Genomic DNA, 57671 nt, shown 5'->3' on the forward strand with positions numbered 1-57671 from the left:
TCCTTTCACCGTGCCTCTATCATTGGATAGGGAAGCCGCATCGAAGCAGTGACCGGGTTCATGAAATCATCCGTAAAAACTATAACGATGGATCTATCGGATTGCCGGGTAACGACGATTCGGGAGCTATGTCCTCATGGCTTGCTTTCCACATGACAGGACTTTATCCTAATGCCGGACAAGACTATTATCTTATTAATACACCCTTACTGGAAGAAACTTCGTTCAAATTGGAAGATGGAAAAATGTTCAAAATATCAACCAAAGGTCTTTCAAATAAAAATAAGTATATACAGACTGTTACTCTAAATGGGAACACATACCCATACTCGGCCATACGTCACAAGGACATAACTGATGGTGGCGAACTTATATTGATTATGGGTGAAAAGCCAAGCGAATGGGGCAAACAGTTATTGTCTAATTAAGGAATCAAGAAGAGATGAAAAAATATATTATATTATTATTTGTGTTGTGTATAAGTCCTGTAGGAAACCTGTTGGCGAAGAATATCATTGCTGATTCCCTTGTATTTGTGTATAGCCTTCACGGACAGACGAGAAGATATGAAACCACTTTCGAAGAGAAAGGAGACACATTGTATATGAATTGGGGAATAGAGCGTAATCTTAAATGGCAATCAGGCAGTTATGGTATGGGAAAGAAATCGGTAGCAGAAGCTATCCGTCTTAGCTTTCTTCAACCGGAAGATGGTAAACATGTACAGCTCCCATCCGAAGAAACTGTAGCTATACTCTCGCAGGCGGCATACAAACAGTTGAAAGAGCATAACTCATTTGTTTATAACCAAACCAAATACTCAGTTTTAGATACAAATGAGAAAACAATGGGCCATAATCTGATCCATGTAATAGATAATGTGGAAGGATGTGAGATATGGATACTAGACAATCCCCGCATCCCTATAGTATGGAGAATGCGTAACAATCCTTTGGGTATTAACTGGGAAGTACAACAGATTTCGTCGCATAAATGAATATAGATCCATTTTTACTATATTTGTGATAGCCTAAACAGAATGTCATACCAACCCTATGCATATTCTCAATGGAGATTAAACAAAGTTGTTTAATCTCCATTGAATTCATATCCCATAGTTTGTACAAATTTATTCTATTAAACAGAACTATATACAATGAGAACATCTGTAAAACTTATTCTTTTAACCTTTTTCGGGCTGTATTGTATTAAAACAAGCGCACAGCAGATCAAATCTAATATTGCCGAAAAAGACTATGCCGGTTATTTGTTTGCTTACTTCAAAGGCAATGCTGTAGAAGATGAAGCTGTATGCTATGCGGTGAGCCGTGACGGGTATAACTATCTGGCATTAAACAACAATACTCCTATATTGGATTCAAAACAAATCAGCTCTACTGGAGGTGTACGCGATCCTCACATTTTGAGAACAGAGGATGGCAAAGCATTCTATATGGTAGTTACCGATATGACCTCATCCAAAGGTTGGGACTCAAACCGTGCTATGGTGCTGTTGAAATCTTCCGACCTGATAAATTGGACATCGTCGGTTGTCAACATACAGCAGAAATATTCCGGACAGGAAGACCTGAAACGGGTATGGGCTCCACAAACCATCTATGATCCCAGTGCCGAAAAGTATATGGTTTATTGGTCGATGCAGCATGGCTCCGGTCCTGATATTATTTATTATGCTTATGCAAATGAAGATTTCACCGACCTGATAGGAGAACCCAAGCAATTATTCTTCCCTAAAAACGGGAAATCATGCATTGATGGTGACATAATCAATAAAAATGACCTTTTCTATATGTTCTACAAAACCGAAGGTCATGGTAACGGCATCAGATTAGCCATCACCGACTCTCTTGCATCGGGCAAGTGGTTAGAACAACCCGGTTATAAACAACAGACACGCGAAGCTGTGGAAGGTTCGGGAGTGTTCAAGCTAATTAACAGCGACACCTACATATTGATGTATGATGTTTATATGAAAGGTAAATACCAGTTCTGCGAGAGTAAGGATTTAGATGTATTCAAGCCGATAGATAAAGAGATTTCGATGAATTTTCATCCTCGCCATGGCTCCGTGATACCTGTAACCCGGCGAGAATTGAAAGCCTTAACCGACAAATGGGGTATTCCCGAAGACTTCGAAATGCCTACTGACAAAAACCCAGTACTAGAAGGTTATTTCGCCGATCCCGAAATACTCTATTCTAATAAAACCAATAAATATTACATCTACCCCACCAGTGACGGTTTCGACGGTTGGGGAGGATATTATTTCAAGACGTTCTCGTCAGATAATCTGAAAGACTGGAAAGACGAAGGTGTAATTTTGAATTTACGAAAAGATGTATCGTGGGCGAATGGTAATTCTTGGGCACCTTGCATTATAGAAAAGAAGGTAGGAAAGAATGATTACAAATACTATTACTATTTCAGTGGCGGACAAGACGGTGGGCGTAAGATGATTGGGGTTGCCGTTTCGGATAATCCGACAGGGCCTTTTGTCGATTCAGGGAAACCACTTATCGATTTTAAACCCGATGGTATAAATCGTGGACAGGAAATAGACCCTGATGTCTTTAGCGATCCTCAAACAGGGAAGAGCTATATTTATTGGGGCAATGGTTATATGGCAGCAGCTGAACTAAACAAGGATATGATATCAATCAAGAAAAACACTCTTAAAGTATTGACTCCCGACAAAACATTCCGTGAAGCCGTTTATGTGTTTTACCGAAATGGCATCTATTATTTCCTTTGGTCTGAAGATGACACCGGTAGCCCTAATTATAAAGTAAGGTATGCAACCGCTAAAACACCTTTGGGCCCGTTGACAATACCCGAGAATAATATTGTTATCAAGAAAGATGAAGCGAGAGGTATATTTGGAACTGGGCATAATTCAGTATTACAGATACCTGATAAAGACGAGTTCTATATTGTTTATCACCGGATTTCACGTCCTGATGGAATGAAGAAACCTTATCCGGGAACTTTTAGAGAAGTATGTATAGACAAAATGGAATTTAATGAAGACGGAAGTATTAAAGAAGTGATACCTTCTCTATAAGCAGAAACGAGAGTATTATGAATTTCCCCATTGTTTCTGACACAGCAGGTGCGCATGCTGGCGAACTAGCATCTGAATTGAGAGATATCTTAGAAGACAAAATAAATACTAAATATAGCAATACCAGTACGAATATTGGTATTGCTATCCGTTGTTTACCTGATTCATACAATAGAATTTTTTTACCCGCTATTCGAATAAAGACAATTATTTAACAATAGATTTCTGCGTTTCGGTAGAAGAATATGAGAAATTGTACAAAATCGAACAAAATATGAATTAGGGAAAATATTCTTGGAATGGTTAGAGAAAGGATTAGTAAACAAAAACTTCGTAAAAAACAACCAAGAATTGTGCAAAGAAAACTTTATTAACGATATCATAAATTGGGGAAAAGACACAGATTGGTTTACTGAGGAGGTAGATTATAGTCAAGAATTAGATTATTCGGTTGAATATTGGGAGTGGAAGTGGATAAAGAGTGAATAACACACAATCAGACAAAAACGATAAAGATCGAAGCCGTCTCCTATAATATATAGATTCATTTAAACTGAGAGGGAAGCATTCCGAATTCTTTTTTGAATGCTTGAGTAAAGTAAGCAGGAGTGCTGAATCCGACATTATAGGCAACTTCTGCAATTGTCAGCTCTTGTCGTTTTAAAAGCTCTGCAGCTTTTTTCAGGCGTATATTCCGGACAAAATCAGTAGGAGTAAGCCCTGTTATGGAATTAATTTTCCTATAAAACGTTGTACGGCTCATAGCCATATCGTTACTTAAATCTTCTATGGAATATTCTGAATTACTTATATTTTCTTCTATTAATATAAGAGCCTGTTGTAACAGTTTATCATCTGCAGATGAAATAGTAATCTGATCGGTATTTATTTTGATTGACCGTCCGAAACTTTCTTGTCGTTCCCGTCTCTGTTCAAGCAAATTCCGGATACGGAATAATAGAATATCCCAATGGAACGGCTTCCCGATATAAGCATCAGCCCCCTCTTTGTAGCCCATTCGTTCATTTTCAAGATTATCATTGGCTGTTAACAGCATAACCGGAATATGTGATATATTTATATTGTTTTTAACCCTGCGGCATAATTCCATTCCATCCATTTCGGGCATCATAAGATCTGTAATAATAATATCCGGATTCTGTTCTATCGCAGTCTTTTCGCCTTCTATCCCATTTGCTGCTTCGTAAACTGTATAATAGTGACTTAATTCTTCACTCATATATGAACGAAACTCTTCGTTATCATCTACAACTAAAATTACATTCCCTGACTTATCTAAATCTTCTGACGTTATTTCGGCTTCATCAATTTCATGTATGAGTTTATTCTCTGACATCAGGTCCGCCGGCATACAGACGGTAAAAACTGATCCTTTACCAACTTCACTTTGTACACTAATCCTTCCTTGGTGCATGACTGTATATTCTTTAGCAATATGTAACCCTATACCACTTCCCGTATTACTTTGTTCTGCACCCACTTGATGGAAGCGTTCGAAGATTTGATATTGTTCATCAGCCGGAATTCCTATTCCTGTATCCGCTACACTGATGATAACGTATTTTTTGTTTCCTTCCTGTTTCTCACTCAGTCTCAAACTTATTTCACCTGATTCAGGAGTGAATTTTATAGCATTGGAAAGCAGATTATTTACTATCTTCCTCAACTTATCATGATCGAAGAAAATAAATAATGAATTGATATCTGAGTGATATTCGAAATGCAGTTTTTTTTCGCTTATTGTCAGCAAGAAATTCTCATAAACAGAAACAAGAAATGCATTTATATCCCCTTTAGTCAAAGATAAAGTTTCTCCACCCATTTCTACTTTTCTGAAATCCAGTAATTGGTTTACTAAGATCAGTAGATTGTAAGCATTTCTGTTTATAGATTCCAATTGCTTCCTGATTACCGGATCGGATACCTTACGGATAAGTGCTCCCAAAGGAGTAATAATCAGAGTTAACGGAGTACGTAATTCGTGGCTGACATTAGTAAAGAAACGATATTTTATTTGAGCAATATGCTCTTTCATTGCAGTCTCTTGTTTTTTCTTTTGAAATTCGACATACCTCCGGATCATAATTATAAGAATTACAAGAAAAACAACAGTATAAAGCATATAAGCCCACCAAGTTTCGTACCAGGCAGGCAGACGTTCGATCTGTAGAATCAGGGTATGATTATTCCAGAGACCGTTCTCATCTGTTGCTTTTATCTCGAGGTCGTATCTTCCTTTGGGTAATTCGGTCAGATAAATATTGTTTTGTCCTACCGGTAAATAGTTCCAATATGATTCTTGCCCTCTGCGCCTGAAAGCAAATCGAACTTTACCGCTGTTCACCGGATTAAATGTAGAAAAGAATAATTCTATATTTTGCTCATGAGGTTCTAATATAATAGAATTGCTATCCGGATATATATTAACGCCATTTACCTTTATATCAGTCAACCCGATATGTGTTTTATCATTGATTTTTTCGGGTGGATCAAGAGAGGGGAATACACATATACCACCACTTCCTCCGACATGCATTTTTCCCTCATCATCTTTATACATAGACAAGAAATTATCCAGATGAATCTGAGGATCGGTTGCACGGATCAGACGATAACTGTCCTCTCCCGGATTATATACAATAATTTTCTGGTCGGTTAATATCCATAAATTATTTCGACTATCACATTCCATTTCATATATAACTTCATTGGTCAAGTCATATTCAAATGTCTTTTGATCGAAACTATTGTCCTTCGAATTATAAAAATATATGCGGTTTTGTTCCGTTCTTGCCCAAATACTTTGATCATCTGTAATACTTAAGCTTACATAATTGTCTTCGTCATGCGGATGGTATTGTTGCTTATTCCCATCCGGAGCAAGTTTAAGAAAACCATTTGATTCAGTTGCAACATATACATTACCGTTTATGGAAGAAACAATATCATTAACGATTCCCGTATTCTCCCATACAACTTCCGTTTCTTTGGTTTTTAGTTTATACCGAAACAGATTATCACCGGTTCCTATCCAAAGGTTTCCCGAATTATCTTCATGCAATGTGCGAATGCTCTCATGTTGCTTCAAAGGCAAAATACAAACAGTTGATTCCGTTATCTTATTCCCTTTATTTTGAATCAATACTACGGAAGCTGCACCTTTAATTGCATAAATGCCATCCATACTTTCGGATTTTTCGAGATACAGCAATAGATTTTCAGCATAGTAAGGCAGAAAATTACCATTTGAAGTCTGATAGTTGCATATGCCGATACGCATTTGCCACATCCAATATTGTCCCTTATCGTATATTATTTTTACCGGAGTAGCAGGAATTCCCGTTTCCTCTTTTATCCGCGGTATTTTATAAACAACAGGAGCTTCGGACTGAAAAGATATTATAAATGAACGTGGATAGTAGCCCGATACCCATAAATAGCCTGAACGGTCACTTCTTATGTCGTGCATTATTTTTTTTCCGGAAGATTTGATCGCTGAGACTTCAACCGGTTGCAAACTGTAGTTATCCGTAACTTTGTATGTATGCAGATCATCCATAGCTGTAGTCCAAATGTAATTGTATACACTGTCCTGCGCCATACTATTTATTTGTCTTTCATCTATACTGCATCCGTTTTCCATAATATCCTGCAAAACAAACACTTTCTGCGGTACTTTTTCGTTCGGATCAAACCGGACAACTCCTTTACCCCAAGTGCCTACCCAATAATAAGGAGACGAAACATCTTTCAGAATACAAGTCGGACTTTCGGGAAAATTCCATGGATAAGAAATAAAGCTATCTTTTTCAGGATCGTATCGAAAAATCCCTCCGTTCCATTGAGTAACCCAGATTATCCTGTTGGGGTCTTCATAAAAACTATATATGCGTACAGAGCGAAAAGTGTCTTTTTTTCCTAAGATGTAAGTTCCCACTATTTCTTTCTGCATGTTATATTTATACAAGGTGTTTTCGGTAGATACCCAGACCAAACCATCGGAAGTCGCGTTAATTGTATTAATTACCCTGCTCTTTATTCTATCGTCCGTCAGCGGAGTAATTTTATAGTCTTTTTTATCAAGAATATAAGCACCTCGTTTTGTCCCGAACCAAATGCGGTGTTCTTTATCTTCAGTAATATATGTTATACTATTGCTCTCAAGCAGATCAGGAGTTACGAGGCTCGAACGAAATACTTTCACCGTATATCCGTCGTCGCGGTAAAGCCCCCCTCTTGCAGTGCCATACCACATATAACCTTCAGAATCCTGATAGGTACGTATAATATCTCCAGTCGGTATTTGATCCTGAGTCGGAATACCGGACATGGTTATATTTTGCGACGGAACCTGTACCGAGGCTAATAAAATAATGGCTAATAATAGGAAAGACTTTATCATCTAGTCGATTGGATAACTACACAAATATAAAAATTAAAAGTAGAAAAAAATGACCTGAACTTCTCTTCTGCAACATGATTCATATCTTTTGCAACATGAGAGATACCCCTTTCCGGAAAGCTTATACATCTTTGTCTTTTATTCCGAAAACCCAATATCCATGAAAAAAGCACTATTTCTTCCTCTTATTTTAATCTGCAATATTATTGCCGCGCAGCATATAACAACAATTTCATTTCCTTCGGATGAGTACTGGTGGGGAGGTGTTGTTGCCTATGGTGAGCGTATGCCTTATATTCAGCCATTGAACGAATATAATTTAGAGACACAAAATAATAACAATCAGGTTGTACCTCTATTATTATCCAATAAAGGAAGATACGTCTGGAGCGACAAGCCGTTCCGATTTTCTGTTTCTGCTGGCAAAATAACCATTAAATCCGATTTCGAAAACATTTCTGTCCTAAAAGCCGGAGCTACATTGAGAGATGCCTATTTAGCGGCTTGCCAAAAACATTTTAACCCCGGAGGGCAATTACCTGAGGAACTCTTTTTCACTATGCCCCAATATAACACATGGATTGAGTTGATGTACAACCAGAATCAGGAGGATATTCTCAAATATGCACATGGTATTATTGAGAACGGGCTTCCTCCCGGTGTACTAATGATTGACGATAACTGGCAGCGGTATTATGGCAATTTTGATTTCAGAGGAGAAAAATTCCCCGACCCGAAAGGAATGATAAAACAATTGCATGATATGGGCTTTAAAGTCATGCTTTGGATATGTCCTTTTGTATCTGCCGATAGTCAGGAATATAGAGAGCTAAATACCAAAGGCTACCTATTAAAAAATAAAAACGGAAAACCGGCTATCATCAACTGGTGGAATGGTCAAAGCGCCTGTTACGATTTTACCAATCCCGAAGCAAAGAAGCATTTTATATCCGTATTGAAGAATATGCAAGAAGAATACGGAATCGATGGATTCAAGTTCGATGCAGGCGACAACAATTTCTACACAAACAAAGACTTGGTAAGTTATAGAAAAGACGCTGTATCGGTCGATCATACTGAAGAGTGGTTAAAAATCGGATTAGAGTTTCCTGTTAACGAATACCGCGCAGGATGGAAAATGGGCGGACAACCATTGGTGCAACGTCTGGGTGATAAGAGCTATTCGTGGAATGCCGTACAATCGCTGATTCCACAAATGATAGCGGCAGGATTAATGGGATATGCTTATACATGTCCTGATATGATAGGAGGCGGGCAGATAAAAAATTTCATCAATCTGAAAGCAGATAAGTTTGACCAAACCTTAATAGTACGTTCCGCACAAGTACATGCGATGATGCCGATGATGCAATTTTCTGTTGCTCCATGGAGAGTACTTAATGCCGAGAATCTTGCGACAGTACGTAATATGGCACATCTGCACGAACAAATGGGAGCATATATCCTCCAATGTGCACAAGAATCGGCACAGACAGGCGAGCCGATTGTCAGACACATGGAATATTCGTACCCGGACGAAGGGTTTGCCGAATGCAAAGACCAGTTTATGCTGGGTGATAAATATATGGTAGCTCCCGTTGTTACCAAAGAAAACAAAAGGAGTGTTAAGTTGCCGAAAGGACAATGGAAAGACGATTTGGGTAAAATACATAAGGGCGAGCAAATAATAACAATCGATGTTCCTTTGAGTAGATTACCATATTTTGAAAAAATTAATAACTAATACGATGAGACCTAAAACAATAGTCTTTTGCATATACTTTCTTTTGATGGGATTATCACTGCAATCGCAAAGTATACAATATGATCCCTTGCTTGATCCTAATGTTGTGATAGCCGAAAAGACACAAAAAGCAAGAAAAGGAGAATATATCTGGTATCCCGGACAATTAAGCGCACACTTACAACAGAAACGGATAAAAGAATCCGCAGAAAGGTGTGTCAATGTCGGTTATCCGGGTAAATTTTATGAGCCTGTAAATAAGACTTGGTTTCGTAAAGAGATAAATCTACCGTTGGAAGCCATTATACAATGGGAATCTACTGGTAAGGTAAGAGCTTCCATAAAACAAAAGGAATTAACAGGCAATACTAATTCTATAAAATTACCGAAAGGAAAATCCATCTTATTATTGGAAGTAATTGCTGAAAACAATTTACCATCAGTAAAAGTATCTGTTAACGGACAGATAACTTCTGACGGTTGGCAGGCAAGCCTCGATAGTATAAACTGGAATCTTGCCGAATCTTCACCCGTTTTTGGAACATCTGGAAGAAGACCGATGGAAGAACCCAAAACAGATGTGGTAATAAAACCAGCATCCATACTCCCCATACGAAATGCTTCTGTAAATGACGGTAACATCATCATCCATAAAAACGGGTTTGTATTGATTGACTTTTTCCATCTTGAAGTCGGAAAAGTTACATTTACGGCGAAAGGTCGCGGAACAGTCTCAGTATATGTCGGTGAAAGCCCCGAAGAAACATTATGTGAAGACACCAAATTATTTGAGCAAAAGCCTATTGAACCATTCGTTCTTACAGGCAACAGGCAACAAATTATGCTTCCCGAGCGGGCAATCCGATATGTAAAGATATCCAGTGATGAAGAATGCGAAGTTTCGGCCGTTTCGTTTGTAGCAAAAATGTGGCCTGTCGAATTTCAAATGACATTCGAATGTGACGATGAACGGATAAATAATATATGGAAGGCATCAGTAGCCACACTTCACACAAGCACTCACGGATTTTATCTGGATGGTATCAAGCGCGATTATCTTCCGTGGTCTATGGATGCTGTTCTGAGTACATTCGGTGGTGACTATATCTTTGCAGACAAGCAGGTATCGCTAAATAGTTTGTCCGTAGCACTTATGCCTTTAAATCCGACAAAGGATGACATGGGAATTCCTGATTATCCGTTGCATGCCCTTATTGGCTTCAACCAATATTACAAGAGGTATGGTGATTTCAATACTATCCTTTCATATCGTGACCGCATAGAACAGTTATTACAATTCTATGAAACACTGCAAGACGAACGGGGATTTATTTCCGCCAGTGTAGGTGGTGTGAGCTGGGGATTTGTACCCGGATGGGCGACAAGGCGTAGACCCGACAGAAAAGGTACACCTACCTATGCCCAGATAATGCTTTATTATAATTATAAAATTGGAGCTGACTTTTGCGAAAAATGGGGCGATAAAAAATTAGCAAAGCATTACCGTGCTAAAGCTATATCATTAAAAGATAGTATCTTTAAGCATTTCTGGGATGAACGACAGGGAGTATTTATCAACGGATATACAAAAAATGGAGAACTGGACAAGATAATTTCGCACCATGCGCAATACTGGGCTATACTGGCAGATATATTTCCGGAAGACAAGTATGAAAACCTGTTTGCCATGTTTGCCATGCTTCCCACGATACCATACTATAAAGATTACGTAAGCTTTGAAAAAGGGTATGAATTCATTGCTTATTCAAAGGCACGAAAAGTAGAGCAAATGTGGAATTTTCTTCTTGATGTTTTCGGAGACTGGCTCGATCAGGGGCATACACGTTTCCCTGAAAATTTCTCGTACAGAAAATCAAAAAACGAGCAGCTGGTTTTCTACAGCCGTCCTTACGGTTTGAGTCTTTGCCATGGTGCCAATGGAGTTCCCGGGATAGTAGCAGTACTTAATGGCATAGCCGGGTTCAGTCAGTCAGACAAAGACTTTAACCATTATACTATTCATCCTGATTTGATGAATCTCCGCTGGGCAAACATTGAGTTTCCGGTGAAAGAGGGAAAAATAAAACTCAAGCTTACGAAAGACGGAACCAATCAGATTGAGATTCCTGCCGGATACAAGGTCGATTTTATCATCAAAGACGGCATAAAAGCCACTTTTACAAAGGCAGGAACATATAACCTATAATAGAATAATATAAATCACCCATGAATATACCGATGAAAATTATACGATTAGTCCTTTTAACATTCATATTCAGTGGATTTTCCTTAATGTCAAAAGCCGACATTCCTCCCGTATTTGGTAGTGAATACCGAGGTAAGACCCAAAAAGATGAATTGACACGGGTATATATTTCTCCTTTGCGGATTATATGGAAAAATGATGCAGACGGGAAAATGATAAGTAACGAAGAGGTTTTAGTGTTACCGGGGAACAGTCAGCCCGAAATGGGAAAACGCAATATGTGCGTGATGACAAGTACTGAAAACGATACGGCATCTATAATGTTCGATTACGGAAAGGAGCTTCACGGAGGGTTGCAATTATTAATGGGAGGTTCTTCTCGCCGTGAACCATCACTGGTACGCATCCGCTTCGGTGAATCAGTTGGAGAGTGCAACAGCCAAACGTCAAATAGCGAATGGAAAGTCGGTTATTCTACCGATGACCATGCCAAACGGGACATTTTCATGGAGATACCCCGTGACGGAATGATCGAGATTGGTAACACAGGCTTTCGCTTTGTCCGTATCGACTTGCTACAGAAAAACACTACCATACGTCTGAAAGAAGCCCGTGCTATACTTCGCTATCGTGACATTCCCTACCTTGGTTCATTCAACAGTAGTGATGAGCGGTTGAACCAGATCTGGCTGACAGGCGCCTATACCGTGCATCTAAATATGCAGGAGTTTTTATGGGACGGGGTTAAGCGCGACCGTGTTATCTGGTTGGGAGATATGCATCCCGAAGTAGCAACTATTATGTCGGTGTTCGGGTATAATGATGTAGTTCCCAATACCCTTGATCTGGCCTGTCAACAATATCCTTTACCCGGATGGATGAACGGGATGAGCGCTTATTCCTTGTGGTATCTGATAATTCATAATGATTGGTATACACACAACGGTGACTTAGATTTTTTGAAGAAACACAAAGATTACATCTTAGGATTAATTGACCAGATAGACAGTAAAATCGAAACAGGCGGTAAAGAAGAACTGGCTAAAAACCGTTTCCTTGACTGGCCGTCTTCCCCTAATAAAGAAGGGGTTGAAGCCGGCTACCGTGCCCTTATTGTTTGGGCGATGAAGGACGCCGAGAATTTATGCTATATATTGAATGAGCCTGCTTATGCAAAAAAAGCCAAAGATTGTACCGACAAAATGAGCCGCTACATAAAAGGCCATAACAACCTGAAACAGGCAGCCTCATTAATGGCAATAGCCGGAATAATGGATGCAAAAAAAGCATGCGAAGAGGTAGTGTCGGTCGGAGGCGCTAAAGATTTTTCCACTTTCTATGGATATTATATGCTGCAAGCACAGGCAAAAGCAGGAGAATACCAGGAAGCCATCGACATTATCCGCCAGTTTTGGGGAGGAATGCTGGATATGGGTGCAACAACTTTCTGGGAAGATTTCAATATGGATTGGTTGGAAAATGCTGCACGGTTGGATGAGCTGACTCCTCCGGGAAAGAAAGATATTCACGGGGACTTCGGTGCATATTGTTATCCCGGATTCCGACATAGTTTTTGTCACGGCTGGGCATCAGGACCCACCGCTTGGATGACCGAACACATATTAGGTGTGAAGATAGTTGAACCGGGATGTAAAGTAATTAAAATAGAACCGCATCTGGGCGATCTCAAATGGGTCGAAGGGACATTTCCGACACCACACGGAGTGTTAACAATCAAGCATACAAAAGACGGTAATGGGAAAATAGTATCGGAAATAAATGCACCTAAAGGCGTAAAGATCATAAGGTAATTTTAGTTATTCTGAAAGTATTCTATATTCAATGACAGGAAAATCGGTATCACTAAGATGCACAGACCATTTCTAGTCAACATAAAAGACTAACTTCGGAGAATTTACAAGTAACTTATCATTAGATAAATCGACATATTCGTTAGCTTTATTTTCAGAAACCATTCGATTGTATAATAGACCAATGAGTATGTATAATTTTCCACTGATCAGATGCATCTGATTTATAAACCTCGGTACAGTTCACTCTGAATACCTTTCCGTCTCTGTGTGCTTCATAGTTATATATCAAAACAGCAACTTCCGAAACCAATTGTACACTTGGATTTATCATTTTAAACAAATCGATCTTAATCTTCCCTCTTATGGTATTGTAATAATCCTCCAGAGCTTTTTTCCCTTCAAGTTTATTTTCAAAAGCTGGGTCTACATATATTATATCCTCAGAAGATAAATCAATAAATCCATCAGGGTTACCATTATTCCATTGCTCCAAAGCTTGTTTTTCAAGAGCAATAATCTTTGCTTTTATATATTCCTCCATATCAAACTATTTATCTATTTAAGTTAAGGGTTTCATATCAGTCGGGACTTACTATAAATAAGGAAAAGCCAATCTTTACTTCCTATCTAAATCATAAAAAAAAGTCCTGAAAGCATAAACTTTCAGGACTCTACGATGTTTTACCTCTTATTTTGGCGGTATGGATGGAAGATGAACCAACTGGTTATTTGCCATCCAATCAATATCTTAGCTAGGTCTGAAAATCTATGCCCACGAATTGGCATTGTGCACATTTCTGTGATTTTCAGCTTGATGCATTCTGTCAATGAACTATGTCGTAAAGATAATGAAATATTTATCTACTTTGTTACTAACTTTAAAAAGATTCTTCCGCGTTTAGTTATTCTAAATTTTTGTTCGGGATGATTCTTATTATCTGGAATTGTATGTTCGATCAACTTATCTTCTACCAGTTTTGATAATATTTTATTTAGCTGTCCGGAAACTTGTTTCTGCCCTAATCCTTCTGATATTTCTTTGCGGGAAAGAGGTGTTTCCATTATTTTACTAAGGACATCAGAATACATAGTCTGGTTAGACAACTCTTGCTGTAACTCTTGCTGTAACTCTTGCTGTAACTCTTGCTGTAACTCTTGCTGTAACTCTTGCTGTAACTCTTGCTCCGCAACATAGTCCAGTTTTACAAACTGCACTTGGAAAGATAATCCTGTTTCTTTCCAACGAAACTCTATCTGAGGATATTCTTTTAGTTCGTCAGCCATGAGTTTTAATCCATTACCCCATTGGTCGATGATTCCCATCCGCTTGAAAACGGGAGCTATGATTTTGTTTCGGGCATCACTTTGACGACTCTCCATTGCTGCATAATCAATCGAAGGAGGTAAAAGTCCCGGACTGGTGATCTCTACCATATCATCATAGATGGCTACTTTTACATCTTTTCCGGTGAGTGAATAATCCCGATGTACAATGGCATTTCTAATTGCTTCTCTGATTGCTTTGACGGGATATTCCCAACGTGAAATTGTATAAACACCTTCGACTACTGCTCCTTTATTTATATGGCGGAGGACAAAGTTATAAGCCTCTTCTGCTTGCGTAGCGATATTGGTTAAAATACTTTTTTGGTCAATAAATTCTTCGGTCTTAATACCCTTAAATCTTGCGCACTCAACTTTGGCAAAAGGAAATAGTGATCTGCGAAGGTCATCATCAGAAAACAATATTAAAGCGTTGGTTGGATACTCTGTACCATTTATAGATTTAATAAGTTCGAGTTTTCGAAGAGTCTGTATATCTAAAGCCTCGCCTGTCTTGTCTTGATACTCTTGCTTAAAGAATTCAAGATTCAACTCACTCACAGCTTTGTCCATAATCAATTCACTATCGAATGAGATGTTTCGTTTTCTACGTTCCAATTCAGCGATGATTTCTTCATCGGCCAAGCGATTGGAAGAACCGACTCGAATGTATGTTCCTTTTAGTTTACCCTTATCCTTTAAATAATATGGTGGAGTACTACCTCGAAATATAGTTACTCGTATGATATGTTTTTCCTCTTCTGTCAGAAAAGTAATGTCAGGCATAATAGCAGGATAGCAACGATCAAATATGATATTGCTTACTTGCTCTTCTATTTTCATAAGTTCTTCCTCTGGTAGCCCGATGATTTCTCTCGGATTATTTCGGACTCCAATATATAATTCACCTCCTGCATCGTTAGCAAAAGCTATGATTGTATTTGCTAATTCAGCATTTTCGGGGAGAACTTCTTTGAATTCCAAACGTCTTCCTTCTGGCTGTTTTATGATTTCTTTAATTGTCATAAGATGAAATATTTATTTCATTTACATTGTCAGATATTTCTATGAGTTTTATTTACGATTGCATATACCTTTTCAATTCCTGATCCAAAGCTATTTTATCTATTATACTCGTTAATAGATTGTATAGTTCACTACCCTCACTATAGTCAGCAGGAGCTATATAGGTAGCTCTTTTATGAACGAGAAGTTCTTGACATATTTGTTTGGGGCTAAGTTTTCCTTTCTTTGCTCTAATATTCGGATTATAAACAGCAATGGATGCTCCATTTTGATAATTAATCATTTTCATTGCAGGAATATCTGTTTCTCCATCGCCAATGTAAATCATGCGAGAGAAAGGCATTGAGCGTTCTTCCTCTTTTATATATTTATTAATTTTCGAATTATCCCAGGAATTTTTTATCCCTTTATTGATCCGAAACAAAAATTGCGTTTTATTTGTGTAATCAACAGCTAGAGCTGGCCATACAGCGACTCCATTTACGTCGAATTCGTATGCGGAAGCATAAACAGCCTCAAAATTCTTATGTATTTTAGTTCCTTTTAATATGTCTCGAAGTCCTGAAGAGATAATATAATGCTCTATCTCTAATCCTTTCGTCCTTGCATAAGCATTAATTTTTCCAAAATATTCTTCTACACCTTTAAAGAAAACGATATCCTTTCCATAGTCCTCAAAAGCTTTTTGAGTGATTTGTATTTGCTTTTCATTTGCTTTTTTCAACATTAAATGCATATAAGCTAGAATTTCATTCATGTCATGTTGTTCAGCTTTTTCTTTTACTTCACTCCAAAAAGCTCCTTTATTAATTCCCAATTTAGGAATAAAAGAATGTTCTTGCATATTCCCGGGAGCTAATGTGCCATCAAAATCGTATGCAATTGCTATTTTCGTGTGTTTTTTAGCCATTTATTTATTCATTTTCATTTTTATACTTAATTGGAGGTTCTGCAACCCGTTGTAAATACTTGTTCTTGTCTGTTATTGCATAATGAGGTGTATCTTCATATATTATTGAATTATTTATTTCGGAAGCATTATCTGTCCATTCTTCGCATTGCTTGAGAACAATTTCCATTGCGTTTTCAGACTCTTCTGGCGGATATTTATATTTCCTTAGTAAGCGTTTTACAAGTCTGCGCATTCCAGCTCTTGCTGATTCTTTTTTTCTCCAATCAATAGTTCTATTTTTACGAAGCATATCAGTCAGCTCCTTTGTCATCTGTACCAATATATCATTTGTATAAAAATCCTGTATCGCCCTAGGCTTAGTTAGTGCATCATAAAATGCTTTTTCTTCAGCGTTAAGACCAAGCTTATTCTTTTCAGATTCTGTTTCTGCTATATCTTTTGCTAATTTCAACAACTCTTGTATAACCTCCTCATTCGTGAGCATACCTTTCAGGTAGTTAGACAATGCTTGATTTAATAGCTCTGAAAATTTCTCAGATTGAACAAGGTTTGTTCGTTTATACATTGCCACTCTTTCTGCTAATAGACGCTTCAGTAATTCAATAGCAATATTTTTTTCTTTCATTTTGGAAATTTCATCCAAAAAGGCAGTATCAAATAATGAGAACTCAGCTTTTATGTCTGAAAACAGATTGATAACACCTTGGCTCTTTACACTATGCTTTAGCAATTCACTGATTCGTTCATTGACCTCTCTCTTTGAAACCTTATCTTTTCCTATCATTCGAGAAAGTAAAGTACGAACTGTTTCAAAAAACGCAGCTTCAAATCGTAATTTCTCATTTAATAAACTGCGACACAAAGTAATTGCATCATGCAGCAGTTTAGATTCTTTTAAGAATATTTCTTTTTTTTCTTCTTTATCAGGCGCTATAATAAAGTTTACCCCACCTTTTATAAGCTGTGCTCTGCTATGATCGGTTCCTCTTTGAAAATTGCTATAATCATAACCGTGAAAAATGTCACGACATATTTCGAGCTTCTCCTTAAATTTAACAAATGCAGTATCTTTTATATCTTGATTCCCATAGTTAGCTCTATCCCGTCTGGTATAATCACGCATTGCATCTTTCAACGCTTTTGCTATACCAATATAATCCACAACCAAGCCACCGGATTTATCTCCAAAAACTCTATTTACCCGTGCTATAGCCTGCATAAGGTTATGTCCTCTCATGGGTTTATAGACGTACATAGTGGCAAGTGAAGGAACATCAAAACCGGTTAACCACATATCAACTACGATGGCAATTTTTAAAGGATCATTATTATCTTTAAACTTCTTGGCGAGTTCTTTTTTGTAATATTTATTACCAATAATTGCGTTCCATTCTTCCGGGTCTTTATTTCCTCCAGTCATGACAACTTTAACTTTTTCTGCCCAGGTTGGCCTTATTTCTAATATTTTATGATAAATATCAAGTGCGATAGGCCGGGAATAAGCAACAATCATAGCCTTTCCTGTTAATTCATATTGCCGATTTTCCTCATAGTGTTTGATGATATCCCGGCATAGAGAATCTATGGTTTCAGGAGCTCCTAATATGGCTTCTATATGTGATAATTCGCGCTTGCTTTTTTCGATTAATTCTTCTTCGGCACCTTCCTTTGCCAATAATTCGTATTCTTCATCAATTAATCTGAGAGTCTTTTCATCCAGATTAAGGTTTATTACTCGCGATTCGTAGAAAACCGGACGCGTAGCACCATCTTCTACAGCTTGAGTCATATCGTAGATATCAATATAATTACCAAAAACTTCTTGAGTATCTTTATCTTTAGTGGAAATTGGAGTTCCTGTAAATCCGATAAATGATGCGTTAGGAAGAGAGTCGTGAATAATACGAGCCGTTCCGATAGAAATTTTACCTGTTTTAGGATCAATTTTTTCTTCGAAGCCATATTGTCCCCTATGAGCCTCATCGGTCATTACAATAATATTCTTTCTTAAAGATAAAGGCTCACTTGACTCCTCGAACTTCTGCATAGTAGTAAAAATGATCCCGTTCGCCTCTCTTCCTAAAAGCAATTGCTTTAAGTGCTCTCTATTTCGAGCCTGAATAGGTGTTTGTCGTAGAAAATATTTGCATTTAGAGAATTGAGTATAAAGTTGATCATCTAAATCATTTCTGTCTGTAATTACAACTATGGTTGGCTGAGACAAAGAATATTGAAGTAAATGAGCATAAAAAACCATAGAAAGAGATTTTCCGCTACCTTGTGTGTGCCAAAATACTCCGATTTTACCATCACTCTCTACAGCTTTTTTTGTTCTTTCTATAGCCTTATTCACTGCAAAATACTGATGATATCCAGACAAGATCTTAAATGCTTCCCCCTTATCATCTTTAGAGAAACAAATAAAGTTTTTTATAATATCAAGTAATCGATCTTTTACAAAAATACCCTCAAAAAAAGTATCGTAGTCAGCATATTCTGTACTCTCATAACTACCGTCTTTTGTTTTCCACTCCATGTAACGGTCTTCTTTGCTTGTAATGGTTCCAGCTTTAGTGCAACTCATATCACTCATTACACAAAAAGCATTATATACAAATAAAGAAGGTATTTCTTGCATATAATTTCTCAGTTGTCTATAACCTTCGGAAGCATTCGTATTTTCTCGAGATGGGGATTTTATCTCAATAATTACTAAAGGAAGTCCATTGACAAAAATAATAATGTCAGCACGTTTTTCAGATTTCTCAACATACGTCCATTGATTTATTATCTGAAAAGTATTACGATCTGCATTATTATAATCTATCAGATAAACGATCTCGTTTTTTTGCTCTTTACCATTATAATAAGAAACCTCTATGCCATGTTGTAGATAGTCTGTAAAAAGCTCATTCCTTTTGGCAAGATTTCCTGTATCTATATTTTTTAATTTTGAAACAGCTTCTTCAATTGCTATAAGAGATTTCGATGGATTTACATCTGTAAGGCTCTGAAACAATTGATTTTCCCAAAATGGGACACAATAATCCCTCTCTATGTGAGGAGCATATAGATACTCATATCCCAGTTGCTGGAATAACTCTATAAGCGCTTGCTCGTAACTGTTTTCTGTGAATGACATATTCTTATTGCTTAATTTTTGTCCTTTGTTTCCAGATAATACAAATATTCTTCTTTATAAGCCTCATAATCTTGTCGATATAGAGCTTCGGAAGAAGATAGTGTTAGCAAACCTATTGCAAAAGGATTCTCCTCATCGAAGTATTCATTGAACTCTTGGCAATCTTCGAAATGAATCCGGTTATCTTTTTTCGGATTATTATGTGTGATGTAATAGTGTAAAATGAAACCTCCTATTACATCTGTGATTTTATAAATAAAAAGAGAGAGAGTCAAGTTTACAGAAATCGCTTTTATGTCTTGGCTATGTGAGGCGAACCCCGAATTATTTCTGATTTCTGCAATCTTTTGGGCAACGGATGCAATTCGTCTCGCTAATTCACATAGTTCGTCTTTGTAGCAATCTGACGAAATCACCATGGAATTCATCGTTTGCTTTACAAGTTCCTGAAATTTACCATCTTCTTTATATGTAAGGGCTTTGTTTGTCAGAATCGTTTTACATATTCCTTCTATTAAACTTTTGCAGGTTTCAATGCACAATGAAGGATTGGCCTCAATATTATTCTCTATTGTCGCTATATGCATTTCAAATGTATTGAAACTTGGCATTTTATGAATATATTCTTTTATCCAAAACATTTCGAATTCATTAAATCAAGAAGCCAGACGGTATTGAGGTTCTTTTTTTAGCATTGTTATTTTATTCGTTTCCTCGCTCTTTTTATCATAATCCATAAACGGCTGAACTTCAGCTAATTTAATCAACGGCAAGATTATAGTAAAGAATAAATTATCATTTATCCGCTTGTTGAGGGCTATTTTATCGTCAAGGGATTTAAGTATGCGTACAATCTCCTTTTGGATACATAAGGGAGGCAGATTTAATTCTATAGCTTCAATAACAGGAACTGTTAATGAAGGCACAGCAGACCCGACATTCATTCCTGCAAAATCAAATCTGCATAGATTATAATATAAATACCTACTATTAACTATGTTCTCATTTACAACTGTCCAAAACATTGTATCTACTGTCCAAAAAGACGTGTCTGAATAAATAATATTATTCAAACTGCCTTTTCTAGGTATTAGTACTGATGGTTTGTCATAAATTGCTTGATTTACATATCTCATTATCCCTCCACTACCAAAAACAGGAATGTTTCCATCAGATAAAGCCTTGTGATCTTTACCATATTTTATTGAAACTAATTCTCTTAATCTATATATTTTATATTCGTCCATTTATTAAATAAAATTTACTTCTTTGATTTTGTTTATAATATTTTCAGGACTCCAAAATATACCTCCTGTTTTTGGATTATATTTAAAGTATATAGAATCTTTATCAGGTAGATTATTGACTGGAATAACAAAATACCTTTTCTTATCTTGAACTGTAAAGCTTATAGCAAGAATATCGAAATCTTTCTGATTATATCTTACTCTGAAAGGAGAGTCACTTTGCCGACCTTCGTGATATACTCGATTAACCCTTTTTATAATTTTTTCCATATTAGATAAATGAGAATTTAGCTGTTTAAATCAGTAATTTTTAGCTCCCCTGACATTAATTTGGGTAAAAGTGTGTCACGCAATTTGGATAATTTTTCATTTTCTCCTTCATTTTTTTCTTGCTGAAAAAAAATTGGGGTCATTATTTCGTTAAAATTATGAATGACTTTTAATGGAGGGCGAATTATTGACAATGAATTGATTAATGTACCAGAAGCTTCTTTGAATGTAGAACCAGAAGCTTGTGATTCTATTTTTGAAGTATTAGCCTTCAAATAATAGAAAATAAAGGCAGTTCCTATTTCCCTATTAGGCACAATGGACTTAAACCCTTGATTAGTACAAATTTCATTTAGAGCAATACTTATATATCCAATAGGAGCACGAGAACTAAATAATACAGAACCTCTAGGTAATAATTTAGTACTACAACTTTTATATCCAATCTCTGTTATGTCTATTTCTCCTCGTGAAGTAAACTTAGCTTGAGTCATCGAAAGATCTTTAGGTGTTAACCAGGGAATTCCATTAGTAGTATAATATTCTGAATGACTTTTTGAAGGAGTACTTCCTCCAACTATTCTTCCAACGTCAGACAATCTTCCGACTCCCCATCCTTCTGGAATTTCCCCCAACTCTGAATCAATAAATTCTCCACCTTTAAACGGCTCAAAGTCAACAAACCAAGACCTGTATATGGCCAGTGCCTGCTGCTCTAAATTATCATTTATCCGTTTGTTCAAAGCAATTTTGTCGTCGAAGGAAGAGAGAATATTTGATATCTTTTGTTGGATATTAAATGCAGGAAGCGAACAGTTTATATTTCCAAATGTATCTCTTGTTATTGTATCAAACACACTACCATGTGTTTTAGACTTAATTTCAGCAAGTTTAAATTTCATCAAATAGTATAAATAGTCTTGATCTATTATATCCAAATCACCTCTTATGCCATAACAAGATTGATTAAAAGCCATGGGAAAAGGTAGCATGGCTATTTCTCCAACTGTCCCTCTAGCTGAAATTATAATATCGTTTTTTTGAAGTAGTCTAGTCGTGCTTTTTTCTAATCCAAGTTTAGAGATACTTTTTTCTGTTTGATATACATATTTCTCACTATTATTGAAATCTTTGACAGATAGCCAAGGAATATCTCCATTCCAAAAAGAATCAATTGTTGTCTTTGGAGTGCCTCCTCCAATTAGATGTATAATATCTCCTAATTTATACTTTTTCCACTCTTCCATAAATGAGAATTTAGCTGTGTAAATCGTTAATTTTTAACTCGCCGGATATCAATTTGGGTAGTAAAATATCTCTTTGCTCTTTTAGATTATTCGATTCATTAAAAGAATTAAGAATTTTCATGTCGATTTTCTGTGTAATCCTTTCAAATCTTTCAATAATATCATTCGGTGGAATAACTATCGTCATATTTTCTATCGAACTACGATTAATCGAGCCAAAAACAGTTCCTTCTCCATTAAATTTATCTAAAAGAGGTTTTAGTGACTGCATAGTATAAAATATGAAAGAGTAATGGGCATTGTTACTCTTAATTGAAGCCAATCCTCTGCCAATACAACATTTTCTATGAGCAATATTTATATCGCCAACAGGAGCTCTTACACTCAACAAAACACTGAGAGGTTCTGCAAACCGATTTGGTTCAGTGGTGTATAACCTAATCGAAGGAAACCTATCTCCGAATTCTGTTCGTCCTTGATAAAAGACAATTCCATCTCCAACCTCATTGAAACTTCTACCTTGGGGAGATTGTCCCATTATTATATCAGCTATTTCTATTAATTTTCCAACTCTCCACCCTTCCGGAATTTCTCCCAGCTCTGAACCAACGAATTTTCCACCTTTAAACGGCTCAAAATCAACAAACCAAGACCTGTATATGGCCAGTGCCTGCTGCTCTAAATTATCATTTATATGCTGAAATTTAGAAAAATATATAGAATGTTTATATGTTGAGCTATAAGTCCACATAATCAGTTGATAAATTTACGGTGAGATAGTTTTACATTGGTTTGGTTTACCATGGCATAGTGCATGGTAGTATCTATTTTCACATGACCAAGCAATCGCTGAACTTGCTCTACAGGCATTCCTTTGTCAATAGCCATTGTTGCAAGTGTTCGTCGGAATTTATGGGGATGTACTCTATTGATTTTAAGTTTCCTCCCAATATTGCGAAGACGCATTTCCACTCCTGATATTTGTAGTCGATCGTGAGGTTTAGCTAATGAAACGAATAATGCCGGATTTTTGTCTTTTCGTGATTTAAGATATTGTTGTAAGTGAATCTTAGTCCGAGCATTGAAATAGACCATTCGTTCTTTGCTCCCTTTTCCAAAGACAATACATTCTCTTTCTTGAAAGTTGACATCGTTTCGGTTAAGTTTTACAAGCTCACCAACACGCATTCCTGTCGAAGACAGTAAATCCAAGATTGCTAAATCGCGAATATGTTTACAATTATCACGAAGCATTTCCAATGCTTCGTCGCTCAGCACTTCTTTTACTTGTGTGCCCGTTTTTACTTTGTGAATACGCCTTACAGGGCTTTTTAAAATATAATCTTCTTCTTCTAACCATGCAAAAAAGGAGGAAAAGATACGACGTATATTATCTATTGTAACTTTACTGGATTTACGTTTGCTTTGAAAAACGGCTAAATAAGCTCGAATATCTTCTGTTGTATAATCAGCGACATTTTTCGGCATGCCATTAAATAAATGACGAATGGTTGACTCATAGTACCTAATTGTTTTGATAGAGCACCCTTCAACCTGTTTCGCCGATAAGAAAATTTCAAGGAGTCTCGCATTTGAGGCAAAATCTTCATGTACAGTTTCCCCATCCACAACTACATCATACTTACTAAGGATTTGTAATAACGAGGTGCTGAGTTGCGCTGTTTGCTCAAATGTTAAAACTCCAGACATTGCATTTTCAATTTCGTTGATTAGTTTTTCTTTCATATTTCTTCAATTTTAGAGTGATTATGTAAAACCGAAGAGAATATGAATCTTTTATTATATAGTAAACCCAATACTCTTCAGTTGTTTTCGAATTTCATCTTCCAGTTCATGGGATTTACCAAAAAGCTCAGATAATTCACTTGTTAAACGTATCATTTTTTCCTCAAATGGTTCACCGTCATCCTCAGGATCTGCAATACCAACATATCGACCTGGAGTAAGAATATAATCCTGCTTTGCAACATCGTCTAAGGTAACAACAGCACAATATCCTTTTTCGTTTTCCAATTTACCTTCATCAAATAATGTGAATGTATCAGCTATTTTTTGAATATCTCCTTTTTCTCCATTTTCTGTTTCGTCAAAGTCGGAAAGTTCTCGGAGTTTACGGGTTACCATTATCCCCATATGACGAGCATCAACAAAAAGAATTTTTCCTTTTTGTTTTTTATCTCGATTTAGAAACCATAGAGATACTGGAATTCCTGTCGTATAAAATAATTGAGACGGTAAAGCAACTATTCCTTCAATTAAATCAGCTTTAACAATGTTTTCGCGAATAGTGCCTTCACCTCCTGTTTGTGAAGATAAAGAACCATTCGCTAATACCATTCCGATTTTCCCTTTTGGTGACAGATGGTGAATCATATGTTGTAGCCATGCGAAATTGGCATTCCCTGCAGGAGGAATACCAAATTTCCAGCGAACATCATCTTGCAGTTTATCGGCCCCCCAATCACTAAGATTAAATGGAGGATTTGCTAAAATGAAGTCAGCTTTTAATGTTGAATGCTGATCATCAAAAAAAGTATCGGCATTGAATTTACCCAAATCAGCTTCAATGCCACGAATAGCCAAATTCATATGAGCCATTTTCCATGTAGTTGGATTACTGTCTTGTCCAAATACAGAAATGTCGTTGATATTTCCTTGGTGCTTTTCGATAAACTTTGCCGATTGAACAAACATTCCTCCAGAGCCACATGCAGGGTCATATACTCGACCACTGTAAGGTTTAAGAACTTCAACCAACGTTTGAACAATGCATGCAGGGGTATAAAACTCTCCTGCTAATTTACCTTCTGCTTCCGCAAACTTTGAAAGACAATACTCATAAGCTCTTCCAAGTATATCTTTACTACTCCCATGTTCTTTCATTTGGATATTAGTAAATAAATCAACGACGTTTCCGAGTCTCCTCTTATCCAGTTCTGGTCGTGCAAAATTTTTAGGAAGTATTCCTTTTAATCGACTATTTTCTTTTTCAATTAAACGCATTGCATTGTCAATTACTGTGCCTATTTCTGGAGTATGCGCAGCTTCTGAAATAACATTCCATCTTGCTTCTTGAGGAACAAAGAAAATATTTTCAGAAGTATACTCATCTTTATCCTCTTGAAAGCCATCTCCTTCTTCTTTCAATTCTTGGTATCTACCTTCAAAACGATCTGAAATATATTTTAAAAAAATCAGTCCAAGCACAACAGATTTATATTCAGAAGCATCAAGATTTCCTCTTAATAAGTCTGCTGCTTTCCAAATTTCTTTTTCAAAGCCAATTTCCACAGTATTATTTTTTGCCATAATCCAATCTATTTTTCTTCTTTATTATCAACAATCAAATCCTTCACACTTACTTGTAGTATCTCCGCAATCTGATATAAAGTTTCCAATGGAGGTTGAATCCGATTACAAGCGTAACTATTCACAATTTTAAAACTCTTGCCGAGCTTCTCTGCAAGCCATGTTTGCTTGATTCCTCTTTCTTGTAATACTTCCTTTATCCGATTCATTTTATAGTTATATTATGAAGAACAAATATAGGAAATCTAACTGGACAATTATAAGAAAATATTGTTTTCAAATTAAACCTGATTTTTTATTTCCCGGATAGGAAATGACACAATTTGATTTATCAATTATCTTCTCACCATCTTCTTTTGGTTATTCATCTATTGTATAGCCTCTGTTGAATTCTTGACTTCAAGTTGAGCAAATATTCTTTATGATATTTCACTGTACAGGCAAATTACTCCCATGCTTGATAGAAGTTATTATCTAAAAGTTTTTGTACATCAGACATCTTATACAAAAGTTTTCCTCCAATTTTATAGAATGGCAAAATCCCCCTGTCTCTGTAATTTTGTAGAGAGCGAGAGCAAATATGAAGTAAATCACAAACCTGCTTTTTATTCAGGAATTGTTCATCCTTCAATGTTGATTTATAATTTTTAGTTGCAATCTCAATATTTTCATTTATCTCTTTTATAGCCAGAAGTATATCATTTATTTCTGGTGATGATTCTTTTAGTATATCATTATTATTCATAATTCATCTTTTATTTAGTAACACTCATGTTTTTTTCAATAAATAGATTTACATCCTCAAGCTTATAATAACACTTTCTATCTATTTGAATATATGGCAAAATCCTTTTATCTCTATAAGTTTGAAGAGTCCGAGGTGAAATGTTTAGTAATAAACATACATCTTGGTTATCCAAATACTTATTCTCCTTTTGAGATGATCTTAATTTCCGACTTTTCTCTAATAACTGCTTAATCTCATCTGAGATTTTATTTAAAGTGCATTCTCCAATAATTTTTAATTCCATAACTATCAATATTAAAATTTACTACAAATAAAAATAATCATGAAGGATCCAGAAACAGTATATCTTTATCTGGTAGGGAGTGGCTTTGATTTGGCCTCGAATTGCTTCGATAAAGTATATTACGGCTCGAAATCAATTTGAGGTGTTATACCAATTTTCTTATTGAATAATGTATCTTTGCTTGCTACCTCTTCTAAAATATTTTGTAATGAAAGACTTAATTGATAAACTATTAAGCGTGTGTTTTCCTAGTGATATTCTGACATATTTCGAATTATCAGCAATTGAAGAGTATAAAGACAGGATAGATATCCGCTTTGATGAAAAAAAGGAAATGATCCCTCAATGCCTACGAAGAATACCAAACATTGTTTTAGATGGTTTTTGTAATCCGATAGGACTACTAAGCTTTCCACTAAAAGATAAACCTACTTATTTAAAAATATATCGGCGTCGATGGAAGCAATCCGGTATCAATAAATACTATTCCAACACATACCAATTACACCCCAGAGGTATAAAGACAACGCATCATTTTGCGTCTTTTTTAAAAGAAGCACATTGATACTTTTTATTGTAATCTGCCAACACTTTCTATATTATTCCAAATAAATACTCAATCCCTATATCGCTGGTATCAGAATCATTTGAGTGATTATCCTGAATGGAGATCCAGTAAGGATCAAACATCTATCCGAAACTTGTTACCAGAAAGTAAAAAAGATATAAAGAATATATTCATTTTTAAATCCGAGAATCTAGGAAAATCAATAGGAATCAATGAAACAAGAATTAAAGATGAGCATCATTTGATTATCAGCAATCAAGAAACAGGGAAAATAGTGTTAATGCTTCATGGTTGCCGCTATTCAGATATACGAAATTTACTTTTATCTGAAGAAGATGCTTGTAGTGCTGTTGAAACTGTAACCTGTAGCCTGTCTATATCTAATAAATATTCAAAATTATGTAATGATATTTTTGTTAATGCTTGCTTTATCATAGATAAATTCAGTATTATTCGATATCTCTTGTGGTGTTGCCAAGAGGTCCGTATCCGGCAACAGACACATCCAAAAGAAGCATACATATATTGTAAGAAAAGCCTTAGAAACGGCGAAACATCTCTACAAGTATTAGCCTGGAGTCGTTCCTTATTATGTAAGTTTCCTCAAAGTTGGACAGCAATCCAGTCTGATCGGGCAAAAGCTTTATTTGAAGAATTTCCTGTTATAGAAAAAGCATATATGAAATGCCTGTCTTTCAGAAATATTATGGAAAGAGGTAGAAGTTGTGATATTCTCAAAATAAAGAAAGAGTTACAGGTGTGGTTGAAAGCTGTGGAGGATGATAAGATTAATGAAATGCTAATGTTTAAAACAATGGTGTATAACAATATGGCTTTCATCTTAAATTACTTCAGATATGGTGCCACTAATTCAGCTTCCTATAACCTCAATAAGAAAATACAACACTTAGCTAATAAGCATAACACAAAAAATAATAAATATTTTCTGTACTTCTTAATCGAAAGGGAACTATCCTAACACCTCAATAGAATAATCGACCCACTATAAAGAAAAAGCCTATAACAAATCTATTTCATTTTTCTTTGTATTAAGAGACTTATCAATAAAAATATAGTCAAATGGAATCTAACACTCATGATAATCACTTTTCAGATAGAGCCAGAAAAATATCCGATAAACCTCCATGTAATACACTTCCAAATGAAGATGCTTTTGATCTTGAAGAATGGTGGAATAACTGCGAAGTATGTGAGTTCTTAGAAATATCTTTCCGTACACTTCAAAGGTATAGAGGAAAGAATATTATTCCTTATATCCGGGTGAGAGATAAATATTATTATCGATCAGAAGATGTCAAATTATTAAAAAACAATAACTTAAAGTAATAATAATATGGAGGTTATAACGATAGAGAGTAAAGCATTCAAAAGTTTAGTTGATAAAATTGAAATATTAACTGATTATATCCTAAAACGCCAAGTGTCAGATAAGAACAAAGAAGATATTTGGTTAGATAGTCAGGAGGTTGCTGATTTACTTAGAATAAGTACAAGAACGTTGCAGCGCTTACGTACAGAAAATGCTATATCCTATCATAAACTCCGTGGCCGCTGCCTATACAAGCTTTCCGAAATAGAAGATAAACTCAACAATAGGGTTATTAAATCAGATCCTAAAACAATAGATGATTTCTACAAAAATTATATAAATCTCTATTCGAAGAAACACTCTAAATAGTTCTTAGACAAAAGAGAAAAGTCACAAATTTACTTTGTGGCTTTTTATTACAATAGGATGTACCTGTTGAAACAACAACAACTTTTACATAGCCAAAATAAGACATGAGGCATCCTATTTACAGACAGAAAAGTAATAGGTTCAAATCCAACTCTTCGCATCATTTCCTCTTTTATAATTCACTCTTTTTCCTCAAATTGCTTAGCTAAATAAATTATAATACTATCTATCGTGAGTTTTTATACAGAAACTCTCAATATGTTGATGTATTGATATTTACAATAATAAAATAAGGGGAAAGACGGGATGAGGAAAAATGCGAGAGTGAAAGATGAGTTGTAATTGCTTTGTTTTGCTCTATTTTGCATAAGCGAAAGACGGGATTCGAACCCACGCGCCAAGCCTTTATTTTATAAATATCTGTATGCTATATTATTAGCGAAGTTAATTTTGAGCCGATTTATATTTGTTTCTAAGGTTCAAAATCCTAAATTATAGCTTGCATTAGCGACTTCAGTTATTTCAAAGAACTAGCTATATTCAGTTTTTTTGCTAATTTATCCATTTCATTACTCAATTTCTGATCAGTTATCTGAGCATATATCTGAGTTGTTTTAATTTTCGTATGCCCTAATAATTTAGAGACACTCTCTATTGACATTCCCTCTGTAAGACAAAGGGTTCCAAAAGTATGTCTGGCACAATGGCTCGTTATTCTTTTGTTAATACCGCAAATATTAGTGATTTCGGATAAATACTCATTCATTTTTTGATTACTGATTATGGGTAATAATTCCCCATATTCCTGTAAATATTCATATTTCTTAAGAATAGCTATAGGTATATCTAACAAACGTACCTTATATGGAATTCCGGTTTTATTCCTGGTAGCCATAATCCATAGATGGCCATCAATATTTGTTCTAATTTTTTCTTTAGTCAGGTTCTGGAGATCAGAATACGATAAACCAGTAAAGGAGCAAAAAAGAAAAATATCTCTAACTCTTTCCAGCCGTTCTGAGGGCAATTTTTTATTATACAATGCGATCAATTCTGCTTTTGTTAGAAATGACCGTTCCTTTTTTTCAAAACTAATTTTAAAATTAGCAAATGGATCAGGAAAATACTCTCCGCTATTTTTTATGTAAAAGAATATAGCTCTCAAATGTTGGATGGTTTTCATCGCATTATTGTTTCCTGATTTATATTTACTTCGCAGAAACTGATAAAAATTTTGAATAAAAACGGTGGTTATTTCTCGATAAGGCATATCTTTTACCTTATATGTTTTTTCCATAAATTCTGATAATCGTTTTTTTACTAATTCATATCTTAAGTAAGTAGTTCTCCTAACTGTCACTCCAACTTTTGATCTGTATTGTTCATTGAATTTATCGAAGTAATAGATGATAGTTTTACCCTTTTCTTCGAAACCCAATAGAATATTTTTGATTTTATCGGGACTGGCATACCCATCTATATCCATTAATTTATAATAGTACGTGACTATCTTTCCACGGATCTTATCTAACATAGAGTTAATAGCGATTGCTTCTGCATTATTACCAATTGATTTTCCCCATTCATTATTCCACTCATCGGGATAAATTTCAAGCTTTGTGCTAAATTGAGAACGTTTTCCATCTATGGTAATTCTGCCCATTATGGCTACTTTCCCATTTTTCTTAGGGTTACTTCTCTTAATATAAAAAAGAATTTTAAAAGTACTTCGTCTCATATTAATGAATTTAGACTACAAAAATAGTTCTAAATACAGTCATGAAAAGAATTATCACAGAGACAAAATGCGACAAATCAAAGACTTAACTCGGAAGTTGAAAAAGTAACATTCAATCTATTGAAGCTAATTTTATTTATTAGGCGCTCTTTTGAAGATGCACAAGTTAACTGCTTATTTTCAGTCACTTAGGAAATAATCATCTTCATTTCATCTTTATTATATTGTAAGACTTAAGAGGGAGGTATAGTATATAGATGCTAACCAGAATCGTAAAGAAACAAATAAAGACAATTATAGCAAAAAAGAGCAATATGACTTTTGGTAAAGCATTGATATTCTCTCTTGTAAAAAGATCAAATATTGAAGTCGATTTTTTGACATGGAAGCCCCGACTTATTCATAATGCTCCTTAAGAAGACAAACATATCTAGTTTATATCTAACTGCTATTCTTCCTCAACTGCTATTCTTCCTCTAATCTTTTCATCTTTATCAAGAGTATATAATCCTGATATATTAAGTCTTCCAATGTGATCTTCTTTACGAGAATAATTCCCAATAATTTGCTTTTCGCCGTATACATTCCAAATAAGTACAAGGCTATTTTTATCAAGCCATTCTAATAGGGGCTGTTTCTTTATTAAAAGTCCCGAGATACCCTTATTATTAACAGAAGGGTCAAAGCAAATGAGTTCTCCTATATCATTAATAAATTCAGCATCGTTAGAAGAATAATTTAGATTTAATCCATCCGCTATAATTTGTGAAGGATAATAATATTGTATAGCCATTTCTTTTGAACAATCGAATTCTTCTTCCCAATTAAAGAATTCTGTTGTTCTCCGCACTTTAGTTATTGCATTTTTATATCTGTTTTTAGTTATTTCACTCCAATCTTCTCCTTCATAATATGGTTTATTAAAGAACTTGAATGCTGGTGACCAATAATATTCTCTACTAAATATTTGATATAAACTTCTTGTACTAGGGAATCTATCAATTTCAGTATAATTGCGTTTAAGCTTATTAATATCGCTCTTTGGAAGGAGATAACTTTGAATCTCCATCCATAAACGTTTATATGATATATCATATTTATTTTCCCCAATAGGCGTTTCTTCATTCCATTCAGGATGAATTTCTAACCATATCCAATTTTCTCCTAGCTGATCAATAACCTCAATAATATTTTCAGGTTTAGGAATATCGTTCCTGTCTTTTATCCATTCTTTTTTAGATGATGTACCAAAAACGAGTTCACGGTTAAACCACCATTGAGGTGGATATTTTTCATACTTGTCAGACTTCTTTTCTCTAATAATTATTGTAGGATCAATATCTCTAATATAGGGATACCATGGTCCATCATACAATATTGTTGACTTTGGATTATCCCAATCAGATTCATCTGTTAAAGGGAATTGATCTGACACCCTTGCTAATAGTTCATAGAATACAATCCATTGATATTTTTTCCCTATTCGTTCATTATGTCCAGCATGCCTACCGGAACCTTGTCTTTTATCAAAATCTGTAAAAAGTTTAGGATCGTAGCCTAATTCAAAGATTCGCTGTATAGCGTAATTGCTTAATCCATTATAATTTACCTGCCAATCATCAAGTGCTCTCTGAAATACATAGCGTCCGAAATCTCCATATCCCCCTGTTCCTCGTCCATATTCTGTTGTCATCGAACGGAGAATCGCTGTTGAACCCCAAAGTTTTCCTGTATAATTACCAGTATCATCTTTAGGTTCATATTTATTATCTATAGCTTTATTTGAGGGAAAGCGAGATGGTAATTTTTTGCTTTTATATGGAGGTCTAACTTTTTTTGTATCGATTTTAATTTCTATATTGAAATATAATGCATATTCTATAATTCCTCTGGCATAATCACGAAGTAAAATATGAGGGTATACTATCTTCGGCATGAAGATCTGATTATATACATATTCGGCTAAATTCTTTATACTATTTTTATCTACTGAATGTAGAGTGCATCCGTAAGAGACTGCATATAATCGCTCTAGCACATAAGGATCATTTACATCTTTAAAATTGTCCAATAATACAAGAAGTAAATGCATTCTATCTTTTAAAATACATACTAGTGCCTTAGTTGCAGCATCTCTCAAATATCGATTTGCACTTACAAGAAACCAACTGAGCGTCGTACTTGTCAGAAGAATAGAATCATCACTTAAATATGATAACTCTTCTTCATCCCAAGCCCAATCAATTAGTCGTTGAATAGAACTGATATTATACTTTTCATTTTTATATTTATTTTGGAGCCAGATTGTCCATGTTAAATCTCTTTCACTAAGTGAAAATTGCATTAAGTATGAATGGATTCTTTCAGCATTAAAATAAAAATTAGGTTTTACGGAAACCGAAAGAGTTGTTTCAAAGAAATCATCAAAGAGATGGTCATTATAAAGAATGACATCATTAACATAAGAACTAACTTCGTCACTAATTCTCTCAACCTTACGCCATATTAAAGATTGGATAAAAGCTTTAGCTATTAAATCATATTGTTTTAGGCTTGGTATAAGTTCAAATAGCTCTTTGTTAATTTTTTCTGGTAATTGAATAGATAATGCTTCAATCAAATTTTGGTTACGATACAATGATCTAGAATCTTTCACTATCTCAAATAGTCGCCCTGATTTAAAAGAAGATTCGGGATGATCTAGATTTAAATATTTCTCTAATAAGGAAGAAACAGTAAAATGGTCTTGAAAGCGTTGATAAGCTAAATATATAACATCGAAATATTTACCTTTTTCATCCCAATGTAAATTTTTATTAAATACTCCTTCTGATATCAGTCTATTTAAATAAGGCTCTCTTTTAGAACATTGGTCCTTAAATAACTCATTAATAATCTTATTTGCTTCTTGATAGGGTACATAGTCGACTTCATTATCTATCGTATATAGTATGATATCATTAACAGCCTGTTTAACCAAATTTAGATTTTCATCAAAAAATAAATTTTCAGGTTTAGAAAGTTTATAATTAATGCTAGATAAAAAAGTGTCTATAATATTTGTTATCCCTTCATATCCTAAAGGTACTTCGTGTAAACCTTGTTCATGAAGAGAAAGACAATATAACTTTAGGAATAAGGGATTATGAAATTCGGGATTCAATAATGGTGTAGATGGAAGAGTTATATCATAATACTTAAAGAACAATTTTACTGCTTCATATTCATTATCTGCAAAACCATCATGCTGAATCTTTTGAATTAAATCTAAGTTTATTTCTTTCTCTGGGGCTATTAGTTTGAAGTAAGAATCTCTTATGCTAACAACTAATCCTAACCAAGGGTATCTTTTTATAGATTTAATAAAGCTCTTTAAATTTTTAGGCCATATATCTCGTCCTTCTCCTTCATTTAAAGCATCAATAAATATTATAATTCTACTCTGGTTACTTCCTGCTTTTGCATTTAATGCACCTAAAAATGTTAACTCGTCAATATTTTGCTTCCGTAGAAAATTATTTAAGATTTGTGTCCATGGAAGCTCTTTTGTAGAGAAATGTTCTCCTAAAATGAGTAAGCTTTGTTGTCCTTTTTCTTTTCTTTTGTTGATAATATCGGCTAGCAAATGAGATTTTCCACATCCGGCCTCACCCCATATCATAAGAAAAGGATTATTGGATAAACTACAAGTTATTCCATTATAAAAGGATTGCAATTCATGTAATTCATATCCAAAATTTCGGATTCCACTAATTTCGTGATTATAAGCGCGATTATAATAGTCTGTTTTCTCTTTTCCTTTTTCCTGTTTATCCCTAAGTTCTTCCAGTTGATCTTCAATGTTAGAAGATATAGTGGAGAGCTCCTCTAACAGACAGTTTAACTTGTCGTATGATATTAAGTCGTTATTCAGAAATTCAATACTTTCATAGAGAATACGGATTTTTTTAATTTCTTCATCTAATTGTTTTACTAATGTTTTGATAGTATCATTATCAATTGCTATACGAATTTTTCTGTAATTTTCTAATAGCTTATTGTATTTAGTATCATGTTGTGTCTTAAAATCTTTGTCTCTTGATAGCCCATCAAATATTTTAGCTATAGGTAATTCAAAATTTAATTCTTTAGAATATCTTGCTCCCAAAGCATTAATACTCTCTTCATTTTTATAATCAAACCAGTCATCTGAAAATTCCTCTTGATTAAACCAAAAATATTTGAGGCCTTCATGTTCTTTTTTTGATAATCTTTCGACTAACTCAAAATTTCCCCAATATATAATTTCAATCTCTTTTCCAAGCACCGTTTGTGAGTGTATTTTCCATTCTTTGACCTTTGACATCCATTTTTCTAACATCGATTTCTGACCTTTTACTTTAGCATCAGGTCTATCTATGGGTAAACATATATAATATTTAGATAAAAAAGGGTGGCTATCGATCGCTGTTTTTATAGATTTTTCAATTTGAGACCATTGGGTAGTAGATAAACTGGCTGTAAAATATTTTGCTTGCCACATTATAAGTGATCCATCTTCTAATTCCCAATAACATTCTTTTCCGCCATCAGGTTTACCTATTCTAAAAAAATGTTTCTTGGTTTTTAGATCCTCTTGTTCCGCTAACTGGCATATTAACTCTTCAAATCCATCATTGAGACTATTGTTTAAGGGTCTTATATTATTCCAATTTATAGACATGTTTCAAAGTAATTATATAATAGAAAATTATATTCCTAGTATTTGTTTTAATAAATCTTTCTTTTCAGGATATTTTTCAAGAATTTCTGTAGTGTCGTAGAATTCTTTCCTGAACTCATTCATTCGCTCATTATCAATATTATTCTCCTTTTTAAATTTTTGGATGTTTTTAGGAGTTCTTAGTTTAAGTTTCTTACATAATTCAGAAGTTACAAAAGCTGGTATTGAAACTTCAAATTTAGAATCCAAATACAACTCATTCTTAAAACCAAATCCTCCATGATAATAAAGGTCATCAAAAAGATGACAAACATCGGGAGAAGTGATATATATTTCGTCTCTATTACAATGTTGAATAAAAACCTGTCGTTGCATTATGAAATAACCTACAATATCCAATTCATCTGAGCATATTAATCTTTCATGCAACTTTTCACGATTGATCAAATATGTTATTAACTCTCCGACTGCATTTTCTTTTCTTGATATTGTTAATAAAATTGATTCTAAATCATCGATTGAAACAGACCATGGGTAAAATGCATTTCCTTCCTTCTCCAATAGCAAACCAAGATCGCATTGTATTTGACCAAAACGCTCCTGTGTTACTAGGATGATAAAAGCGTTTTCAATCTTATTAGTTTTTATACATTCTATTTCATTTTTATTTTTATCTGAAATAGTTAATTCTTTTCCATTGTAAATTGCAGATTGGACTTCCAACGCTTGGTCATATGCCTTTTGAATAGATGTTTTAAATTCCCGCTCTGTTCTTTTATACGATTTTTCTACATCCCGAAAAGGCTCTTTGTATAGATCAGCTTTGCATTCTATTATAAATGCGGTTCTCCGATAAAAGATTAAAATATCCTTTTCATTATCTTTTCCATTAATATAATAATTCGTAAATATTTTAATTTCATCTTGAGGTAGAAAATCCGTGAAAACATCTATAGTCTTTTCCTCTAAATATATTGCTCTTGATCTATCACTATTTTTACCAGACTTATCTTTACATACATTATATAGAAGATTATAAATGGATATGATCAATTGATTATTAAAAAACAAAACATATCGATTATTTGGAAGCTGTATTATTGGTTTATTCAACAGTTCACATGAGTCAGTATAATATAAATAATCCAAATTAGAAGTTTGTTTAAGTGATAATAAGGATAAGATTTTTTTTACTTTAGATTTATCTAGTCTTTTATAATCATCAATCGAAAATGTCTGTTGATTTACAAGATCGAAAGATATAAATTTGGTATCACTTTCATTTTCAAAACTAGGATAGCAATATGTGCCATCGGCATTTTTATCTACATCTTGACTGATAAAATTGGAATAACATTCCATGAATTTTAGAGTTGATATTTGTGTCGTTTCAAAATAAAATGTTATTAAATCATTTATGCTAATGTTTATAGATTCAGAAATAAAATCTTCAAGAGATGAGAAGGTTCCTTGAATTCGTTCTATTACCTGTTCAACATATACTAAAGAAGCGTTGAGAAAGTAGTTAAGGTAGGTCGTTTGTGCCACTAAATTCTTTCTATAAGTTTCTCCGTAATAATCTACAACTTCTTTGAAATCATATTGTTCTTTATAGTATTTTTCAATATTATCCAGCATCTCTACGATCTCAGAAAAACTATAAATAGAGTCCTTTCCCTTTCTAGAATTGGATAAACTCAAATTTATTAAATATGTCATTTGTCTGACTATAGAGGGTAATCGAATAAACTTACTCTCTGTTTTCATTTGACAATTGAAAAAGAATATCCACAATGGAATAGCTTTATTTATATCAAATTGGGATATATATACTTTCAGATTGCTTGATTGCTGTTCTATATTTTGCATACTATTATATTATTGAACATTAATTATTTCCCATTTATCATTTTGATTATTTAATTCGCCAAACAAACGATTAAACCGATCTTCATGAATCGCAATACACAATAAATGAGTAGGTCTTGATAATCCAACATATGCCATTCTTGCCGATTCCTTTATCCTAACTCCTAGATTATTATTAACGACTATTGGATTTCCTAAAAATTGGGGTGATAATCTTTCGGATTCATAAGATCTATAATAATATGACTCTAAATATAATGTTGCAGAATGAGTTTGTCCCTTCGATGCATGCACATTTGATATTTCGATTTCAACATCTTCATCTTTAATAGTATTAGGAGTTTCCGTTTCTAAATCTATAACTTCTCCTAAATCTTCCGATTCAATAAAGTTCTTTGAATTAACTATCTGAGTATTGAATACTTTTAAAAAAGTTGGAATATATGTCTTTATATTTTCCAATACAGTTGACGTTCTACCTTTGACAATATCAATAGACCAATTGTATAGATTAAGAGAAAATTGTTCTTGAAATTGAATGTTATTTACTTCACTATATTCTTTTATCTTATTTATCAGTGTATTTCGCGTATAATTTCGACTTTTAGAATCTGTAGAATTTTCAAGCCTTAGTATTCTTAGTAAAGCATTCAATATAGATGTTCTTATAACATTCAGAGTGTGTTTTTTTCTGTCATAAAATACGAGATATGATTTCAAATTAGGATAATCAATGTTTATTTTATGAATTTGACTACTAAAATCAATATAATCAGCTAATCTTATTTTATCTACGTCATTATTATCTTCTTCTGTTTTCCAAATAGTATTCCATGCTATGACCTTAATTGGATATTTATATTTGCCATTATCATTCTTTTCTTTTATAATATTTGCAAAATCTATATTTTGATCTTTTATTCTTTTAATTAAATTAATAAACTCAGGTATCACATTCTTTATCGTTTCGTTTGAATATTTTAATATATAGAGCTTAATGTTACAACGATTTAAACCTATAACATTGAATCCATCAGGTCTGTGTAATGCAAAACAATTAACCAAATCTGAAATATTAGCACTCAACCTGTGACTACCATTCAATGTTAAAAGCTTGGTCCTATCAACCCATATATTATGAAATCGGATATCGCCATTAAAGATTGCTTGATTTTTATCTCCAATACGTTGGTATCTCGACTTACTATTTGCATTGTCATAAAATATATTTTCGAGAATATTATATTGATGAATATCCATATCTTGCATTTCATCAATAAACACATAGGAAAATCTTCTTTGTAGTAAATTTTTTAATTGAGGGTGTTTTTCCAAATAAGATTTTGCAAATGTATACGCATCATTAAAGTTCAAAATTCCAGTGTTTAATAATTCCTTTTTCGTTTTTACTAGATTAACATATGTTGGTGTTGTCACTCCTAAATTCGGAATAATTATTGGCTCCTTTGTGTAGAAATGGCTAATCGTTTGATCTACTATAGTAAATTCTTCAATGAAAGAAGAATATCTATTTCCAAAACGATGTTCTAATCCTGATCTATATTTTATTGGATATTTATGATTAAATTGCTCATTAAAAATATCATTATCTATTCTAACTGGTTTATGTTTTTTCCATTGAGCATAATAGGGTATTGCTAAAAATCCATCAACGAAACTTTGTATTGTTCCGATAAAATTAGGATATGAAAATAACTTAGGGCAATATTTCTGAATTCTTATTTTTATTTCATCTACTGCTGCATTTGTATGAGAAATAACTAAAATGCCACAACCATTGTCTAAAGGTAATTTCCTTTCTAATATAAGTAATTTTGCTAGAAGAACTGTCGTTTTCCCACTTCCATGAACTGCCTGCAGATCTAGAGTGCCCAGATCTTTTATGAACAGCCTTCTTTCATCGTCAAAGTTAGAGCCATTCAAAAGAATCTTTTCGGCATATAATATATCATCATCAGTGATACTAATTTCCTGTGGCATATTTTATCGCATCAAGTAAATATTTAATTGAAGTTTCTCTTTCCAGCATATCCTTTGTTATACATTCTTTCTCTATAAAACATGCTAAATATTGGGCTATAATAGCTTTAGATATCTTCTTCCCATCGCCGATGAAATCATTATAAAGAGATTTACTAATTTCAATATCGTCAGCTTTCCCATCAGTATACTCTTTCCATGTTTGAGTTATTAATTTCCCTGTATAACCAGCTTCTGTCATTTCTCTCCCAGCTTTTTTTATAGCTACAAATAAAATAAGGTTAAGTTTTTGTGCTATTCCCAGACAATACTCCAACGTCTTGTGAGGGGAAACGAATGTATGAACAGTATCTCCATTATATTTCTGTTCCTTTACATCTTTCTTATATATTTTTTTTGTTTTTCCAGGAATAGGACTTGGCAGATTTTCTTCATCTATATCTACATCAAGATCAGTTATAATCGCAACTGGAATTTTGAATTTTGGATAAACACCATCCTTTCTTTGGAATATTCTGGAATAACGAAGAAATGATGTGTTTTACACATTAATTACAGACACTTTTCTTTCTGTGAGATTCAACCCTATCTTTTTGGCTAAAGCTGGAATAAGTATTTCTTCAGACCATCCCTCTACAAAAATAATACCCTTAGCAAAAAACAAATTAGCCTTTGTCGTATCTAAAAATCTTTCCAAAAAAGAATAATCTGTTTTCTCTAATTTTGTATAATCAGCTCCTAAAGGATAAGCCTGCCCTTGATCACAAACAATTAAATTTTCAAGTTTTACTTTTGATGCGAGATTAGGACTATGTGTAGTCAGAATTAATTGTATATTTTTTTCTTCTTGTAATGTTTCTATTACTTGCATTTGTGCCTGAGGATGCAAATGTGCTTCAAGTTCTTCTATAAGCCCTAATCTTAAGCCTGTCCATTTAGCTTTATTTAAATGTAATAATTCCGCAGCCATGAACAATCGGTTGAGGGTACCAAGACCAGGATGAGAATCGTTTGCCAGTGATAGTGTTAATTTCTCCAAAACACTTTTCATATCATTAGATGTTGCTTCAAAGAGAGTATTGTAAATATCACTTCCATAAAACAAACGAATATAATTGTCTATTTTTTGTTTAATATCTTTGCCTTCTTGCGGACAATGGATGACTTGTCCATCACCATTTGTGATTTCAAATTCCCCTTTAAAATATTTCTCTAACTGAATTTTTAAATCATTGAATATTCTAACCAATTCATGATCTTTATTTTTACCTTTAAAAGCCTCATCTCCCAATAATATCTGTGATAGTCTAGAGTTCTTCTTCGCAATTAATTCGTTCTCAGCATCTCTTAAAGGCTTAAGATATGTAGTTTTTAAATATTCTCTAGCTTCTGCAGTCAACACACTGCCTTCATCATCTACTCCGGCCTTAATATCCCCAACTAATACTCTTTGATCTTTCATTTTACCTTCATAAACAAGTCTAAGGTATGGTTCTGCAGATTCATTATTACCAATCCATCCTAACCATTCGGTAAAATTTTTTGCTTCACTTGGTGTTAAATCACTAAATAGAAGCTCAATTCTCAAGTGTTTTCGATCCTGATAAAAATCTCTCTCTTCTACTTTTATATATTCAAAACTATGAGTTCTTAAAACTAATTTTATTGCATCTATTATTGCTGTTTTACCCGAATCATTTTCTCCAACTATGACGTTCAGCCCCTTAGAGAAGTTTAAATCTAAATTAGGTTGACTTAGGTCAATAAATATTTCATTTGATCCAAATTTTCTAAAATTCCAGAGTTTTATATTTGAAAGATACATGATTTTTCAGTTTACTTTGATGTAAGATCAAAGATACTAAAAGCTAAAAAGTTAAACATGTTTTTTTCTGAAAATATAATGAAGGTAGACGTTGTTTAAATTTCATAAAAACATGTTTTCAAATCTTCCTCTTTGTGAACCTTCAATTATTATACAAAGGGTCAAATTTAAGCGGTATTATATCAAATAATTAAATTTATAAGAAAACAGAAGAGAGCTATTAATTTTACAAATTATCAACCATCTTGTTATAACTCTTTATATACTTAGTCAATTGTCAGAAAATTAATATTATCGCATTGATTAGCTAGTTTGATCTAACACTTTGGCATAAGGTACGTTATTTTAGAATCCGAATATCTAAACATTTTAGCTAAACTTAAAATCAAACACTTCATTTGAAATAACCATCATTACACTGTGTCTGATTTGAATTGTCAGTTAAGAGAAAAACAGTTACCAGTCATTAGAAAAGGAATCCTGATCCTTTCTGCGATAATCGTATCATATATCCACTTACGAAATATCTCCGAATTATGGGATTTAATTTTGAAAGACAGAGCAATAATAATTTCCAGATTATATAGCTCTACGGAATTTCCATTTTTATAATAATAAGTTTGGCATACTTTTGTATTATCAAGTACCTGGCTTTTAAGTATCGCGCGGATATTAGCGTTTACCTTCGAAATAAAGCATTCAAATAGATTGGCTATTTGATTAGCTGTCATCCATATCTCATTAAGCCCGGAAGGAATAATGACTTTGTTATTGACAATTGATATTGATTCGGTCTTCATCGCTTCTATGTTTTGTTATTGTTCCGAATGTGCGAAACATTTTTCTACTGTTGCCATATCACGCATGATAGAGCTATCTAGTACTTTCGCATAATGTTGTGTCATTTTTGTACTGGAATGCCCCAATATTTTAGCCACATTTTCCATAGAAACATTATTGGCTAAAAATACAATTGTGGCCGCTGTATGCCGGGCGACGTGTGTTGTAAGCTTCTTCTTAATCCCACATAGATCAGCGATTTCCTTCAAATAACTATTGAGCTTTTGGTTACTCAATACAGGTAATAGCACACCTTTTTTTATGCACTCTGGATGATCTTTATATTTGTCTATCAGTTTTTTAGTAACCGAAAGTACAGGAATGTTACTCATATTACCTGTTTTCTGACGAGGTTTGCGTATCCACAATGCACCATTATTGTCTTTCATCAAATGGTCTGGAGTCAGATTTTTGACATCTATGAACGTCAATGCTGTGAAGGAGCAGAAAACAAAAATATCCCGCACAAGTTCAAGTCGGGGTAGTTCGAATTCTTTATTCATAATTCTTTCGAGTTCTTCCTGCGTCAGAAATTCAACATGAGTTTCTTCGTGTTTGAACTGAATACCGAAGAAGGGATCTTTCTTGATCCAATCATTAGCCAAAGCTATCCGGACAACCTTTTTCAGATTCTTTAGATGTTTGATACTGGAATTATTCTGGCATTTGCGAACTGTCTTTAGATAAAAGTCAAAATCCGTTACAAACTGACCACTGAGCTCAGAGAGCAAAATATCATCTTTACCATATTGATATTGTATGTATTCAATAAGGTGTGAAAGAGATATATCGAATTTTTCTACTGTAGAACGAGAATAATCGATCCCTATTAATGCTCTACATTTTTTATTATGCTCCCGATAAACATCACCAAGAGTCTTGCTGTCTTCGTCTTTTCCGTAAAAACTATCCCGTAAAGCTCTTGCCGTGATTCTCTTACCGTCAATTTCAAACTCCCGATGAATTTGATACAGACGAGTTTTGATAGTTTCCAGATAATGGTTTAACTCTTTGTCCCGATGAAGTTTTCCGAGACTGCATTCCCGTCGCTGATCCCACATCTCAGGACGGACACTACGTTTAGTGGTGATGTCGGCGACTTCGCCATTTACTGTAATACGTAAATAAATAGAGGCTTCTCCGTTTTTAAGAAGCCGATGCTTTCTGATAACATAAAGCAAACTGAACGTTGTTTGAATTGCATGCATGGGCTTGAAATTTTACTGTTACAAAATTACTTGTTACAGTTCATTTGAAAGCTATGCAAAATTCTGAAAATCAACGAATAGAAACCCTAATCGTGGGCAAAAACAGGATATTTAAAAAGCCCACGAATTGTACCGTGAATAGTGCGTTAATTTGCTGTTTTTCGTGGGCAACGGGTAAAAAGAAAAAGGCCTGAAAGTATTGACTTTCAGACCTTTGCTTTGATTTTCGACTTGCGTCTGCGGTATGGACGGGACTCGAACCCGCGACCCCCTGCGTGACAGGCAGGTATTCTAACCAACTGAACTACCACACCATTTTTTCAGATTACACTTTCTCTCAAATGCGTTGCAAAGATAAGATAAGAATTTGAATCCTACAATAGCTTTGCAAATATTTTTTGCATCTCAAAAATTAAGACTTTGTATCTTAAGTCATTAAAAAGAACGCAGAATAAGAAAAAACAATTTTATAATATAAAGAGATAAAGCATGCCCTATTTTTCAATACCAAAACGATACAATATACAAAAAACTACCCCCGAAAGCTATTTTGGCTCCCGGAGGTAATCATCCTTTTTTTTAATACCTTTCTCTCTCTTAAACTTATTGTTCTACATTTTCATTCTTTGGCAAGAACCAATTACTGGAAGATAATGTCGGTGCTGATTTTCCGGCAGCTTGAAACTTTTCATTCAGCGTTTTATTCAAGAAAGCCGTACCGTTCTCACCCGTTTTATCTCTTCTCATCGCTATCCGCAATAAAGTTCCCCATCTGTTACCTTCAAAACCACATTCAAGGGCATTTTCGGTCACAATAGCATCTTCCATCCATTTAATAGAGTCTGTTTTGGTCATTACCCAATCGGGTTTCTCTACATTTTTTAAACTTGCCCGACCTCTTAATCCTGCATTCTGATACCAAGGAGACCTGTAAGTCACAAATGGACTACTGTTATTACGCGCATCCAAATAAAATGGTTCCGGATAAGGTACAGATGCATCTGTATCATTCAATGGCTTATAGCCTGTATATTGAACACCTTCTTTATCCGAACGAAGAGTACCATCCTCTTTCGCCCAATCGTAATTAGTAATAATACCATTATTGATAATAGCATATGCAATATCAGGGTACCCTGCCCTATTTGCAGCTTCCGCATAGCGCAGGTGTAAAAGCCCGGCCCTATATATAAACCATTTCCCGCTTTTCGAATACTGATCTGTTGAATATTGATTATATGACAAATGGATTGTCTTATTATCATCGGTAGTTTGAGCATAATAATCATACAGATATTTCAGAACAACTGGTTCTCCATTCACATAGTCAAAAGAAGACTCACGTCCACGACCGTCAAAAACGAAATCATTGCTCTGTACCTGAGCTTCCCAAAGACCATTTATAGCCCATGAAGAAGGCTTAAGATAATATTTACCCTGACCTGTATTTGCAAACAACTCTATCAATGGATACGTCGGCGCAAATTTGGTATCATAACTTACCATATTGATCATTTCCCTATTCAATTCGGTGTCCGTAGAAGATCTCGAGAATATTTCTTTCCATTTATTTCTAAATGCATTTAGATCAGCACCTTTAAAACGCTGGTAGCAAACCTGGAAACGAGGTTCATTTGATGCATCCCAAACCCAGGTATCCAATTTATAGGCATAATATGGGGTACTGCTATACTCTTTTGTCTCTGCCTCTTTAAAGAAATTATTATACTGGGTAGCAGCCTGTACGTAGTCATTTGCCCAAAGGTAAAGATCGCCCAATAACAGTTTCTTATTTAGGAAAAACAACTTCAATAAGTATCCATCAGATGTTTGGTTATACAATGGCGAATCTGTAGATAAGTCCAATGTAGGCACACTAGTCATACATTTAATCAACTCCTGTACCAACTGGTCAAACTGATATACAGGCACCTTATCTGCTGTCAGATCTTTTATAGTTACCAGAGGATCAGTCACATAATACACATCACCAAAATGTGTAGCCATCTCCAGATAGACCCAGCAACGTACAGTCATTACATCGGCATAGCGATAACTATAATCGGCTTTGCTCAGCTTGTTATCTGCCAACATCTTATCAAAGTTACTTAACGCATCATTACAGTTCAATATCACTTCATAAAATGGTGCAATCTCACACCATTTGTTAGAAGCGGTTGCCGTATGATTATTTATATCCACCAAATCAGGAGTAGCGTTAGTCGTTACATCCATCAAGTCGGCACGTAACTCTTCGAGCACAATAACGCGGTCTGCCAATTTCATAAATTGGGAATATATGCCTAAGATTGCCTTATCCGCGTCATCAGCAGTCTTATAGCTATCTTCGGGATTTACCGCATTCTCTAATTCTGCATCCAGCATATCCGAGCAAGAGGTCAATACAGAAGTCGTAAGCAAAACTATAAACACAGCTGTTAATAATTTATATAGCCTCATAATATTTTATCTTTTAATTTCTATTCGTAAATATTTTATAGACCTATCTTCACTCCGAACAGCACTGAACGGGCTATCGGGCTCATCCCGGTATCAATTCCGTAATACAATGGGCTTTGGCTTGCACTGAACTCAGGGTCATAACCTAAGTACTTTGTAAATGTCACCAAGTTATTACCCGTTACGTAAGCTTGCAAAGTCTTAATAAACTTCTCCTTGATAGGGAAGTCATACGACAACGTCACAGTTTTCATTCTTAAATAAGATCCATCTTCAATCCAACGATCCGAGAAACGTGAATTTTCCATAGGGTCGCCCCATACAGCCCGTGGAGTATTAGTCACATGTCCTTCGTATGACCAACGATTCAGGACAGATTGTGTCTGATTATTGTATCCCTGCATAGACTCCAAATCGCGGCGTAATGCGTTATAGACATCATTTCCGACAGAATAAGTCAATATTGCATTCAGCTGGAAGCCCTTATAATAGAAAGCAGTATTAATATTTCCGAAAATATCCGGATTAGGATCACCAATAACAGTCATATCATCTTCGTTGATAACATTATCCGAACTGTTTACATTTACAAACCGAACATCACCGGCAGCAAAGGGAGTAAGAGTTCCATTATCATTCAGTTTGCTCAAGCCTGCAGCGGTAGCTTCGGCTGTTGTTGCATACACACCATTGGTTTTGTATCCATAGAATTGTCCTAAAGGAGAACCTACTTTTGTCCGCACATAACCTCCGGCTATCTCTGTCAGCTTTTCATCAGTAGACAATTCGGTAACTTTATTCTTATAATGAGCGATATTAACACCTAAGTCCCATTTAAAGTCGCGGTTATCGATAATACGGCCATTGATTCCAAATTCGAATCCTGTATTCTTCATAGCTCCGTCATTCTTCGCATACATACTGATACCTGCTGCTCCATTTAATTGTTCCCACATCAGCATATCAGTTGTTTTACTGCTATAGATATCCGCGCTAAGCTGCAATCTTTCGTTAAATAACGCCAGGTCTATACCAGCATTAAGCTTCGTATTACTCTCCCACTTCAATTCGGGATTAGCAATATTGGCCCTCACAAACCCATAGTATCCTAAGAAGTTTTGAGAATCATAATACGAACGAGCAGTATAATTACCTATATCATTATTTCCGGTACGGGTATAACCTAATCTGAATTTCAGATAATCGATCTTATTAACATCCGCCATAAAATCTTCCGACGAAATCAGCCAGGCACCCGATATTGACGGGAAAAGACCAAATACATTATCAAACATCTTCAAACCGGATGCTTCTTTGCCGATACGCGAAGAGCCATCAAGAGCCATATTAAACGATGCAAAATATTTGTTTTTATATCCGTAATCAGCGTTTAAGTAATAAGATAACCATTTCCAATTATCGATACTTCCGTTTTTTTGCGTAAGATTTATATCACCCTTACCTACCGTTTGCAAATTGTCATTCGCAGAGTTATATGCCCAAACCTGATCATACTCAGAATTATTGGACTGATATCTCAGTCCTCCTCTGGCTGTAAGATTATGATCGACATTGAAATTATGAGCGTAAGTTAACCGTACATCCCCGTAATACTGCAGATAACGGCCAACCATCGATTGCATCTCGTTTGTCACTTCTGCTGTAGGAAGCATCTCATGATGCAAACCATTGGAAGGTAGGAAGACATTCTCACGAACCTTATCAAAGGTCAAACCGAAAATTGCATTTATCGTAAAATCATTATTCAATTTAAACACACCTTCCAGATTTCCGAAGAATCTATAATTCTTACTCTTCTGATATGTTTGTGCATCGACTAATGCGGAGGGATTGGATACATCAAAGATATCCGATTGTTCATACTTAGGTGACAATGCCCCTGCTTCGTCATACACATTGGAAGCCATAAACGGAGACTTGATCAAACTTACATAAATAGGATTCTGATCCCTGTTTAGAGTCTCATTCATCAGGTCTTTTTCGGCATACGAGAAATTCAGGTTAGCATTCAGTTTTATATCCGAAGACATATTCACCTGCGTATTAAACTGTGTATTATAACGGGTATAGCCTGAATTTTTAACAATACCGTCTTGCCCGGTATATCCTACCGACAATGCATACAGAGCAATATCATCTCCTCCTTTAACAGATATTCCCAGATTATTGGTCATACTATTTTCGAAGATTTTATCTTGCCAGTTTGTATTGTGATTATACCTGTAATAATCTTTATTCCCTTCTATTCCCCATTTCTCAACTACAGGTACTTCCTGGTTTATAAATGGAAGAGCTTGTATTTCGGAAGGAGTATAAAGTCCGCTCGAACCTAACATTTCCGACAAATAAGCTTTCGACTCCCATCCGCTCAGCATCCGATACTGATTTTTCGGCGTAAGATTTATTCCGGTATGAGCATAAAAATCAATAGATGTAGCCTGAGTTTTAGCCCTTGCTGTTGTTATAAGAATAACACCATTCGCACCACGGCTACCATAAATTGAAGTATTGTCTTTCAGTACGGTTATTGCTTCAATGTCTTTCAAATCCAGTCCTGATAATGGGGTTATCATATGACCACCAACCAAAGATTCACCTATTGTTGAGTTTTCATATGGAATACCATCGACAATGATCAACGGCTGATTGGTCGCATTCAGAGATGTGAATCCTCTCAGGAACAGATTTCCTCCTGCTCCCGGTGCTCCGGATCGCATAACACTATTCAGACCTAAGCCCTCATCCTGCAATATACTCTCAACACCAACCGATCCTTTTTTATAACTTTTCTCTACGGAAATAGGCGAAACCGCAGCTGTTGTTTCCCAGATATTAGCAGTTCCGAAAGGAGTATTAATAGTTCGATCCGACGACTTGAATGTATCATCAAATAGCAAAACTGTAATCTCTTTACGTCCTTTAACAGCAACCCTTTGGGTAGCATATCCCGGAATCTGGATCTGCAGGACAGCTCCATCGATAGTCTTCGATAGATCAAAGCGTCCATCATCATCAGTTATCGAAGATGCAATGCCCGGAATAGAGACTGCCGCTCCCGGAACAGGTTTTCCGGTAGCCGACTCTAATACTACTCCGGTAATAACTGATTCCTTTTTCTCCTCCTGATCCTGAGCGTAGCCGCAAACCGAAAGAGAAAACACTACCAATAATAGTATATATTTTTTTATATATGTTATCATATTATTTCTCAATTAAAGATTATTATTCGGCTGGTAACTTGGGGACTAATAAAATATAGTCTAAAAACAACATTCCTTGCGACTGGGTAGCATTAGTCTTAGCAGTATTACATAGCCACATCGTTAAATTGCCCGATGCAGGCACACTCATTATACTCGCATCGTCCCCTTTAACAGCAGTAGTTATGTACTGAGTTGTGTTGGCACCTAAATTCCATTTCGTCATTTTCCGTTCTTTATAAATACCTGCTGTATCCTGAGCGACAAAGCACATCAAGTCTCCCAGATAATTATTAGCTACTCCATTTGCCGAAGTATATGCTAACTCGGGCTGACCCGGCATAGAGATAAACAACTTCTGATCGAATCTGAATATATGGTTAGTATCTTCGTAATGCCAGTCTATATCATCATAAGCTACGTAATGGATCTCGTAATCCACCGAATTAACAGGAGCTTGATAGCGGATATGGAAATTCTGTGCATTTGCTAACGAAGCTGTATTATTATCCCAAAAGAAGGTTTTATTTTCGGAGATAATCGAATCCTGTCCTTGCGAACCGATCAAAGTAACATTATCTGTCTGAACAAAACGGCAATTGAGCATAATATCTCTTTCTCCGCTGGCCCATCTTCTAAACCGAACATATAAATTTGAGTTTGAAGATGATGACAAATAATTCTCGCCTTCTATCCTTATCGATTGAATTTTATTTTTCAATAAAATATCACTTTTAGAGATTACATAGACGCGACCATTAGATGCTTCGTATGTAGACTTAATATTGGATCCGTTGATAGGAACTTTTACCCCGTCAACATTTATGATTGTATCTACCGCTGTCAGATCAACCACCTTGTTGAGAGAGATAACCATATCACGGCAAATATTTTCTTTTACCAATGGTTCAGTAAGCGAATCTACCTGTTGTTTAAAATAAGGCATATACTTACTCTTCAGATAATCGAAGCCATCGTCCTCTAACAGAATAAATGTCACTAACGAATCTTCGTTATTGATCGGATATTCAGTCAAAAAAGGATTCACATCTACCCAGATTGTATCATATTCCAACTGTCCTAAATCATTAACTCCGGTTTGAACACTTCTTTCCTCATCCATCACCTTCGTGTTCATACTTTCAAGATGCTTCACAAGCTCGGTGTTCTTGAAATTGCTCAGGATATAGTCAAACACATTGTCTTTCAGCTCAAATGGTTTATCTACAATATGTATCACTCCGTTTCCGGCAACCTTATCAGCCGATATTATTTTTGCCCCTTCCAATGTCTGAGACGAACTATTGAAACGTACATACTTTGTATTCACCATTTTCAGCTTGCTCATAAAGACAGCATCGGTCGAAATATTCTTCCCGTAAGCAATCTGATAACTTACGATCTTCTTTAACGACTCTATATTATTTGTATCAATACCACTCCATGCCGAATTCTGAGGAGCGAACACCGTAAAATTGGACGCTTGCTCCAACAAGAGATTATATCCCGTTTTTTCAATGGCACGGGCAAAGATTGTCAGATCGGGGTTACTTTTTATTTGTTGCAATAAATCTGCTTTTATTGCACCATCGGAACCTCCAACATGATCATCCCATTCGTTCTCGCTACAGGACATAAATCCTGCAACAAAAACTAACATTACTATATATATTATTCTGAAATTCTTCATAAGTATAATGCTTTTGATTTTATCGTACATCATTATCGGCAGAACAAGCTAAGTTTGTTGGTGCAATAGTTTCGCAATCAGCTCCTTTATAGATCGCGTTACCCTCAACATCGAAGCGAGGCCATAACTGGTCGTCATCCACAGGTATAAAATGGATCATATCCAACCATACATTCGAAGCTTTAGCCTGGTTGATAGATTCAAACTTCAGCCAATGGCGTCCGGTCGATTCCACAACGATAGTTCCCAATAATCTTGAATTCATAGTACTGTTACGTTCTTTTGCACTATAGCGTTTCATCCCTGAAGCCAATAATCCTTCCGATGCAGCTGCTGTATCGAAATACTCATCTAATGTTATAATATTAGCTAACGTCTGATCCTCTTTACCATCCTGCTCAAATATGGTTTTGATCTTATCTCCATATCCGGCACGTCTCCAACATAACCATACGTTATATGTACCTTCTGTCAACAAAGGAGTTTTCATCGATACCGAAGTGATACGGTTAAAATTGAACTGCAGGTTATCGTAATAAGCATAAGCTGTCTTCGAATTATATGCAGACTCTGTACAATACTGGATAGCAGTATAAGCTGTATTTCTTATATCGAATTTCATCTCAGATAGTTCGTCTAATGCTATATTTATAGCCTGACCAACGCCTTTCTTTCTGAATTCTTTCAGTTTAACAATTTCAGGTTGTTCTGCTATATCCCAGTACACTGCCATTGCCGGCCTGATAACCGGTCCTACATAACCTCCAAGATCTATCATCACTCCATTGTCACAGCTATAGTCGGTATATGTAGAACTTTTAAGAACCGGTATTCCTTCTTCGGTAGTCCCTGCCGACACATTTATATATTCATTGACCAATAATTCGCCATTACTGTTTTTGAATGTCAACACCTGATTAGGTGCACCCGTTTGCAAAGCACTTATCAAACCTAAGTCTGCAACATAGTACAACCCTTTCGAACAATGGTATGCCGCATATGTCCACAACAAGGTTTTCGTTGATGTTACATCAGGCAGAACACTAGACAGATAACTAATCAAATCGGCTCTACTGGTGATACCCTGATCTTCAAAAGTTTTATCGCTCTGTAGAAATACGGTTTTCCATTCATCTTCTTTCGAAACCGACAAAGAATCGAGCCAACCGGTTTCTTTCATCACAGTCTTAAATAATGAATATGTATCAGGTAGATTTGAGATTTCACCAGACAGGGTTATTTCGTTTGGAGTTAATACCTTGTCTATTTTATTGATATATCCATTAGCACAGCGTATATCCTTCTCAGAGATCAGACCTTGCCTATTTACCCTGATCAATGCTGTTGAACCTGAAGCTTCGGTTGCTGTAGTCAGGTATTTTTTCAACATTGTAGGGCTCGGCAAACGTCCATCAACAAAATCGGCTGTTGGCAATGTGTCGTTTACAATATGGAATTTGACCATATTTTCCAACTCTGTATCGGAAAATTCACTCCATGACGATTTTCCTTTTTCTTTCACATAAGCATCAATAGCCTCATTAGTAGGAATAAAACATGTATAAGTTCCATACGCATGTATCATCCCTCTGAATCCTGCTTTATCTACTATCTCGAGGAAGGTAGACATTGTCGGATCTTTTTGGGTGATATATTCATCGATCATTATCTCGTCTGAAACTACAAATGTTTTCCCGTCTAAATCGTCGCTGCACGACGAATAGCCCAATGCCACTGCCACCACTATAAATAGCGACAGGGTTGCTAAGTAAATATTTACCGGTTTTATATAATTTGTTGCTTTCATGGCTTATTTATTTTGATGTTGTTGCATAATATGGATTTTGTACCAAATTAGGATTAGCTTCAACTACCGATTGTAGTATCGGCCAGTAACAGAACCATTCATTACGATATTTTACCAAGAGGCTCGCCAATTTGTCAGACGGAGCTGCATTTATGGCCATCTGTTGCAAATAAGTAAAATTAGCATCCGAGAAATTATCCCGTTTCGCATGACGTAGAGTGTCATACCAGCGTTTTCCTTCGAACGCAAACTCACGACCGCGTTCGTCGTAGATCAATTTTTCTAAAGACGCTGCACTTATATCACCCATATTGTCAAGTTGGGTTTCGGGCGTCTCAATAGCATTAGATCTTTCTCTTACTTGTTTTACATAACCATATGCCTCTTTCAATTTAGCTTGATCGTTATCGGATTTTGCCAATTGAGTCAGAGCTTCAGCCTTCATTAACAGAACTTCCGGATAACGATATACTATCCAATGAGGAAATGTACGTAACGGACGCATAGCCGTTGAAGACGAACGTTCTAATCCTACCCATTTCCAGATATAAGATCCTTTATACGAAAAAGAGTTTCCTCTGATATCATATACGTCTCTGTCATCGCCTGTATATTCAGGGAAAATATTCTCTGATACGACCTCTATGTTTGGTGTGAAGAATGGCCTTTGCCCATTGAATATTGTATAAAATGGATCGGTCAATGTCTCATGTGTTTTAGGGTACTGTATTTCGAATATACTTTCGATAGAATTGCCCGTAACGTACAATTTATCAAATAATAAATTTACATCCGATTCACTCACATGGTAAACACTATCAATGCTGGCTCCATTAATAACTTCAATTTTTTCCTTTGATACCGGGATCAAAGAATATTGGCCGGAACCTATAATCTGAGTACAAAGATCAGCGCATCCCTGATAATTTTCCTGCCACAGATAAATATCTGCCAAAAGAGTTTTTGCCGACCATTGGGTTATACGCCCTTTATTCGAATCATTGTTTCCATAGCTCAACGGCAGATTATTAATCGCAGTCTTCAAATCAGAAACCAGGCGTTCTAAGATTTTAGTTCCTTCGGTTTTAGGCAGGTTGAAATCTTGAAGGTCAGAGGATGAAGCATCTTCGGAAAAAGGAACATCCCTGAATGAGCGAACCAAATAGAAATACATCATAGCCCTTAATGCTAAAGCCTCAGCTTCATACTGAGCTAATAATTCATCAGAAAATGATGCATCCACATCTTGTACAGCCGGAGCATTTTCCAAGACATCATTACACTGGTTGATCGTCTTATAGAAGGTACTCCAATTGCAATATCCGTTTTCTGTACTAATCTCACCTTTCACTATATTAGCTGCAGAAGAGTTAGCTGATGTTCCCACAGTCGTCAAATCGGCGCGAAGCTCACCCCAGATGTACATTCTATACATCAGTTCGGCCTCCAGCAAAGAAGAATAACAACCAATTACAGTAGACTCTACATCTTCTTTACTTTGCCAGTATTTAGACCCAACAATTTCATCTACAGGTTCAAGAGTGAGCCAGTCTGAGCAAGATGTCAACGTAAGTGAAATTGCTATTATTGTTAATATTTTCTTTATCATAATATTATCTATTTCAAATTATTGATACCAGATCAGAATGTTAAGTTAATACCAATCGCCGCAGTCTTAGGCCTAGGAGCTTTTGACTCATCATAACCGATCTTGTTCAGGTCACTACTTCTCGAACTAACTTCGGGATCTAAACCCGAGTAATTAGTCCATACGTACAGGTTATACAATGTGCAGTATATATTCATTGCCGAGACTCCCAACTTTTGAATCACATTTCTATCAAATGTATATTTCAAGGTCAACGATTGGAAGCGCAAGAATGATCCATCTTCTACATAACGGTCTGATCCCAACCAGTTATAACCTTTACGGTATAATGCTCTCGGCAAAAGATCGGAAGGTGCATCCGCCGCATTTTCATATGCAGCACGCCATCTGCGAAGAGTTGCTTTACTCTGATTATCGAAGTTATACATCGATTCCATCGACATCTTTGTAGAGTTGATAATATCACATCCATAACGGAAATTGAAATAAGCATCCAAAGACCAGTTCTTGAATTTCACGCTTGGACCGAATCCTCCCGTAAGTTTAGGATTAGCATTACCCAGATATACAATATCCTGTTCATTAATATTTCCATCATTATTGATGTCGACATATTTCGCATCACCTGCCTCAAATTCATACCCTACGGTTGGATACCAGAATTTCATTTTTACAGGAACCTTTTGTCCGTTTTCGTAAGTATAGATAGCATTTCCGTTTTTATCTTTCGCTATCGTTTCCGAATCGTTCAAATAGACACCCGCATATTTATAGCCATAGAATGATCCCACGGGATTTCCTTCCTGAATACGTGTCATAAATTTACCGTTTTCGGCAGTCGGTGTAGTGGAGGTCGATATATTATCGGATAGTTTCGTAATGATATTATCATTATGAGCCAATGTCATTCTGAAATTTACATTCCAATCTTTACTTCTGTACGGAGTTGTGAAGACACTCAATTCCCATCCTTTATTTTCTATCGTACCCACGTTCATCGAGATTTTATCGAATCCGGAAGTATTGGCTATAGCTGCATTGTCGAAGTACAAGTCATTTGTAGTACGCTTATACCAGTTAAAGTCAATATCAATACGGTTATCAAAAGCAATTAAATTAAAACCCGTATTGATTTCTGAGGTTTTCTCCCAGCGAAGATCTTCCAGTTCCATACTTGAAACATAAATCCCCTGCATACCTAAATATGTATAGCCATATGATCCATACTTTTTATAAGCAAGGTAGTTTTTATCCAGTGCACGTCCGCTCTCGCCATAACTGATACGATAACTCAGGTCATCAATAAATTCAAATTTCTTCATGAACGGTTCACTCGAAACCCTCCAGCGTCCCGACAAACTAGGGAAATATCCGTAACGATGGTTCTCGCTATATTTCGAGTCTCCGTCCATACGTATTACCCCATTGATTATATACCGGTCAAGGAAACTGTACTGAGCTGTCAGTAATGCCGACATTGTACGTTCCTGTGTACGGGACGAAGCCGTAGATATTATGCGCGATTGCAACGAAGGATCCTGAACCTCGGTTGAAGCCGTATTGGCAGAAACGAGCCCCCATCCTTCTACTTGCTTATCATACGTAGAGAATTGTCCTCCTACAAATAAGCTATGCTTATCGTTGTTCAGTTTAGGATTATACGAAAGCCTTGTATATGATCTTACGATGAACGCTTCCAGATCCGAATCTTCAGCCCTATTCGATGTAGCTTCATACCAAGGGCGTCCGGTAGCTATCTGAGGTAAGAACTTTTTATTCTTTTCGCTACTGATATCGAATGCTAAGTCTGCATCCAAGATCAATTGTTCGGGAACAATCTGATATTGTAGAGAAAATTTAGGTCTGACACGATCCGTTACAACATCCCAGGTTCCTTCTTCAGCCATCGCAACAGGGTTATAAATTCCTTTCTTATATTTGTCCAAATCTGCCGAAGTAAAACTACCTTGGGGAGTTTCGGATGGAGAGAAATATTTTCCTGTGTTTATACCCGTATCAGTATACTCATAGATGGACTGATTAGGCATTTTCGTATAGGTCGATTCTAACAAGTCAGTCATGAAGTTCTTATTGTTTTTTGAATGGGTATAAGAAACATCGGCACTAACACGCATGCGCTCCGAAATATTATAATTCAGGTTGAAATTGGTTGTTATACGATCCAATGATTGCCCTATAACGTTACCGCTGCTATTATAATACCCTAACGACATACGATACAGAGCCTTAGTACCCCCACCTGATATAGACAAGTTATGATCTTGTGTCCATCCCGTTTGAGTTATAGCATCAACCCAGTCGGTATCTTGTCCGTAGTTATAATAATAATAAGGATTGTTAGGGTCACGGGCAAACTGAGGATAAGAAGACAAATCTATAGGAGTTCCCGAATTTTGGAATGCCTCCTGTATCATTGTTACATATTCGTCTCCATTCAGGGTTTTGATAGGCGACCCCAGCTCAGTCATCATTCCTTTGAACGAATATGATATACGGGGAGGACCATAAGTTCCTCTTTTAGTTTTGATCAAAAGTACCCCATTTGCACCCTGGCTTCCGTATAAAGCAGTTGCTGCAGCATCTTTCAATACCGAGATCTCCGCAATATCCGAAGGCGAAATATTCAATAACTGCGAATAACTTTCTTCGTCCGCCGTTGCAAAGTCAAAATCGGAAGATATAGTTACATCGTACGGAATATTATCAACAACGATCAAAGGATTGGAACTGGAGTTTATTGATGATGTTCCACGGATACGGATAGACATCCCCGCTCCCGGCTCTCCGGAAGTAGCAGTAATATCAACCCCGGCCATACGTCCCTGTAAAGCCTCATCGATAGAAGCAACCGGTAGATCTTCGATTTCCGATGCATCAATTTTACTATAAGCATAAGTCATATCCCGTTCTGCAATTGCAAACGGACCGGCATTAGCTTTCTTTTTAGCAGTAACTACAACTTCAGTCAAGCCTTTGGCATCTTCTTCCAGTGAACAATTCACTTCTCTTGACGCTGCGGAAAGTGCTATATTTTTGGATTTAAACCCAATGGTTGTAAATACCAGCTTATGTCCCGGATTAGGAGTAATTCTCATACTGAAATTTCCATCCAGGTCGGTCTGGGTACCTAAGACAATACGATTATCTTTATCCATTTCCACAACAGAACAGCCAATGATCGGCTCCTTATCAGTTGCAGAAATAACTTTTCCTCTTATAAGCACACTCTCCTGAGCATGTACCGCCATCCCTGTCATCAGAAACAGAAATGACAATAGATATATGATTGAATTTTTTCTATTCATTGATTATCTGATTTTAGGGTAATTATTATTCTTCCGGTATATATTGCAGATAATTATCAATTTCGTGCAAAACAGCTTTAGCCCCGAAAAGATTACTACGCTTAACTCCCTTCACAACCGAAGCCGATGTATTTACACTTCCACTGTTTTGAGTCTTGAATACTAAGTTCCCACCGCTCTTTTCTGTTCTTAAGTAGGTCGATGTGATAAGAATCTTGTACATAGTAGCCGAAACATCATAAGCCTGAGTTTCGCCGGTAGATAACAACACTCTGTTATATCCATCATTGAGATACACTTTTCCGGGAAG

The 57671-nt window shown here is 35.5% G+C and carries 40 protein-coding genes and 1 tRNA gene (2 of these 41 cut by a window edge); 10 read left to right on the forward strand and 31 right to left on the reverse strand.

Going from position 1 to position 57671, the window contains the following annotated elements; genetic code table 11:
• The 3 genes from BUC12_RS05355 to BUC12_RS05365 form a co-directional block, all read left to right on the forward strand.
• Positions 1 to 428, forward strand: the 3' portion of a protein-coding gene (locus tag BUC12_RS05355; protein WP_062175901.1) for a GH92 family glycosyl hydrolase. The gene continues 1831 nt to the left of window position 1, outside the view; only the last 428 of its 2259 coding nucleotides appear in the window; its start codon lies beyond the left edge, outside the window; it ends in the stop codon at positions 426 to 428.
• Positions 429 to 442: 14 nt separating this feature from the next.
• Positions 443 to 997 carry a hypothetical protein gene (locus BUC12_RS05360; RefSeq protein WP_062175899.1) on the forward strand — a complete coding sequence of 185 codons (555 nt, stop codon included), beginning with the start codon at positions 443 to 445 and terminating at the stop codon, positions 995 to 997.
• Positions 998 to 1156: 159 nt separating this feature from the next.
• A complete protein-coding gene (locus BUC12_RS05365) occupies positions 1157 to 3082 on the forward strand; it encodes a family 43 glycosylhydrolase (protein WP_062175897.1) in 1926 nt (641 codons plus the stop codon).
• A 544-nt stretch (positions 3083 to 3626) separates the two neighbouring features.
• On the opposite strand, the gene BUC12_RS05375 is transcribed toward BUC12_RS05365, so the two are convergent.
• On the reverse strand, positions 3627 to 7505 hold the full coding sequence (locus BUC12_RS05375) for a hybrid sensor histidine kinase/response regulator transcription factor (RefSeq protein ID WP_070808534.1): 3879 nt from the start codon (positions 7503 to 7505) through the stop codon (positions 3627 to 3629).
• A 160-nt stretch (positions 7506 to 7665) separates the two neighbouring features.
• Between BUC12_RS05375 and BUC12_RS05380 the strand changes: the two genes are divergently transcribed.
• From BUC12_RS05380 to BUC12_RS05390, 3 genes are all read left to right on the forward strand, one after another.
• Positions 7666 to 9249, forward strand: coding sequence for a glycoside hydrolase family 31 protein (locus BUC12_RS05380; protein WP_062175892.1), 1584 nt, complete (start codon positions 7666 to 7668; stop codon positions 9247 to 9249).
• Positions 9250 to 9253: 4 nt separating this feature from the next.
• A complete protein-coding gene (locus BUC12_RS05385; protein ID WP_062175890.1) occupies positions 9254 to 11455 on the forward strand; it encodes an alpha-L-rhamnosidase-related protein in 2202 nt (733 codons plus the stop codon).
• 86 nt (positions 11456 to 11541) lie between these two features.
• On the forward strand, positions 11542 to 13266 hold the full coding sequence (locus BUC12_RS05390) for an alpha-L-rhamnosidase-related protein (RefSeq protein WP_236689361.1): 1725 nt from the start codon (positions 11542 to 11544) through the stop codon (positions 13264 to 13266).
• Positions 13267 to 13420: 154 nt separating this feature from the next.
• Here BUC12_RS05390 and BUC12_RS05395 read toward each other — a convergent pair whose 3' ends face one another.
• The 14 genes from BUC12_RS05395 to BUC12_RS05460 all read right to left on the reverse strand — a co-directional run bounded on the left by BUC12_RS05395 (position 13421) and on the right by BUC12_RS05460 (position 26798).
• Positions 13421 to 13810: a YybH family protein gene (locus BUC12_RS05395; RefSeq protein WP_062175886.1), complete on the reverse strand. Its 390-nt coding sequence runs from the start codon at positions 13808 to 13810 to the stop codon at positions 13421 to 13423.
• 320 nt (positions 13811 to 14130) lie between these two features.
• Entirely contained in the window at positions 14131 to 15618 is a 1488-nt protein-coding gene (locus BUC12_RS05400; protein ID WP_062175884.1) for an RNA-binding domain-containing protein, read from the reverse strand.
• Positions 15619 to 15670: 52 nt separating this feature from the next.
• Positions 15671 to 16528 carry an HAD family hydrolase gene (locus BUC12_RS05405; RefSeq protein WP_062175883.1) on the reverse strand — a complete coding sequence of 286 codons (858 nt, stop codon included), beginning with the start codon at positions 16526 to 16528 and terminating at the stop codon, positions 15671 to 15673.
• Between the two features lie 4 nt (positions 16529 to 16532).
• Positions 16533 to 19673, reverse strand: coding sequence for a type I restriction endonuclease subunit R (locus BUC12_RS05410; protein WP_062175881.1), 3141 nt, complete (start codon positions 19671 to 19673; stop codon positions 16533 to 16535).
• A gap of 11 nt (positions 19674 to 19684) precedes the next feature.
• The gene (locus BUC12_RS05415) at positions 19685 to 20284 is read right to left on the reverse strand and encodes an abortive infection family protein (protein WP_236689357.1); all 600 of its coding nucleotides are present in this window, start codon (positions 20282 to 20284) and stop codon (positions 19685 to 19687) included.
• Between the two features lie 45 nt (positions 20285 to 20329).
• Positions 20330 to 20920, reverse strand: coding sequence for a restriction endonuclease subunit S (locus BUC12_RS05420; protein WP_070808533.1), 591 nt, complete (start codon positions 20918 to 20920; stop codon positions 20330 to 20332).
• Between the two features lie 3 nt (positions 20921 to 20923).
• A complete protein-coding gene (locus BUC12_RS05425; RefSeq protein WP_070808548.1) occupies positions 20924 to 21190 on the reverse strand; it encodes a hypothetical protein in 267 nt (88 codons plus the stop codon).
• 17 nt (positions 21191 to 21207) lie between these two features.
• A complete protein-coding gene (locus BUC12_RS05430; protein WP_073357291.1) occupies positions 21208 to 22437 on the reverse strand; it encodes a restriction endonuclease subunit S in 1230 nt (409 codons plus the stop codon).
• Between the two features lie 10 nt (positions 22438 to 22447).
• Positions 22448 to 23188: a restriction endonuclease subunit S gene (locus tag BUC12_RS05435; protein WP_083557576.1), complete on the reverse strand. Its 741-nt coding sequence runs from the start codon at positions 23186 to 23188 to the stop codon at positions 22448 to 22450.
• A gap of 2 nt (positions 23189 to 23190) precedes the next feature.
• Positions 23191 to 24183, reverse strand: coding sequence for a site-specific tyrosine recombinase/integron integrase (gene xerA / locus BUC12_RS05440; RefSeq protein ID WP_062184031.1), 993 nt, complete (start codon positions 24181 to 24183; stop codon positions 23191 to 23193).
• A 54-nt stretch (positions 24184 to 24237) separates the two neighbouring features.
• Positions 24238 to 25767 carry a type I restriction-modification system subunit M gene (locus BUC12_RS05445; protein ID WP_062184028.1) on the reverse strand — a complete coding sequence of 510 codons (1530 nt, stop codon included), beginning with the start codon at positions 25765 to 25767 and terminating at the stop codon, positions 24238 to 24240.
• A gap of 8 nt (positions 25768 to 25775) precedes the next feature.
• On the reverse strand, positions 25776 to 25976 hold the full coding sequence (locus BUC12_RS05450) for a helix-turn-helix domain-containing protein (protein WP_062184026.1): 201 nt from the start codon (positions 25974 to 25976) through the stop codon (positions 25776 to 25778).
• A gap of 236 nt (positions 25977 to 26212) precedes the next feature.
• Entirely contained in the window at positions 26213 to 26512 is a 300-nt protein-coding gene (locus tag BUC12_RS05455; RefSeq protein WP_062184023.1) for a helix-turn-helix domain-containing protein, read from the reverse strand.
• Positions 26513 to 26522: 10 nt separating this feature from the next.
• Positions 26523 to 26798: a helix-turn-helix domain-containing protein gene (locus BUC12_RS05460; protein WP_062184020.1), complete on the reverse strand. Its 276-nt coding sequence runs from the start codon at positions 26796 to 26798 to the stop codon at positions 26523 to 26525.
• A gap of 208 nt (positions 26799 to 27006) precedes the next feature.
• Between BUC12_RS05460 and BUC12_RS05465 the strand changes: the two genes are divergently transcribed.
• The 4 genes from BUC12_RS05465 (at position 27007) to BUC12_RS05480 (ending at position 29065) form a co-directional block, all read left to right on the forward strand.
• Positions 27007 to 27363: an ISAon1 family transposase N-terminal region protein gene (locus BUC12_RS05465; RefSeq protein ID WP_139262009.1), complete on the forward strand. Its 357-nt coding sequence runs from the start codon at positions 27007 to 27009 to the stop codon at positions 27361 to 27363.
• Positions 27364 to 27445: 82 nt separating this feature from the next.
• On the forward strand, positions 27446 to 28345 hold the full coding sequence (locus tag BUC12_RS05470) for a transposase (RefSeq protein WP_062184014.1): 900 nt from the start codon (positions 27446 to 27448) through the stop codon (positions 28343 to 28345).
• Between the two features lie 101 nt (positions 28346 to 28446).
• A complete protein-coding gene (locus BUC12_RS05475) occupies positions 28447 to 28713 on the forward strand; it encodes a helix-turn-helix domain-containing protein (protein ID WP_062184011.1) in 267 nt (88 codons plus the stop codon).
• Between the two features lie 7 nt (positions 28714 to 28720).
• Complete coding sequence (locus BUC12_RS05480; protein WP_062184008.1) at positions 28721 to 29065, forward strand: helix-turn-helix domain-containing protein; 345 nt, start codon at positions 28721 to 28723, stop codon at positions 29063 to 29065.
• 517 nt (positions 29066 to 29582) lie between these two features.
• Here BUC12_RS05480 and BUC12_RS05485 read toward each other — a convergent pair.
• The 16 genes from BUC12_RS05485 to BUC12_RS05555 form a co-directional block, all read right to left on the reverse strand.
• Complete coding sequence (locus BUC12_RS05485; protein ID WP_062184005.1) at positions 29583 to 30803, reverse strand: site-specific integrase; 1221 nt, start codon at positions 30801 to 30803, stop codon at positions 29583 to 29585.
• Positions 30804 to 31251: 448 nt separating this feature from the next.
• On the reverse strand, positions 31252 to 35505 hold the full coding sequence (locus tag BUC12_RS05490; RefSeq protein WP_062184002.1) for an NACHT domain-containing protein: 4254 nt from the start codon (positions 35503 to 35505) through the stop codon (positions 31252 to 31254).
• A 27-nt stretch (positions 35506 to 35532) separates the two neighbouring features.
• Entirely contained in the window at positions 35533 to 37374 is a 1842-nt protein-coding gene (locus BUC12_RS05495; protein WP_062184000.1) for an NERD domain-containing protein, read from the reverse strand.
• A 9-nt stretch (positions 37375 to 37383) separates the two neighbouring features.
• Complete coding sequence (locus tag BUC12_RS05500; protein ID WP_062183997.1) at positions 37384 to 39375, reverse strand: UvrD-helicase domain-containing protein; 1992 nt, start codon at positions 39373 to 39375, stop codon at positions 37384 to 37386.
• Positions 39359 to 39616 (reverse strand): hypothetical protein, encoded by a 258-nt coding sequence (locus BUC12_RS20260; RefSeq protein ID WP_201780496.1) that lies wholly within the window; start codon positions 39614 to 39616, stop codon positions 39359 to 39361. Before BUC12_RS20260 ends, BUC12_RS05500 begins: the two co-directional genes overlap by 17 nt.
• Before the next feature lie 300 nt (positions 39617 to 39916).
• On the reverse strand, positions 39917 to 41200 hold the full coding sequence (locus BUC12_RS05505) for an ATP-dependent nuclease (RefSeq protein WP_201780495.1): 1284 nt from the start codon (positions 41198 to 41200) through the stop codon (positions 39917 to 39919).
• 437 nt (positions 41201 to 41637) lie between these two features.
• Positions 41638 to 42000, reverse strand: a complete 363-nt coding sequence (locus tag BUC12_RS05510; RefSeq protein ID WP_062183994.1) for a hypothetical protein — start codon at positions 41998 to 42000, stop codon at positions 41638 to 41640.
• Between the two features lie 15 nt (positions 42001 to 42015).
• On the reverse strand, positions 42016 to 43248 hold the full coding sequence (locus BUC12_RS05515; protein WP_073357292.1) for a site-specific integrase: 1233 nt from the start codon (positions 43246 to 43248) through the stop codon (positions 42016 to 42018).
• 240 nt (positions 43249 to 43488) lie between these two features.
• Positions 43489 to 43562: transfer RNA gene (locus BUC12_RS05520), tRNA-Asp, on the reverse strand.
• Between the two features lie 289 nt (positions 43563 to 43851).
• Entirely contained in the window at positions 43852 to 45708 is a 1857-nt protein-coding gene (locus BUC12_RS05525) for a RagB/SusD family nutrient uptake outer membrane protein (protein ID WP_062183988.1), read from the reverse strand.
• Positions 45709 to 45743: 35 nt separating this feature from the next.
• Positions 45744 to 48929, reverse strand: a complete 3186-nt coding sequence (locus BUC12_RS05530) for a SusC/RagA family TonB-linked outer membrane protein (RefSeq protein WP_062183985.1) — start codon at positions 48927 to 48929, stop codon at positions 45744 to 45746.
• Between the two features lie 22 nt (positions 48930 to 48951).
• Positions 48952 to 50619, reverse strand: a complete 1668-nt coding sequence (locus BUC12_RS05535; RefSeq protein ID WP_157257575.1) for a fasciclin domain-containing protein — start codon at positions 50617 to 50619, stop codon at positions 48952 to 48954.
• Between the two features lie 19 nt (positions 50620 to 50638).
• Positions 50639 to 52426, reverse strand: a complete 1788-nt coding sequence (locus BUC12_RS05540; RefSeq protein WP_062183979.1) for a fasciclin domain-containing protein — start codon at positions 52424 to 52426, stop codon at positions 50639 to 50641.
• A 7-nt stretch (positions 52427 to 52433) separates the two neighbouring features.
• Positions 52434 to 54035, reverse strand: a complete 1602-nt coding sequence (locus BUC12_RS05545) for a RagB/SusD family nutrient uptake outer membrane protein (protein WP_062183976.1) — start codon at positions 54033 to 54035, stop codon at positions 52434 to 52436.
• 32 nt (positions 54036 to 54067) lie between these two features.
• On the reverse strand, positions 54068 to 57361 hold the full coding sequence (locus BUC12_RS05550; protein ID WP_070808634.1) for a SusC/RagA family TonB-linked outer membrane protein: 3294 nt from the start codon (positions 57359 to 57361) through the stop codon (positions 54068 to 54070).
• 25 nt (positions 57362 to 57386) lie between these two features.
• Positions 57387 to 57671 carry the 3' end of a fasciclin domain-containing protein gene (locus BUC12_RS05555; RefSeq protein WP_062183970.1) on the reverse strand. The gene runs 2070 nt beyond the window's last position, so only the last 285 of its 2355 coding nucleotides appear in the window; its start codon lies off the right edge, out of view — the gene reads right to left on this strand; the stop codon is at positions 57387 to 57389.

Source organism: Indolivaga macrotermitis (assembly GCF_900128985.1).
Classification (GTDB): Bacteria; Bacteroidota; Bacteroidia; order Bacteroidales; family Dysgonomonadaceae; genus Dysgonomonas_A; species Dysgonomonas_A macrotermitis.

Coding starts and splice junctions, on each gene's coding strand:
- BUC12_RS05515 (WP_073357292.1), bottom strand. CDS start 43,248: ATGCATGCAATTCAAACAACGTTCAGTTTGCTTTATGTTATCAGAAAG.
- BUC12_RS05435 (WP_083557576.1), bottom strand. CDS start 23,188: ATGTGGACTTATAGCTCAACATATAAACATTCTATATATTTTTCTAAA.
- BUC12_RS05505 (WP_201780495.1), bottom strand. CDS start 41,200: ATGTATCTTTCAAATATAAAACTCTGGAATTTTAGAAAATTTGGATCA.
- BUC12_RS05545 (WP_062183976.1), bottom strand. CDS start 54,035: ATGATAAAGAAAATATTAACAATAATAGCAATTTCACTTACGTTGACA.
- BUC12_RS05480 (WP_062184008.1), top strand. CDS start 28,721: ATGGAGGTTATAACGATAGAGAGTAAAGCATTCAAAAGTTTAGTTGAT.
- BUC12_RS05385 (WP_062175890.1), top strand. CDS start 9,254: ATGAGACCTAAAACAATAGTCTTTTGCATATACTTTCTTTTGATGGGA.
- BUC12_RS05490 (WP_062184002.1), bottom strand. CDS start 35,505: ATGTCTATAAATTGGAATAATATAAGACCCTTAAACAATAGTCTCAAT.
- BUC12_RS20260 (WP_201780496.1), bottom strand. CDS start 39,616: ATGACAGAAGCTGGTTATACAGGGAAATTAATAACTCAAACATGGAAA.
- BUC12_RS05550 (WP_070808634.1), bottom strand. CDS start 57,361: ATGAATAGAAAAAATTCAATCATATATCTATTGTCATTTCTGTTTCTG.
- BUC12_RS05415 (WP_236689357.1), bottom strand. CDS start 20,284: ATGCCAAGTTTCAATACATTTGAAATGCATATAGCGACAATAGAGAAT.
- BUC12_RS05395 (WP_062175886.1), bottom strand. CDS start 13,810: ATGGAGGAATATATAAAAGCAAAGATTATTGCTCTTGAAAAACAAGCT.
- BUC12_RS05465 (WP_139262009.1), top strand. CDS start 27,007: ATGAAAGACTTAATTGATAAACTATTAAGCGTGTGTTTTCCTAGTGAT.
- BUC12_RS05380 (WP_062175892.1), top strand. CDS start 7,666: ATGAAAAAAGCACTATTTCTTCCTCTTATTTTAATCTGCAATATTATT.
- BUC12_RS05530 (WP_062183985.1), bottom strand. CDS start 48,929: ATGATAACATATATAAAAAAATATATACTATTATTGGTAGTGTTTTCT.
- BUC12_RS05390 (WP_236689361.1), top strand. CDS start 11,542: ATGTCAAAAGCCGACATTCCTCCCGTATTTGGTAGTGAATACCGAGGT.
- BUC12_RS05400 (WP_062175884.1), bottom strand. CDS start 15,618: ATGACAATTAAAGAAATCATAAAACAGCCAGAAGGAAGACGTTTGGAA.
- BUC12_RS05500 (WP_062183997.1), bottom strand. CDS start 39,375: ATGCCACAGGAAATTAGTATCACTGATGATGATATATTATATGCCGAA.
- BUC12_RS05410 (WP_062175881.1), bottom strand. CDS start 19,673: ATGTCATTCACAGAAAACAGTTACGAGCAAGCGCTTATAGAGTTATTC.
- BUC12_RS05535 (WP_157257575.1), bottom strand. CDS start 50,619: ATGAAGAATTTCAGAATAATATATATAGTAATGTTAGTTTTTGTTGCA.
- BUC12_RS05510 (WP_062183994.1), bottom strand. CDS start 42,000: ATGAAGACCGAATCAATATCAATTGTCAATAACAAAGTCATTATTCCT.
- BUC12_RS05495 (WP_062184000.1), bottom strand. CDS start 37,374: ATGCAAAATATAGAACAGCAATCAAGCAATCTGAAAGTATATATATCC.
- BUC12_RS05375 (WP_070808534.1), bottom strand. CDS start 7,505: ATGATAAAGTCTTTCCTATTATTAGCCATTATTTTATTAGCCTCGGTA.
- xerA (WP_062184031.1), bottom strand. CDS start 24,183: ATGAAAGAAAAACTAATCAACGAAATTGAAAATGCAATGTCTGGAGTT.
- BUC12_RS05425 (WP_070808548.1), bottom strand. CDS start 21,190: ATGGAAAAAATTATAAAAAGGGTTAATCGAGTATATCACGAAGGTCGG.
- BUC12_RS05405 (WP_062175883.1), bottom strand. CDS start 16,528: ATGGCTAAAAAACACACGAAAATAGCAATTGCATACGATTTTGATGGC.
- BUC12_RS05430 (WP_073357291.1), bottom strand. CDS start 22,437: ATGGAAGAGTGGAAAAAGTATAAATTAGGAGATATTATACATCTAATT.
- BUC12_RS05420 (WP_070808533.1), bottom strand. CDS start 20,920: ATGGACGAATATAAAATATATAGATTAAGAGAATTAGTTTCAATAAAA.
- BUC12_RS05525 (WP_062183988.1), bottom strand. CDS start 45,708: ATGAGGCTATATAAATTATTAACAGCTGTGTTTATAGTTTTGCTTACG.
- BUC12_RS05365 (WP_062175897.1), top strand. CDS start 1,157: ATGAGAACATCTGTAAAACTTATTCTTTTAACCTTTTTCGGGCTGTAT.
- BUC12_RS05540 (WP_062183979.1), bottom strand. CDS start 52,426: ATGAAAGCAACAAATTATATAAAACCGGTAAATATTTACTTAGCAACC.
- BUC12_RS05485 (WP_062184005.1), bottom strand. CDS start 30,803: ATGAGACGAAGTACTTTTAAAATTCTTTTTTATATTAAGAGAAGTAAC.
- BUC12_RS05475 (WP_062184011.1), top strand. CDS start 28,447: ATGGAATCTAACACTCATGATAATCACTTTTCAGATAGAGCCAGAAAA.
- BUC12_RS05445 (WP_062184028.1), bottom strand. CDS start 25,767: ATGGCAAAAAATAATACTGTGGAAATTGGCTTTGAAAAAGAAATTTGG.
- BUC12_RS05360 (WP_062175899.1), top strand. CDS start 443: ATGAAAAAATATATTATATTATTATTTGTGTTGTGTATAAGTCCTGTA.
- BUC12_RS05455 (WP_062184023.1), bottom strand. CDS start 26,512: ATGAATAATAATGATATACTAAAAGAATCATCACCAGAAATAAATGAT.
- BUC12_RS05450 (WP_062184026.1), bottom strand. CDS start 25,976: ATGAATCGGATAAAGGAAGTATTACAAGAAAGAGGAATCAAGCAAACA.
- BUC12_RS05460 (WP_062184020.1), bottom strand. CDS start 26,798: ATGGAATTAAAAATTATTGGAGAATGCACTTTAAATAAAATCTCAGAT.